The 57,671-nt window shown below is 71.0% G+C and carries 40 protein-coding genes (2 of these 40 cut by a window edge); 13 read left to right on the forward strand and 27 right to left on the reverse strand.

Annotation, left to right across the window (positions count from 1 at the left end):
* On the forward strand, positions 1–1,341 hold the 3' portion of the coding sequence (locus MQE23_RS06485) for an FAD-dependent oxidoreductase (RefSeq protein WP_243378530.1). Its footprint begins 654 nt before the window's first position; only the last 1,341 of its 1,995 coding nucleotides appear in the window; its start codon lies off the left edge, out of view; its stop codon occupies positions 1,339–1,341.
* Positions 1,342–2,002: 661 nt separating this feature from the next.
* Here the strand turns inward: MQE23_RS06485 and MQE23_RS06490 are convergent.
* The 8 genes from MQE23_RS06490 to MQE23_RS06525 form a co-directional block, all read right to left on the reverse strand.
* Positions 2,003–2,998, reverse strand: a complete 996-nt coding sequence (locus MQE23_RS06490; RefSeq protein ID WP_037669823.1) for a glycosyltransferase — start codon at positions 2,996–2,998, stop codon at positions 2,003–2,005.
* A 29-nt stretch (positions 2,999–3,027) separates the two neighbouring features.
* Positions 3,028–3,861, reverse strand: a complete 834-nt coding sequence (locus tag MQE23_RS06495) for a polysaccharide deacetylase family protein (protein ID WP_243378531.1) — start codon at positions 3,859–3,861, stop codon at positions 3,028–3,030.
* A gap of 15 nt (positions 3,862–3,876) precedes the next feature.
* Positions 3,877–4,917: a hypothetical protein gene (locus MQE23_RS06500; protein WP_243378532.1), complete on the reverse strand. Its 1,041-nt coding sequence runs from the start codon at positions 4,915–4,917 to the stop codon at positions 3,877–3,879.
* 66 nt (positions 4,918–4,983) lie between these two features.
* The gene (locus MQE23_RS06505; protein WP_020273270.1) at positions 4,984–6,342 is read right to left on the reverse strand and encodes an O-antigen ligase family protein; all 1,359 of its coding nucleotides are present in this window, start codon (positions 6,340–6,342) and stop codon (positions 4,984–4,986) included.
* A gap of 140 nt (positions 6,343–6,482) precedes the next feature.
* Complete coding sequence (locus MQE23_RS06510; RefSeq protein WP_020273271.1) at positions 6,483–7,940, reverse strand: oligosaccharide flippase family protein; 1,458 nt, start codon at positions 7,938–7,940, stop codon at positions 6,483–6,485.
* The gene (locus MQE23_RS06515; RefSeq protein ID WP_243378533.1) at positions 7,937–8,713 is read right to left on the reverse strand and encodes a WecB/TagA/CpsF family glycosyltransferase; all 777 of its coding nucleotides are present in this window, start codon (positions 8,711–8,713) and stop codon (positions 7,937–7,939) included. Before MQE23_RS06515 ends, MQE23_RS06510 begins: the two co-directional genes overlap by 4 nt.
* Positions 8,714–8,769: 56 nt before the next feature.
* Entirely contained in the window at positions 8,770–9,630 is an 861-nt protein-coding gene (locus tag MQE23_RS06520) for a hypothetical protein (protein ID WP_128092581.1), read from the reverse strand.
* Positions 9,627–10,709, reverse strand: coding sequence for a glycosyltransferase (locus MQE23_RS06525; RefSeq protein ID WP_243378534.1), 1,083 nt, complete (start codon positions 10,707–10,709; stop codon positions 9,627–9,629). Before MQE23_RS06525 ends, MQE23_RS06520 begins: the two co-directional genes overlap by 4 nt.
* 300 nt (positions 10,710–11,009) lie before the next feature.
* Between MQE23_RS06525 and MQE23_RS06530 the strand changes: the two genes are divergently transcribed.
* From MQE23_RS06530 to MQE23_RS06540, 3 genes are all read left to right on the forward strand, one after another.
* The gene (locus MQE23_RS06530; protein WP_243378535.1) at positions 11,010–13,631 is read left to right on the forward strand and encodes a LuxR family transcriptional regulator; all 2,622 of its coding nucleotides are present in this window, start codon (positions 11,010–11,012) and stop codon (positions 13,629–13,631) included.
* 150 nt (positions 13,632–13,781) lie between these two features.
* A complete protein-coding gene (gene wecB, locus MQE23_RS06535; protein ID WP_243378536.1) occupies positions 13,782–14,921 on the forward strand; it encodes a UDP-N-acetylglucosamine 2-epimerase (non-hydrolyzing) in 1,140 nt (379 codons plus the stop codon).
* A complete protein-coding gene (locus MQE23_RS06540; protein ID WP_128092582.1) occupies positions 14,918–16,048 on the forward strand; it encodes a hypothetical protein in 1,131 nt (376 codons plus the stop codon). Before wecB ends, MQE23_RS06540 begins: the two co-directional genes overlap by 4 nt.
* Before the next feature lie 35 nt (positions 16,049–16,083).
* Here the strand turns inward: MQE23_RS06540 and MQE23_RS06545 are convergent, their stop codons facing one another.
* Complete coding sequence (locus tag MQE23_RS06545; RefSeq protein WP_243378537.1) at positions 16,084–16,743, reverse strand: sugar transferase; 660 nt, start codon at positions 16,741–16,743, stop codon at positions 16,084–16,086.
* Positions 16,744–16,955: 212 nt separating this feature from the next.
* Between MQE23_RS06545 and argB the strand changes: the two genes are divergently transcribed.
* On the forward strand, positions 16,956–17,864 hold the full coding sequence (gene argB, locus MQE23_RS06550; RefSeq protein WP_279345131.1) for an acetylglutamate kinase: 909 nt from the start codon (positions 16,956–16,958) through the stop codon (positions 17,862–17,864).
* Between the two features lie 18 nt (positions 17,865–17,882).
* Here the strand turns inward: argB and MQE23_RS06555 are convergent, their stop codons facing one another.
* Genes MQE23_RS06555 through MQE23_RS06565 form a run of 3 tightly spaced genes read right to left on the reverse strand, consistent with a single transcriptional unit; the run spans position 17,883 to position 20,221 of the window.
* Complete coding sequence (locus MQE23_RS06555; protein WP_243382522.1) at positions 17,883–18,374, reverse strand: GNAT family N-acetyltransferase; 492 nt, start codon at positions 18,372–18,374, stop codon at positions 17,883–17,885.
* 29 nt (positions 18,375–18,403) lie between these two features.
* Positions 18,404–20,002 (reverse strand): amidohydrolase, encoded by a 1,599-nt coding sequence (locus MQE23_RS06560; RefSeq protein ID WP_243378538.1) that lies wholly within the window; start codon positions 20,000–20,002, stop codon positions 18,404–18,406.
* A 6-nt stretch (positions 20,003–20,008) separates the two neighbouring features.
* The gene (locus MQE23_RS06565; protein WP_020273283.1) at positions 20,009–20,221 is read right to left on the reverse strand and encodes an MbtH family protein; all 213 of its coding nucleotides are present in this window, start codon (positions 20,219–20,221) and stop codon (positions 20,009–20,011) included.
* Positions 20,222–20,312: 91 nt separating this feature from the next.
* Here MQE23_RS06565 and MQE23_RS06570 point away from each other — a divergent pair, with 91 nt between their 5' ends.
* Positions 20,313–21,410 carry an alpha/beta hydrolase-fold protein gene (locus tag MQE23_RS06570; protein ID WP_243378539.1) on the forward strand — a complete coding sequence of 366 codons (1,098 nt, stop codon included), beginning with the start codon at positions 20,313–20,315 and terminating at the stop codon, positions 21,408–21,410.
* Between the two features lie 58 nt (positions 21,411–21,468).
* Here MQE23_RS06570 and MQE23_RS06575 read toward each other — a convergent pair whose 3' ends face one another.
* From MQE23_RS06575 to MQE23_RS06610, 8 genes are all read right to left on the reverse strand, one after another.
* The gene (locus MQE23_RS06575; protein ID WP_243378540.1) at positions 21,469–23,169 is read right to left on the reverse strand and encodes an ABC transporter ATP-binding protein; all 1,701 of its coding nucleotides are present in this window, start codon (positions 23,167–23,169) and stop codon (positions 21,469–21,471) included.
* Entirely contained in the window at positions 23,156–34,093 is a 10,938-nt protein-coding gene (locus tag MQE23_RS06580) for a non-ribosomal peptide synthetase (protein WP_243378541.1), read from the reverse strand. The genes MQE23_RS06575 and MQE23_RS06580 overlap by 14 nt, the downstream gene beginning before the upstream one ends.
* 61 nt (positions 34,094–34,154) lie before the next feature.
* Positions 34,155–35,942, reverse strand: a complete 1,788-nt coding sequence (locus tag MQE23_RS06585; protein ID WP_243378542.1) for an ABC transporter ATP-binding protein — start codon at positions 35,940–35,942, stop codon at positions 34,155–34,157.
* A 46-nt stretch (positions 35,943–35,988) separates the two neighbouring features.
* The gene (locus MQE23_RS06590) at positions 35,989–37,047 is read right to left on the reverse strand and encodes an iron-siderophore ABC transporter substrate-binding protein (protein ID WP_020271589.1); all 1,059 of its coding nucleotides are present in this window, start codon (positions 37,045–37,047) and stop codon (positions 35,989–35,991) included.
* Positions 37,048–37,162: 115 nt separating this feature from the next.
* Positions 37,163–38,002 carry an ABC transporter ATP-binding protein gene (locus MQE23_RS06595; protein WP_020271590.1) on the reverse strand — a complete coding sequence of 280 codons (840 nt, stop codon included), beginning with the start codon at positions 38,000–38,002 and terminating at the stop codon, positions 37,163–37,165.
* A 38-nt stretch (positions 38,003–38,040) separates the two neighbouring features.
* Positions 38,041–39,102 carry an iron chelate uptake ABC transporter family permease subunit gene (locus tag MQE23_RS06600; protein ID WP_243378543.1) on the reverse strand — a complete coding sequence of 354 codons (1,062 nt, stop codon included), beginning with the start codon at positions 39,100–39,102 and terminating at the stop codon, positions 38,041–38,043.
* Complete coding sequence (locus MQE23_RS06605; protein ID WP_051185530.1) at positions 39,099–40,157, reverse strand: iron ABC transporter permease; 1,059 nt, start codon at positions 40,155–40,157, stop codon at positions 39,099–39,101. Before MQE23_RS06605 ends, MQE23_RS06600 begins: the two co-directional genes overlap by 4 nt.
* Before the next feature lie 97 nt (positions 40,158–40,254).
* A complete protein-coding gene (locus tag MQE23_RS06610) occupies positions 40,255–41,610 on the reverse strand; it encodes a lysine N(6)-hydroxylase/L-ornithine N(5)-oxygenase family protein (RefSeq protein WP_037668185.1) in 1,356 nt (451 codons plus the stop codon).
* 262 nt (positions 41,611–41,872) lie between these two features.
* On the opposite strand from MQE23_RS06610, the gene MQE23_RS06615 reads away from it, so the two are divergent.
* Together MQE23_RS06615 and MQE23_RS06620 are read left to right on the forward strand one after the other, a co-directional pair.
* A complete protein-coding gene (locus MQE23_RS06615; RefSeq protein ID WP_020271594.1) occupies positions 41,873–42,820 on the forward strand; it encodes a methionyl-tRNA formyltransferase in 948 nt (315 codons plus the stop codon).
* A gap of 129 nt (positions 42,821–42,949) precedes the next feature.
* Positions 42,950–43,261, forward strand: a complete 312-nt coding sequence (locus MQE23_RS06620) for a hypothetical protein (RefSeq protein WP_020271595.1) — start codon at positions 42,950–42,952, stop codon at positions 43,259–43,261.
* 8 nt (positions 43,262–43,269) lie between these two features.
* Here MQE23_RS06620 and MQE23_RS06625 read toward each other — a convergent pair whose 3' ends face one another.
* Both MQE23_RS06625 and MQE23_RS06630 read right to left on the reverse strand, forming a co-directional pair.
* Positions 43,270–44,007: a response regulator gene (locus MQE23_RS06625; RefSeq protein ID WP_020271596.1), complete on the reverse strand. Its 738-nt coding sequence runs from the start codon at positions 44,005–44,007 to the stop codon at positions 43,270–43,272.
* Entirely contained in the window at positions 44,004–45,632 is a 1,629-nt protein-coding gene (locus MQE23_RS06630) for an ATP-binding protein (protein WP_243382524.1), read from the reverse strand. Before MQE23_RS06630 ends, MQE23_RS06625 begins: the two co-directional genes overlap by 4 nt.
* 98 nt (positions 45,633–45,730) lie before the next feature.
* Between MQE23_RS06630 and MQE23_RS06635 the strand changes: the two genes are divergently transcribed.
* Positions 45,731–46,714 carry a tripartite tricarboxylate transporter substrate binding protein gene (locus tag MQE23_RS06635; protein WP_037668186.1) on the forward strand — a complete coding sequence of 328 codons (984 nt, stop codon included), beginning with the start codon at positions 45,731–45,733 and terminating at the stop codon, positions 46,712–46,714.
* Between the two features lie 2 nt (positions 46,715–46,716).
* Here MQE23_RS06635 and MQE23_RS06640 read toward each other — a convergent pair whose 3' ends face one another.
* Complete coding sequence (locus MQE23_RS06640) at positions 46,717–47,223, reverse strand: hypothetical protein (RefSeq protein WP_020271599.1); 507 nt, start codon at positions 47,221–47,223, stop codon at positions 46,717–46,719.
* A 102-nt stretch (positions 47,224–47,325) separates the two neighbouring features.
* Positions 47,326–49,212, reverse strand: coding sequence for an ABC transporter ATP-binding protein (locus MQE23_RS06645; protein WP_020271600.1), 1,887 nt, complete (start codon positions 49,210–49,212; stop codon positions 47,326–47,328).
* Between the two features lie 311 nt (positions 49,213–49,523).
* On the opposite strand from MQE23_RS06645, the gene MQE23_RS06650 reads away from it, so the two are divergent.
* From MQE23_RS06650 to MQE23_RS06665, 4 genes are all read left to right on the forward strand, one after another.
* Complete coding sequence (locus MQE23_RS06650; protein ID WP_037668191.1) at positions 49,524–50,423, forward strand: lysylphosphatidylglycerol synthase transmembrane domain-containing protein; 900 nt, start codon at positions 49,524–49,526, stop codon at positions 50,421–50,423.
* A gap of 231 nt (positions 50,424–50,654) precedes the next feature.
* Positions 50,655–51,752 (forward strand): mechanosensitive ion channel family protein, encoded by a 1,098-nt coding sequence (locus MQE23_RS06655; RefSeq protein WP_020271603.1) that lies wholly within the window; start codon positions 50,655–50,657, stop codon positions 51,750–51,752.
* A 324-nt stretch (positions 51,753–52,076) separates the two neighbouring features.
* Entirely contained in the window at positions 52,077–54,296 is a 2,220-nt protein-coding gene (locus MQE23_RS06660; protein ID WP_243378544.1) for an NADP-dependent isocitrate dehydrogenase, read from the forward strand.
* Positions 54,297–54,424: 128 nt separating this feature from the next.
* Positions 54,425–55,237 (forward strand): N-formylglutamate amidohydrolase, encoded by an 813-nt coding sequence (locus MQE23_RS06665; RefSeq protein ID WP_243378545.1) that lies wholly within the window; start codon positions 54,425–54,427, stop codon positions 55,235–55,237.
* Positions 55,238–55,264: 27 nt separating this feature from the next.
* Here the strand turns inward: MQE23_RS06665 and MQE23_RS06670 are convergent, their stop codons facing one another.
* The 3 genes from MQE23_RS06670 to MQE23_RS06680 form a co-directional block, all read right to left on the reverse strand.
* Positions 55,265–55,753 carry a hypothetical protein gene (locus tag MQE23_RS06670; RefSeq protein ID WP_243378546.1) on the reverse strand — a complete coding sequence of 163 codons (489 nt, stop codon included), beginning with the start codon at positions 55,751–55,753 and terminating at the stop codon, positions 55,265–55,267.
* Between the two features lie 5 nt (positions 55,754–55,758).
* On the reverse strand, positions 55,759–56,334 hold the full coding sequence (locus MQE23_RS06675; RefSeq protein WP_243378547.1) for a sigma-70 family RNA polymerase sigma factor: 576 nt from the start codon (positions 56,332–56,334) through the stop codon (positions 55,759–55,761).
* A gap of 62 nt (positions 56,335–56,396) precedes the next feature.
* A protein-coding gene (locus tag MQE23_RS06680) for a S8/S53 family peptidase (protein ID WP_243378548.1) crosses the window boundary here: on the reverse strand, positions 56,397–57,671 show its 3' portion. 156 nt of this gene lie beyond the right edge of the window; only the last 1,275 of its 1,431 coding nucleotides appear in the window; its start codon lies off the right edge, out of view — the gene reads right to left on this strand; the stop codon is at positions 56,397–56,399.

Raw genomic sequence — 57,671 nt, forward strand, 5'->3', positions numbered from 1 at the left:
CGCATCAACCGGTCCTTCGGCGTTCCCCGGGCCCGCTGGGACACCCCTGCCGCCGCCATCCTGCGTTCCGTTCTGGACCCGGTGCGTGACGAGTTCAGTTACGTCAACGGCGACGGCAAGCGGGTCGACAAGCCGCTCCCGGAGCGGCTGCGGGGCTGGGCCCGCGTGGTGCAGCGGTTCGGTGACTGGTCGATGTTCCGCTTCCTGACCGAGCACGCCGGCCTCGACGAGCGGACCATCGATCTGATCGGCACCCTGGAGAACCTCACCTCACGCCTTCCTCTGTCCTTCATCCACAGCTTCACCGGCTCCTCCCTCATCAGCCCTGACACGCCCTTCTACGAGTTGGAGGGCGGCACGGCCGTGCTGCCGGACGCCCTCCTGGAACGCGTGCGGGGGGACGTGCGGTTCGACCGCCGTGTCACGCGCATCGAGTACCACCACCCCGACCGCCCTTCGCCGGACACCGAGCACGTCCGGGGCAAGGGCCCGCACGTATGGGTGGACACCGTGTCCGAGGGCCGCGACGGTCCCGTCGTACGCGAGCAGTTCACCGCGGACGTCGCCGTGGTCACGGTTCCGTTCTCCGGACTGCGCCACGTACAGATCGCCCCGCCCATGTCGTACGGCAAGCGTCGCGCGGTCTGCGAACTGCACTACGACAGCGCGACCAAGGTGCTGCTGGAGTTCAGCCGCCGCTGGTGGGAGTTCGACGAGGCCGACTGGAAGCGAGAGCTGCAGGCCATCGCCCCGGGCCTGTACGACGCCTACCGCACCGGCCGCGCCGCAGGGGACGGCAGCCTGCTCGGCGCTCATCCCTCCGTGCCCGGCGGACACATCACGGCGGGCCAGCGCACCCACTACGCCGCCAACCGAGCGATCGCGCGCGACCAGCCGGAGGCGGTCGACGTCGTGGGTGGCGGCTCGGTGTCGGACAACGCCAACCGGTTCATGTTCCACCCCTCCCATCCGGTTCCGGGCAGCGCGGGGGGTGTGGTCCTGGCTTCCTACAGCTGGGCGGACGACGCGCTGCGCTGGGACTCCCTGGACGACGAGGCACGGTACCCGCACGCCCTGTGCGGTCTCCAGCAGGTGTACGGCCAGCGCATCGAGGTCTTCTACACCGGCGCGGGCCGCACGCAGAGCTGGCTGCGCGACCCTTACGCCTACGGGGAGGCGTCCGTGCTCCTGCCCGGGCAGCACACGGAGTTGCTGCCCGCCATCCCCGTGCGCGAAGGGCCGTTGCACTTCGCCGGGGACCACACGTCCGTCAAGCCGGCGTGGATCGAGGGAGCCGTGGAGTCCGCCGTGCGTGCCGCCTTGGAGATCCACACCGCGTGAGCCGCGCGGTCCGCTGAGCCACGACGTACACGCAGGCCCCGGCGCACCCGCGCCGGGGCCATCGGTTCTCGCGGGGCGGCTTCATTACCCCAGTCGTCAACAGGAACTGCCACAGGACGACGAACTGCTACTGCAGGACGACGAGCTGCCGCAGGACGAGGAGCTGCTGCAGGACGACGAGCTGCCGCCCGAGCAGGAGGAGGAACCGCCGCAGGAGGAACCGGACGGCGAGCCGTCGCAGGCGTCACCCGCGGCGTACCAGGACGAACCGCTGGACGCCGTGCCAACGCCCCCTGTCGCTGATGCCGCACCCGTACCGCTGCTCGTCGGCCACGCCCCGTACCCCAGCCCACTCCCCCGGCCGTACCCGGACGCCTGCCGTCCCAGATCGTCCCAGGCACGCCGCCAAGCCCGACGCACGAGCCAGGCGCACAACACGGCCATCGCCGGCACGGCAACGGCCAACACGACCAAAGCAGTCACGATCATTTCCCCCCGTCCACCGGGCCAGGCGCACCGGCTGTCCGGACCATGCCCCCTGCTGTGGCGACTTCAATCTCCCCTTGAGCAAGCCAAGAGGTTCTCTCGTCAGAGCCAGGTACACGCGGCTCGCACCCCATACCGCACGCCGCCGGCCGGCGCAGACGGGGCGAATGCGAATTCACTCCGTCATCTTGCGCTGCGCCGCAGCGGATGTCGTCCTCGCCAGGGCGCGGGTGTATTCGAGATCCCAGACCAGGCTGAAGGCCGCCAGCGACGGTCGATCGGCGTGCAGGACGTGGAGCAGACATCCTGCCGCGATCGCGCCGATGACGGCGCAACGGTGAGCCGCCGGGGGCCGGCAGGCTCGACGGGCGAGGCGCAGCAGCCGGTGCCGATGACGCAGGTCCTCGCGCACCGACGACAGCCGTTGTGAATCGGGCACCAGCTGATCGATGAGAACGTCGAACTGTGCGCTGAGGGCTGGGATGCGGGTCCATGTCCGAAGGGTGCGATCGCTGTCGTGCCAGACGACGGCGAGAGGATCGAAGGCGAACCGGGAGCCCAGCCGGAAGAGCCGGAAGCCGAGTTCGACGTCCTCCTGTCTGGCCAGACGCTCGTCGAACCCGCCGACGGCACGGAAGTCGGCGCGTCGGACCGCGAGGTTGCCGGTGTAACAGTGGGTCCACGTCGGAGTGCTCTCGCCGCGGCCCAACCGAGCGTATTCCCGTCCCAGACGATCGGCGTCCCAGTGCGTCCAGGGCGGCAGGCGCCGCCCGGGCGGTGAAAGGATCGGGCCGAGGGACACCACAGGTCCGGCGGCACGGTCCAGCGCGGCGTGGTGCCGGGCGATCAGCTCCGGGCGGGAGATGCAGTCGTCGTCGATGAACAGCACGTACGGTGCATTCGACAGGGCCACCCCCCGGTTGCGGCTCGCGGCGGGCCCCACCGATCGCGCATTGCGGACGACCCGGACCGGGCGGGTGGGGTGGGACGCCTCGACGCGCCCCGCCACCGGGTCCCTGCCGCCGTCGTCGACCACGATCACACCGAAGTGCTCGAAACTCTGGCGCCAGAGCGCGCCGAGACAGGCCGCCAGCTTGTGGGCCGGGCGGTCACGGGTCGCGATGACGACGTCCAGCTCGGTGTCCCGTCCTGATCCCTGTACGTTCGCCATCACGTCCGCCTTCCCGGTGTGTGTCGTGCTCAGCGGTTGTCCACAGCCGCATCGCGGCGCCACCTGTCGTGCTCGGGGGGTATGTAGTGGGAGAACCAGACCGTGCGGTGCGCGTTTCCGATGGCGAGCAGGTCCGACACGGTGATGTTGTGCAGCCCGCGCCGTGCCAGTCCGCCGATGAGGAGTTCCGTCATCCGGGCGCGGTCGAACGGCAAGGTGAGACCGCACTCCTCGTCGATGCCCGCGCGGCCGTCATGCGCAAGGACAATGGCGCCCTCGGCGGTCTGGGTGATGACGCTGTCCGCGACTTCCTGCTCGTTTCCACCGCGCCAGTCGAGGCTGTCCAGGTCCCAGACGACACAGTCGAGACCGACGTCGCGTACTCCGAGATAGCTCCGCACCGTCTGTGCTCCGAACGGGGGCCGGAACAGCTTGACCGGGGCACCGGCGATCGCCTCGAGTTCCGATCTCGCCGATTTCAGGCACTCCCGTACCGCCCGGCGTGACACGTGGACGAGGCTGCGGTGATCAGCTCCGTGCAGTGCGACCTCGTGTCCCTCTGCGACCACACGGCGGACGAGTTCAGGGTGCGCGCGGGCGTTGTACAGCAGCATGAAGAACGTCGCGTGGCACGCCCGGTCGGTGAGGACCTCGAGCACTTGCGGGGTCCACACCCCGTCAGGCCCGTCGTCGAATGTCACGGCGACGTAGGGGCCGTTCGTCCGCACGCGCCGGATCGATCCGAGCCAGGGGCCGGCGAGTGCATCGACGGCGTGCCGCGCCGCTCGGTGGCCCCGCGGCCCCAAGGCTCTCCGCATCGACTCGACCACGCCCGTGGCGTCGCTCGTCGCGTCCTGTCGCATGTTGCACCTCCACGATCACGTCCACCAGCGGAGCACCACCTGCTCGGCGGCCTTGTCCCGCGGTGTGTAATCGAGCGCGTCGTCCCGGCTGCCGCGCGGCGTCACGTCCCAGACCCACCAGAAGACACCGGCCCACCAGGACTCGCCCCCGAAGCTCGCGAGCAGCGCCGCGTAGCCGGCCGCCTGCTCGGCCTGATCCGGCGTCGTACTGATCGTCCAGGAGTACGGGGCCGTGGTGGACCCACGCTGGCTGGTATAGCCCGCTTCGGTGAAAAGGATGCGGCGACCACGTTCGGCCGCGAATGCCGCCAGCTTCTCCCGGATGGGTCTCCAGGTCCGTTGCAGCGCCCGCGCATCGTGAGTGGGCCGCGTGCTCAGGGGCCAGTAGGCGTCGACGCCGATCAGGTCCACGGCGTCCCAGAAGGCGACCCGGGGGTACTCGTCGTAGTTGGCCGCGTACACCAACGGCCCCGGATAGCGCGCACGCACGGCCCGGACGACGCCCAGCCACTTGCCCCTGTCCCCCGAGACCCCCTCCAGTTCGGTCCCCACGGCGAATTGCTCCACTCCGGTCCGTGCGGCCAGATCCGCATAGTGGGTGATGAGGGCGGTGTAGGAGGTGAACCACGCGGTGTGGTCGCGTGGCCGGATGTGGCTCCGGCTCTCGGCGCGCGGCAGGTCGACATGCGGTTTGAGCAGGACCTTCAGTCCGCGCTCGTGGGCCAGGGCGATCGCCTTCCGCACCCCGGCGTCGTCGGGCGTCTGCCATGCAGCACCGGCAGGCGCCCGGGTGATCTCGTCGGCGTCGGAACTGCTCTGGAACCACGTGGGCACGATCTGGACCCATCCCGCGCCGACGCCGGCCATGTGGCGGAGACTGCCCTCGAGCACCTGCGTGTCGCCGTAACCGTCACGGGAGTACGTGGGCAGGGCGAAACCGTGCTGCCGGTGCCGCGCCGGGCCGGGTTCGGTCTCACCGGAACATCCGGACACCGCCGTGGCGACGAGCACGATGCCCAGCACGGCGGCGGCCAGGCGCCGTGCGTGGCGTGTCAACGCGCCATGCGGGCCGAGGCCCTTGTCATGAGAACACCGGGTGGCCGGCACGAGGGCATCGTCTCCTCACCTCGGCCGCACACGCGGCCGGGCCTGCTCCGGCGCACCGCCGCGGAGCGGCGGCAGCGGTCTTGCCGAGGCGACGTCGTCACCACCGCGGAAGCACACGGCGACCAGCAAGCCCATCACCGCGGTGATGCCCAGAGCGTCGAAAGCCGGAAAGGTCACACCGGTGAGGAGAAGGGCGAGCAGGGCCGCTCGGCTGCCGATCCGGAGGGTGTGCCGCCGCCAGTCCTCCCCGGACGGGCCCCGCCGCACGACCGCCGCTGCGATCACGAGCACGAGGAAGGCCGCCGCCGGTATCCCGATCTTCCATGCCAGCCAGAGGTAGCCGTTGTGGGCGAAGGGGGTCGTCAGGGTGTCGAACGTGTTGTCCTTGCTCCAGGTGATCGTGGCGCCGAAGCCCGATCCGGTCAGGGGCCGGCTTTTGATCTCGTCCAGGACGACCTGCGATTCGATCACCCGGTACTCGTAGGACTTGTCGACCTCGAGTTGAGTGACCGAGACCAGGCGCTGCACGGCCGTTCGGATCTCGCCGGGTGCGAGCACGGCGAGGCACACGAGCAGTGACACAGCACCGAGCGGCGCCCACTTCGCCGCGATCCGGCGCGCGTGGGCCCCCGACATCATCACCACGACGGCGCAGGCCACCACCGTGGCCACCCAGAAGGTCCGCTCGTACGTGAGCCAGAGGCAGATCGCGTTCAAGCACACGATCGCCGCCAACAGCCACCGGAGCGCGATCGACCGCACGCGACCGGACACCAGCGCGGCCCACGCCAGCGTCACGGCGACCGGGTACGCGTACAGCCCGCCCTGCAGTGAACCGCGTTCCGACGAGGTGAGGTCCACGCCCTTGCGGACGCCGACATCGGCCGAGCTCGTGTAGTCGATGGAGAACCCCCACTGGATCAGCCCCCAGACCCCCAGAGCCAGCCCGAGAGCGATCAGTGCCCCGTCGAGACGTCGGCGGGCCGCCTTGTCACGAACCACCGGCCACGCCAGCACGAACGCGCCCACCCCGAGCATCACACGACGGGCCTCATGGCCCGCCTCGCTCACGGCGGCTCCGTGCGTTATTCCCCACACCAGGGCCCCGGTGACCACCAGGGCGACGCCCGCGGCGGCGAGAAGCGGCATGTCGGTCTCCAGCCGGCGCGTCAGGATCAGCCATCCGACCCGGCACAGTCCGAGGACGAGGAGGACGTCGACGAGCAGCAGCCCGGGCCGGCCGGACCCGCCGACGGCGGAGAACTGGTCCTGCACCTCGAAGGGCACCAACACCGTGACGGCGACCAGAACGGACAGGGCGGCGACCGGTGCCCCGAACGCCAGCGGGATCACCACGATCGCGGCGACGGCCATGAGCGGCGCACCGGGTAGGAGGGCCCCGAACGCAAGTGCCGCCAGCATGGCGACGCACGTCGTGCCCAGGGCGCGACGGCCCGGTCCGGACGCGAGCGGCGGCGACGATGGCGCCCGCTTCCGTCCGGCCACTGCCCATGTCACTGGGATCGCCTCCCGACGAAGGTCCGGAGCAGCAAGAGCCCCGACGCCGCCAGCCCGGCAGCGCCTGCGGCGCAGACGGCGACGCTGTCGGACGTCCCCGCGGCCCTCAGGGAGAAGAGCAGGGCGAAAGTCACCACCACCTGCCATGCCACCGCGGCCACGATCGGGCGCAGAGCATGCCAGAGGTCTCCGGGTGTGGTCCCGGCGAGCCGTGCACCGACGGTGGCATACACCGCCACGTACGGCAGGAAGACCACAACGTGCGCCAGTGCGGCCCCACGGATCCCGTCGATCGACACGAGGACCCACAGAGCGATGGCCGTAGCGATACAACGGGCGGCCATGACTTTCGCGCGGAAGTCGATGTGTCCGGTCCCGGAGAGCGCCTCACCTATGCAGTTGTCGATGGCGTAACCGATGCCGGCCAGCCACAGCACCTGGAAGGCGGTCACCATGCCCGCCCATTCGGGTCCCAGGACGGCCGGAAGCACCACCGGTGCGAGCAGGATGCCGGCCGGCAGCAGCGGCAGCAGGAGCGCCGACATCAGGCGCACGGACTGCACCGTCCGCTCCCCGCTGGTCTCAGGGCTGGACGCGGCGGCGGCGAAGAGCACCTTGCCGACCTGCTCCGAGAATTGCGTCGAGGGAGCCATGGCGATGGTGAAGGCCAGAGCGTAGAGACCGACGAGACTCGCATCGCTGGAGAGGCCGACCACCAGGTAGTCGAGGTTGGCGGCCAGCATCATGGTGACGCCGAACAGGAAGAACCACCGATTGGCGGTGCGCGCGTGGTCGGCGGCGCCGGAGGCGTCCGGCGCCGCCGGTCCATGCCGGAGACCGGGCAGACACAGCGCGGTGGTGAGCACCGCCAGCAGACCGAACAACACCACTTGGCGCGCCACCAGCGACCAGACGCCCGCGCCGGCCAGGACCGCGGCCACGGCCACCGCCGCGGACACCATGTTGGCGACGGCCGTGGCCCAGGCGAGCCGCCGGAACCGCATCGACTTGTGCAGCAGCGCCGTGGGGACGACGGCGATCGCGTGCAGCGGCAGGCAGACGGCGAGCAGCGCGACGGCAGGCGCGTCTCCGCCTCCTGCGAAGGTGCCCACGAGGGGTCCTGCGGACGCCGCCATCGCTGCGGCGAGTCCTGCGGCGATGAGGAAGCAGCGCCAGAAGGCGCCTACGAGGTAGGCCCGGGTGAGACGCGGATGCACCATGATGCCGCCGTAGGTGCCGCGTTCCACCAGCAGGGTCGCGATGTAGACGACGGCTGTTCCGACCGCCACGGTCCCGAAGCTGGCCGGTGGCAGGCGTCGTGCGAGGAAGATGAGCGATCCATAGGCGAAGGCCTGGGCGACCAGATGACTTCCGGTCATCCATGAAGCGGAGGCGATCAGGCTGCGCCCGGTCAGCTCGCGCGGCCTGGGGACGCCCTTGGCGCTGACGCTCACGGCAGTGCCTGGCTGCCGGTCGACGTCGCGGATTCCCCGTCGCGCCGCCACCGCAGGCGCAGGGCGTCGACGGCCAGGCGAGCGGCGGGGGGAACCCCCTGGACCAGGTAGCGGCGCCAGAGCCAGGGCTGTCTCGTGAGCCGCCAGGCCCACTCCAGGCAGAGCCGGCGCACGAGATCCGGGGGGCGTGTGCGATCGCCGTTGATGAAATCGAAACTCGAGCCCACACCCACGAACCAGGTGCCCGGCAAGGCGGGGCGCAGATCGGTCATGACCGATACCTGGCTCGCGAAGGGCAGACCGAGGAACACGATGTCCGGGGACGAGGCGATCAGTGTGCGCGAGAGGGCCGCCAGCTCTCCGGCCATGGTGTCGGGCCGGACGTAGCACGGGTAGGTTTCGGCACGCAGCCCCGGGGTCACCTGCGTGAGACGGTCGGCGGCCCGCTGTGCCTCGCCGGGGCGACCCCCTGCGAGCAGGACCGAGCGCCCGTGCGCACCTGCTCCCGCGGCCAGGGCCCGGAGCATGTCCGTGCCCGTGATCTGCTGGGGCGCCGGGGTTCGCTGGATCCGCAGCGCGACCACCAGCGGCATGCCGTCGGTGACGACGAGTTCGGTGTGTTCGAACACCCGCCGCAGATCCGGCGAGCGCCGGTACTGCCGCAAGATGTCGATGTTCGGCGTCAGCACTGTCCCGCCCCGGCCGTCCGCCAAGCTGTCGAACACCTGACCGACCGCCTCGTCCAGCGTCACCGCATGGATGGGCATGCCCATGAGACGTGGGATCCGCCGAGGCGGAGGCGCCCCGGGGGCAGGGAACGACATCGGACTCACTTCCCGATGATTTCCGGTGAGGACACATCTGGCTCGCGTCTGGCGGTCGCGACGTCGTCGCTCTGCGCGCGGCGCCTGATTCGCTCGATCCCGACGGCTCCGAGAATGCCGAGGAACATCCCACCACCTGCCGCCAGGCCGATCATCACGGCTGCGGGCATCTCCTTGACGCGCACCGCCGGACTGATCGAGTCGATACTCAGGGTGGGATCCGCTCCGCTCTCGCGGACGAAGTTGAGAAGTTGCAGCCTCCGGGACTCTTCCCCGGCGTTCGGATCCGCCGCGGTGTTCCTGGTCGCGAAGGCGATGCGGCGATCCAGTTGCGCGGAGATCGTCTGCCACCGATCCTTCAGAGCCGTCTGTGCGAACGTCCTAGCCAGGCGGACCGCCTGGTCCGGGTCGGCCCCTCGGGCGGTGACCTCGATCAGGTTCGTTTCGCCGACCGTGACGTCGACGGCAGAGCGGACGGATCCGGGAGTCCAGCGACCGCCGAGGGACTGGGCGGTCCCGAGCGCGACACGGTGGGAGTCCAGCACTCGCGCCACCGTGGAGGAGGTGCGGTTGGCATCGCCCGCATCGCGAACGAGGCTGGTTCCGAGGAATGTCTCGTCCGATTGCGCGAGAGGCGTGACCGGCATTCTCACGGTCGAACTGTAGGAAGGGGCTCGTGGCCCCAAGGCCACCACGCTCGCCACTACGGCGGCGAGCGTGGTGAGCACCACGAGTGGCCACCAGCGCACAACGTCGCGGATCCCGACAGCGCCCGAACGGGCGCCGCTGTCGTGTGGCGCTTCGGGCCGCTTGCCATCCGATGCCGTGGACGTCCCCAGGGGATGCCGATGCAGATCCGTGGTCATGCCGGCTGCCCGTATGCGAGAAGGTGCATGGTGACCGCCAGGTCCTCGTCGAGAGTCGGATCGGGTGCCACGGCGCAGGCCAACTGCGCGTCGATGGCACGGTTGAGATCGTGCGGATCACCCGCCCGGAAGGTCCGCGAGGCAAGTTCCCGCAGGCCACCCACGTTCGCCGCGACGGTCGGGGTGCGCAGCTGACGGGCAACCGCGAGCACCCCGCTCTGGCTCGCCTTGTCATAGGGCAGGACGACGAGATCCGCCGCCGAGATCGCCGCCGCGAACTCTCCGAGCTCGAGGAACCCCACTCGTGCGACGACGTCGACGCCGTGGGCATGTGCGAGTTCTGCGCAGTGGGCCCACCCGCCACGGTCTTCACCCACGACGGCCAATCGCCGGTTCGCGGGCCACTGGCGAGCACTCTCGACAAGCACGTCGAGCCGCTTCTCGGGTCGGATGCATCCGGCGAAAAGGACGACGGACACGTCCGTGCCGGCACGCCACTCGTTGCGCCACGCGAGCCGCTCGTCGTCCGAGGCCGCAGGCACGAGCTGGACGAGCGGAGAACAGTGCCCCTCGAGACCGCGGCGGCGAAGGACCTCGACGTCCGCATGGGAGTAGACGATGACCTCGTGCGGGACTCGAAGGGCGAGCCGCAGCAACGCGCCGTCCACACGCCCCCGTCTCGAGAACGTGTCGTGCGGTGAGTAGACCACCAGACGATCCCTGAACCGCCCGACGCTCAGTGCGAGAAGTGTCAGGGCCCCCGCCGCGGCGATCCCCTGCACATGAAGGACCGCGCCGGGGGGTACCGCGGCGTGAAGGTGCGGCAGCGTACGGCAGACGAACCTGCGGGCGATGGCGCTGGGGCGGCGAGCGCCGCCACGACGATCACGTGGCCACCACGAGCACGGGCACAGGTCGACGCCATCGATGCGCACCTTTTCGTGCTCGTGCCCGGTGTGGAGCACCACGTGCCGGCCGGACTCGCCGAGGAGCTGACCGAGGCGGCAGGCATGCTGGAAGACCCCGGCGTATCCCGATGGTTCGAACAAGTGGATCTCGGGGCGGGCGGACCGGGTCATGCTCGCGCGGTCAGGGACGTGCCCGGGCATCCGGGACGGACCCTCTGGGTTGAACGGACCCTCTGGGTTGATTCGGACGGGTTCGGGGCACATGCCAGCAGTCTGCGGTGGTGCCGAGGCGGGTTCATCGGTAACCGGACCCAACTTTTCACTGCGGGCTACCCAGATACGCCGAGCGACGAGCCCTTACTCGGAGCGCCGGCCTCCGGCCTGCCCGAAGCGGGCGTGAAGGCGTGCAGGCCCGAAGATCCTTAGACTGAAGGTGTTCGGATACACGACGCATCCACCCTGGGGACAGCCGTGACCGATCTTCTCGAACGCGGCGCCGTACTGCAGGATCTCGCAGACTGCCTGGACCAGGCCGAACTCGGCCACGGACAGCTGGTGCTGTTGCGCGGTGAGGCCGGTATCGGCAAGACCGCGGTCGTGCGGCGCTTCGCGGAGGAGATGGGCGGTGCGGGGCGCGCCCGGGTTCTGCTCGGGGCCTGCGACCCGCTCTCCGCGCCGCGCCCTCTGGGCCCCTTGATGGACGTCGCCACGCTGCTCGGCCCGCCGGTGACCCAGGCCCTGGAGGCGGGCTTGCGTCGGCGTACCGACCCGGGCGGCATCTTCAACGGAGTGCTCACGGCGCTCGGCGGCCAGGCGGGAGGGCAGCCGACGCTGCTGGTGATCGAGGACCTGAACTGGGCCGATCAGGCCACTTTGGACCTGGTGCGCTTCCTGGCCCGGCGGATCGACCGGATCCCCCTCCTGCTCCTGGCCACCTACCGCGACGATGAGATCGGCTCCACACACCCGCTGGCGGCGGTACTGGGCGACCTCGCCGCTTTGGCCGCGGTCCACCGGTGCACCCTGGAGCCGCTGAGCCGCCGAGCGGTCGCCGATCTGACGGCCGCGGCCGGGCACCCGGTGGACGCCCACGAGCTGTTCAGCAACACGCACGGAAACCCGTTCTACGTCACAGAAGTCCTGGCAGCCCGCGCTCCCGGCGTCCCCGCCACTGTGCGCGAAGCGGTACTGGGCCGAATAGCCCGGCTCCCGGACCGGGCCCGGGAAGCGGCGGAGACGGTGGCCGTCATCGGGCCCCGCGCGACCGAACCGTTGATCGCCGCCGTATCACGGGAGGCCGCCACGGGGCTGGAGGACTGCCTGGCATCGGGTGTGCTGCGCCCGGACGGTCCGGTGCTGTGCTTCCGCAACGAGCTGGCGCGCCGGGCCGTCTGGGAGTCGCTCCCGGTCTACCGGCGCGCCAGGCTGCACGGCCGCGTCCTGGCGGCCTTGCGCTCCGGACCGGTCGACCCGGTCGATCTCGCCCAGCTCGCCTTCCACGCCGAGCAGGCCGGGGACGAAGGGGCCGTGGCCGAGTACGCCCCGCGGGCAGCCTCCTACGCTGCGGCGCTCGGCTCGCACCGGGAGGCCGCCGAACTGTACGGCCGCGCCGTGCGCAACCCGGCTTCCGCACCGTCCGCACAGCGTGTCGAACTGCTCGAAGCCCAGGCGTACGAGAACTACGTGACCGGGAACGTTCCGGAGGCGATCGACGCCTGGGACGAAGCGGTCCTGCTGCGCCACGAGCAGGGCGACCGGCGCCGCGAGGCAGAGGACCTGCGCCGGCTCTCCCACATGCACTGGCTGGCGGTCCACCGGACGGACGCCTGGAGAGCGGGCCTGGACGCCGTGCGCGTGCTGGAAGGCGAGGACGCGCCCCGGGAACTCGCCTGGGCCTACGCCCACCTCGCCCAACTGGCCTGCCTCGGCTACGACCCCGCGACGACGGCCGATTACGCGGGCAAGGCCACCGAACTGGGGCTGGGCCTGGGCGAACCCGCGCTGAAGGCCCATGCGCGTGTCTGCGAGGCCCTGGTGAACGTGGCCTGCCGCGGGCAGGGCTGGCCGAGTTTCGAGGACGCCTGGCACGCGGCCATGGCCGAGGAGGGCCTGACGGACGACGCCTGTAAGGTCGGAGCGGTGGCCTGCTGGACCGCGGCACTCCATCACGATCTGCCGCGCCTCGATCGACTGACCGTCCGCACCTGCGCGTACTGCCGCGAACACGAACTCCCGATGTTCCTCGTGCTGGCCCTCGGAACGGCCGGCCTCGGCATGCTGCACCGTGGCCAGTGGGCACGGGCCGCCCAGAAGGCGGGCGACGTGCTCGACCGGAACCCCCAGCCGGTGCACCGGCTGCTGCCCTTGGTGACGTCAGCGCTGGTCAGGGCCCGCCGAGGCGAACCGGGGGTGTGGCCACTGCTGGACGAGGCACTCTCGTACGGCGAAGACGCGGATCTCTTCCTGGCGGGCCCGGTATGGGCCGCCCGCGCCGAGGCGGCCTGGCTCGAAGGGGACGACAGCCTCGCCGTGGCGGAGGCCGAACACGGTCTGAAGGCCGTCACCATCGACAGCGACCCCTGGCTCGTCGGCGGACTGCTGCGCTGGTCCCGGCTGACGGGCGGCGAACCCCCGCAGACGCGGGCGGCAGAGCCGTACGCCCTGGAACTGGCCGGGCAGTGGCGCGAGGCGGTGCGCGTGTGGGAGGAGCTCGGTTGTCCGTACGACGCGGCGCTGGCCCGCCTCGGCGGTGATGTACCCGCCATACGGCAGGCACTGGAGACCTTCCGCTCCCTGGGGGCCCGACCCGCTGCGGAGCGCGCCTGGGAACGCCTGCGGGCGGCCGGGGTGCGGCGCACCTCGTACGGCAAGCGCGCCTCGACGTGCGCCAACCCGTACGGCCTGACCAAGCGGGAGCGGGAGGTCCAGCACCTGCTGCGCGAGGGACTCAGCAACAGGGAGATCGCCGCCCGGCTCTACATCACCCCCAAGACCGCCGCACATCACGTGGCCGCCGTGCTCGCGAAACTCGGCGTCCACACGCGCGAGGAGGCCGCCATCCCGCTTGACCAGGACCGGTCCGGACTCTCCTGACGGCGAACACTCGAAGTGCGGTGACGGCCACTCCCGGTATCTGGGCATCCCGCCGCGAAAAGCTGGGTCCGGTTACCGATGAACCTGCCCCGAACACCCCCTCAGACTGGACGCATCTCTTGCCGGCGCCGGACGTAGGAGTGGTGGCACATGGCGAGGCGCATCCGCGTGGTCACGTTCGTGGGCACACGGCCCGAGGTCATCAAGATGTATTCGCCCATTCGGGCACTACGCGACCTGGATTCGACCTTCGAGACGATCGTGTGCTCCAGCGGCCAGCATGCAGAGCTGTTGTCCGATGCCCTCACGACGTTCGGGATGAGCGCCGACTACCAGTTGGCGGTGATGCGAAAGAACCAACGGCCTGCTGAGGTGGCGTGGAAAGTGGCTCAGTGGGCCGCCGACATCTGTGACCGGCTGCGCCCGGACGTGGTCATGGTTCAGGGCGACACGACGACCACGATGGCCGCCGGCGTCGCGGCCTTTCACTCCTCCACGCGAGTGGCTCACGTCGAAGCCGGCCTGCGGACCTATGACAACCGTGCCCCTTGGCCCGAAGAGGGCCACCGGCGGATCGTCGGCGCGATCGCGGATCTGCACTTCGCCCCCAGCGAGACGGCTGCGGCCAACCTCGTACGTGAGGGGGTGGCATCGGACCGGATATTCCTCACCGGGAACACCGGCATCGACGCGCTCTACTGGGCCCGCTCACAACCGCGCCAAACGGCCGCGCCCTCCGAAGGACAACGTCGAATTGTGATCACCACACACAGGCGCGAGAGCATCCCCGACGGGATCAGATCCGTCTTCGGCGCCGTCCGGCAGCTGGCGAGTCTCTACCCCGACGTGCAATTCCAGTTGGTGCGTCACCCGTCTCCGCCGGTCATCCAGATGATCCAGCAGATGCTTAACGGAACCCGCCCCCCGAACGTCGAGGTGCTGGCGCCATGCAGCTACATCCCGTTCACGCACATGCTCGCCGACTCGTATGTGATAGTGACGGATTCGGGCGGCATCCAGGAGGAGGCACCAGCCTTGGGTAAACCGCTCCTCGTGGTCAACCGTCGCACGGAACGCGAGGAGCCCCTCAGGGCCGGAACATCCAACCTTGTAGGAACCGATCAGCACGACATCGTCGCAGCGGTGGCCGCACTGCTCGAGGACCCCGTCCTCTATGCACGCATGGCCACTCGCCATGACCCCTACGGGGACGGCCTCGCCGGCGAGCGGATCGTGAAGATCCTCGGCGAGGAGATGGCGCCATCGGTACGCACGGAGTGCCGGCGATGACGGCGGCGTCCCCGATCACCGGTACCGCTCTGTCTGCGGAGACAGCTGAGGCTGCCCGGCGCATCGAGCGATGGTTGCTGCACAGCGGGGTTCAGATCGAGGAGGGCGCCCAGCGCGGAGCGGTCGCCGGATGGCTGGATCGGGAGGGGCGACCAGAATTCGTATACCTCGAGATCACCGGCTACTACCTGACCACGATGGCCTGGTTGGCCTCGGGCTCGGCGAGCTCTCCGGACCGTGCCGCGGATGCAGACGAGCACGGCCGGCAGGCGTTGGACTGGATCACTCGCACCGTCTCGGAACATGAAGTTCCGCCGACACGGCTGTACCTGTCGGCCGGTCGCTCCGATTGGCGGAACGCCGGCGTGTTCACGTTCGACCTGGCGATGGCAGCGCGGGGAGTCGCAAGTTTCCGGCACGGAACAGAGGGGAAGCTCGCCGCCGACCTCTGCACCATCGTCGAAGGCATCTGTTCGGGAGCCGCCGTCCTGCCGTCCCATGACGCGGTCGGCGGCGCGCCACTGCCCGACCGTTGGTCGACGCGACCCGGTCCGCACCATCTGAAGGCGGCTGCGGCCTTGCTCCGGATTCCTGATGGCGCGCTCAGGACACCTCTCAGGCGGATCTGCCGGCGGACCTGCGAGCACTGGGAGGCGGTGTTGCAGCAAGGCTGGCCGTGCCGCGAGTTGCACCCGCTCCTCTACGGGATCGAGGGCCTGCTGATCGGGGCGCCACATGCGGAAGACGAGGCGCTGGAGGTCGTCGAAAGGCTCTACGCGCGCCTCATGGGACTGCAGGCCGATGACGGAACCCTTGCGGAGACCGCAGGAGGGGGGATCGTACGTTCCGACGTTCTCGCCCAGGCCTTGCGCATCGGCCTCCTGCTGCGCGGCCGTGGTTACCTGCGGGGGGACCACTGGTCCGGGCGTCTGGAGGGGCTGACGCGGGCCCTGCTCGGCTCCGTGCGACCGGACGGGGGCGTCCTCTTCTCAGGCGGTCAGGACATCGCCAATGCCTGGTCTGCGATGTTCACCCACCAGGCGCTGCTCCTTCACGCCCGCGGCGCCGATCAGGATCCCCAGGACCCCCTGAACCTGCACGCAGTCGTCTCGGAGCTGCTGGTGTGAGCTTCGCCTTGTGAGCCTCGCCCCCTGGGAAGCCCTCAGTACGCGCCTCGGCGCGCGAGCACGGCCGGCACCGTCCTGACCAGGAGCGTGATGTCCAGCAGGAGGTCCCACTGGGCGATGTAGTCCAGGTCCATCCGCACTTGTTCGGCGAACTCGACGTCGGAGCGGCCGCTGACCTGCCAGATGCATGTGATACCGGGCTTCACGAGCAATCGCAGCCGCTCCCGCGGACCATAGAGCTCACACTCCTCCGGAAGGGGAGGCCGTGGGCCGACGAGGCTCATCTCGCCGTGTATGACGTTCAGCAGCTGTGGCAGCTCATCGATGCTCCACGTGCGAAGAACGCGTCCCACCGGGGTGACCCTCGGATCGTGACCGATCTTGAAGAGGGGACCGGCGCATTCGTTCAGGTCCAGATACGCCGACCGCTGACGCTCCGCATCCAGACACATCGAGCGAAACTTGAACATCCTGAAGGGCTTCCCGTCGCGGCCGACTCGCTCTTGCAGGAAAAGGACCGGTCCCGCGGAAGACAGCTTGATCGCGCATGCCGCCACCAGAAAGACCGGCGACAGAAGGATCAGTGCAAGCAGGGCGAGGACGAGGTCAAAAACACGCTTCCCGAGCAGTTGGCGGCTACTCGCTGCAACAAGGCCGCAATCGAGACGTGGCGGGATATCGGCATGCGCTGACATCTCGGGAAGGTCCTTCTGGGTTGGTTTGACCGGGTTCAGGGGTTATGCAAGCAGTCTGCGGTGGCCGCCGAGGCAGCTTCATCGGCAACCGGACCCGATTTTTAACAGCGGGATACCCAGATACGCCGAGCGACGACGCTCCTACTCAGCCGGAGCGGCACTCCCCGACCAGGTCTAATTAGGTTAGGCTCAGTTAAGTGACACCTGTGAGCGTGAGCCGAACCGATCAGGTCGCGACCTGCCCCACCGAGAAGTTCCGCCCGCCGGAGGAGCTCAGGGGCAGCACGGTCGTCGTCAAGTACGGCGGCCACGCCATGGTGGACCCCGGCCTCCAGCAGGCGTTCGCCCACGACGTCGTGGAGCTGTGGCGCGCGGGTCTGCGCCCGGTGGTCGTGCACGGCGGCGGACCGCAGATCAGCGCGATGCTCGACCGCCTCGGCCTGGAGAGCCGTTTCGAGGCGGGTCTCAGGGTCACCACCCCGGAGACCATGGACGTGGTGCGCATGGTGCTGACGGGACGGGTCCAGCGGGAGCTGGTCGGTCACATCAACGCTCATGGCCCGCTCGCCGTGGGGATGACGGGCGAGGACGCGCACACCATGACGGCCGTGCGGCGGCCGGCCTGGGTGGGCGGCCGGGCGGTGGACATCGGTCTGGTCGGTGACGTCGTCGACGTGAACCCGCGCGCGGTGCGCACGCTCCTGGAGCAGGGGCACATCCCCGTGGTCTCCCCCGTGGCCCGCGGTGAGGACACGCAGGTCTACAACGTGAACGCCGATCTGGCGGCGTCGGCACTGGCCGTCGCCCTCGGCGCCGCCCGTCTGGTGGTGCTCACCGACGTGGCGGGGCTGTACGCCGACTGGCCGCACAGCACCGAGGTGGTCGAGCGCCTGACGGCGGATGAACTGGCCGAGCTGCTACCGGGGTTGGCGGCCGGGATGCTGCCGAAGATGGAGGGCTGTCTGCGGGCCGTCCGCGGCGGCGTGCGCGGGGCGCATGTGCTCGACGGCCGCGTGCCGCACGCACTGTTGCGGGGCGTGCTGGGCCGGAACAGCCCCGGTACCACGGTGTTGCCGGAGCACAGCTCCGATGCCCCGTGCGCCGGAGCGAGCTCCCCCTGAGGGCCGGATCCGCCGCCGTCAGAGGGTTCGCGCGAGGACGCGCGCGTTGCGGCGCGGGTCCAGGGACGTCGCCCAGGCCGGAGGCGCGAGGCGCAGGCCGGCCGGGGCGAACCCGTGCCGCAGGAAGAGGCTGCCGCTGCCGACCGTCGCGGTGAACAAGGAACCCACCGACTGGGCGCGCGCCCTGGCCAGCACCGCACGCAGCAGCCGGCCTCCCAGTCCGCTGCCCTGCCGGTGCCGGGCCACGCAGAAGTTGTAGAGGACGCCCGCGGGACCGCGGCTCCCCTCCGCGTCTGCCGCGTGGACGCGCAGGGCCAGGCAGCCCTCCAAGGTGCCGTCGGGTCCCTCGGCCACGAGGAAGTCGGCCGCGTGGGCGGCGTAGAGCGAGACGGGTCGCGGGCGTAACGCCCCCGAGTGCACGAAGGGTTGGGACAAGTCCGCGAGTGCGGCGGCGTCCTCCGAGCGGGCGGGGCGTACGACCGAGGTCGCTGTGAGTGGAGCAGGCGGCAGCGGCGGTGCGGTGGACGGCGTGGCCGTGTTCAAGGCTTCCCTGCCCCGCTTTCGGATCCGCCGTCGCGTCGATCGCGGCCGTCGACGTACGTCGCCACGACCTCGATGTCGCCGATGCGGGAGGTGTCGACGCGCCACGGGTCGTCGCCGAGGACCACCAGGTCGGCGCGCTTGCCCGGGGAGAGGCTGCCGGCGCTGTCCTCCCAGTGGCAGGCATAGGCGCCGGCGACGGTGTAGGCGCGCAGCGCCTCGTCCACGGTGATGCCCTCGTCCGGGCCGATCACCCGGCCGGACCGCGAGGCGCGCTCGACCATGAACTGGACGGCCCGCAGTGGGGATCCGTCGGTGACCGGCCGGTCGGAGCTGCCGACGAGGGTGATGCCGTGGTCCAGGAATGCCTTGCCCCGGTACAGCCACGGCGCCCGCTCCTCGCCCATGATCGCCGCGTAGTCGTCGCCGAAGTAGCGCAGGAAGTTGGGCTGGACGACCGCGCTCACGCCGAGCCGCGCCATGCGCGAGAGCTGGTCGGGGCGGATGAGGCCCGCGTGTTCGACGCGGTGCCGGACACCGTGGCGCGGGCGGAGGCGCTGGGCCCGTTCCAGGGCGTCGAGGGCGACGTCGGCCGCGCGGTCGCCGATGGCGTGCACGGCGAGCTGCCAGCCGGCGAGGTGGCCCGCCACGATCGTCTCGGTGAGCGTCTCCGGGTCGTCCTGCAACTGCCCCGTGTGGTCCAGCCCTTCGTACGGGGTGCTCAGCGCGGCGGTACGGGCCATCATGCCGCCGTCGGTGTAGACCTTCAGGGCGCCGACGGAGAGCCAGTCGTCGCCGAAGCCCGTGCGCAGGCCGAGGTCGAGGGCTCTGGGGATGCCGTCGGCCTCGTGCGCGGCGACGGGCCGCAGCCGGTCGGCGGCAACCATGAGCTGAACGCGTAGCGGCAACAGGCCCTTCTCTCGGGCGAGTTGGTAGGCACCGAGTTCGACGGGGCTGTGCCCGAAGAGGGTGCCTCCGATGCCCGCCTCGGCGCAGGCGGTGACGCCTTCGGCGACGCAGGTCCGGGCGGCGCGTCCGATCGCCTCGGCGAGTTCTTCCTGGGAGTACGGAAGACGCAGCGCGCGGGCGGCGCCCATAGCGCCCTCGGCGAGGAAGCCGTTCTCGTGGGGGACGTCGGCGGGCAGCAGGTCCAGGACGGAGGTGTTGACGACGCATCCGTGGCCGGAGTCGTGGAGCACGAACACCTTGTGCCCGTCGCTCACCCGGTCCAGTTCGGCGGCGGTCAGATGGCGGCCCAGGGCCCGCTGGTCGTAGCCGGCGATACTGACCCACGCCCCGGGCGATCCGGTCCGGCGGACGGCTTCCGCCACGACGGCCAGGGCCTCGTCGATCCGCGTGCGGCCCGCGATGCTCGGCGTGTTCTGCTTGAGGCCGGTCCAGGCCAGGTGCACGTGGGCGTCGATGAACCCGGGCAGTACGGTGGCGCCCTGAAGGTCGATCACCTCCCGTGCGGGCAGCGAGGTCACGGCCTCGTCCAGGCCGACGATCCGCCCCCGCCAGATGCCCAGGTCGTGGGCGACGGGGTGGGCCGGGTCCATGGTGACGAAGCGGGCGTTCGTCAGTCTGGTGCAGAGCATCGGGCGTCAGGCGTCCATGGACTCGGCGAGGGAACGGGGGCGCAGATCGGTCCAGTTGGCCTCGACGTACTCCAGGCATGCCTCGCGGGTGTTCTCCTCGAAGGCGATCGTCCAGCCCCCGGGCACGTCCGCGAAAGACGGCCAGAGCGAGTGCTGGCCCTCGTCGTTCACGAGGACGAGGAAACGGCCGTCGGAGTCGTCGAAGGGGTTGGTGCTCATGTACCGGTGCCTCCTATGAAAATTAGGTTAGGCTCGCCTAATCGCAAGTGAGCTTAGCCTTCTCGCTTTCCGCTCCACAAGGAGACGTGCAATGAGGTTGGTGGGGGAAGACACGTTCGCCGGATTCGGACTGCCCGGCACACCCGGCACCGACGCGTTCTGGGCGGCCGCGCGGACACCCGCGTCGATACCCGACGGCGACGGCTGGACGACCCTCTTCCTGAGGCGTGGGTCCGATGCGGCGAGCATCGACTTCGAGAGCTGGTCAGAGCCGGTGCCCCTGCGCCGGTTCGGCGACACGGACTGCTGGTACGCCGAGGTGCGCATGCCCGCGCGGCTGCGGGTGACGTACCAGTTCCGCGTGGGCGAGGAGTTGTACGCGGATCCGCTCAACCCGGTCGGGGCCGGCGGTGACCGGTCCATCGCCGCGACGCCGGACGCGCCGCCTCAGCCGCACTGGCCCGCTGTCGGAGCCGACGGCGTGCTGCCCCTCCCCCGTACCCGGATCCGCTGGGCCAGTGAACGGCTGGGTGGGCGGCGGACCGTGCGCGTGCATCCGGCGGGCGGTGGCGGGCCGGTGGTCCTGCTGCTCGACGGGGACGACTGGCTGTATCTGCACCCGGCCATGAGCGCGTTCGACTCGGCGGTCGCCAGTGGGGAGATGCCGCCGGTCACCCTCGTCTTCCTGCCGGCCAAGGACAGGGAGGCCGAGTTCGCATGCCGAGGCGAGCTGTGGGAGGCGGTCCGGGACGAACTGCTGCCGCTGGTGGCGGAGTCGGGGGTGACCGCCGACCTTGACCGGCTGGTGGTCGCCGGGCAGAGCCTCGGGGGGTTGAGTGCGGTGTACGCGGCGCTGGAGTTTCCGGGGGTGGTGTCGCGTGTGGCCTGTCAGTCGGGGTCGTTCTGGTGGACGTCCGATGCGGTGGGTTCGGCGGATCCGTTGGGGGGTCCGGTGGGTGGCGCGATCGCGGCGCGGCTGCGGGAGGGGGCGGATCCGTCGGGGCTGCGGGTCGCGTTCGACGTGGGGGAGCATGAGACGCGGATGCTGCCGCATTGTGAGGCGGTGGAGGTTTTGGCCGAGCAGGCCGGGGCGACCGTGCGGGTTTCGCGGTCGGCCTCCGGGCATGATCGGGTGGGGTGGCGGCATGCCCTGCTGAGGGATGTCGCCTGGGCACTGGGGTCCAGGTGATTGTCCGCGGGCCGGTGGGGGTTGATCGCACAGTTCCCCGCGCCCCTTACGGGGCGCTTCACCTGGCCACCGCCGAGCAATAGCTCTCGTCCTTGGCCAGCAGGTTCCGGTGGGTGTCCTCGGCCGTGACGACTCCGTCGTCCAGGACGAGGACCCGGTCGGCGGCGTCCAGGAGGGCCGGGCTGCTGGTGAGGACGATGGTGGTGCGGCCCCGGCGCAGCTTCGCGACGTTGCGGGCGATGAGCTGTTCCGTGACCGCGTCGACGGCCGTCGTCGGATCGTGCAGGACCAGGACGTCGCTGTCGGCGGCCAGGGCGCGGGCCAGGGAGAGCCGTTGGCGCTGTCCCCCGGAGAGGTTCGCGCCGCGGTCGCGGACGCCGTAGTCGAGGCCTTCGCGGTGGAGGGCGACGACGTCGGTCAGCATGGACGCCTCGACGGCCTCGGGGACCATGCGGCTGGTGCCCGACGGGTCGATGTTCGAGCGGAGCGTCCCGGCGAAGATCTCCCCGTCGTACGGGTTCACCAGGACGTGCTCGCGGACCGCCTCGACCGACAGGTCCGCGAGGTCCCGCCCGCCGACCCGCACCGTTCCCTCATACGCGCCGGGCGGGACGTTCACGGCCAGGATCGACGCGAGGTCGGCGGCCGTGCGCGGCTGGTAGGCGGCGATCGCCACGAACTCCCCTGCGGACACCTGGAACTTGAGCTTGCGCAGGGTTCCGTACCGGACGCAGTCGATCTCCACGTCCGCGCTCTCGGCCGGGCGTTCGGATCCCGGCGTCATCACCGGTGGCGCGGTCAGCACCAGTGCCATGCGCTCGGCCGAGGCGCGCGCCATCATGACGTACTTCGGCATCTCCGAGAACAATTTCAGCGGTTCCATGATGAACTGCGCCAGGCCCACCGCCATGACCAGTTCGCCGATGCTGATCCGGCCGTCGAACGCCAGCCAGCCCGCCGTCAGCGTCACGGCGCCGGCGAGGACCGCGTTGAGGGCCAGGGCGGTGCCCGCGTACGCGCCGTTCACCTTGGCGACGGTGATCGCCTGGACCTTCGCCTCCGTGCTGACCTCACGGTAGGAGCGGAACGCCGCGTGGTTGCCGCCGAAGCCGTGCAGCGGGCGCAGGCCGGTGATCAGGTCGGCGACCTTCGCGCCCGCCCGTGCCACCCGGGCCTGCTGTTCCTGGGTGCTGGTGCCGATCCGCTTGGACAGCACGCTCAGGCAGGACAGGATCGCGACGGTTCCCACGATGACCAGCAGGCCGAGCCGGATGTCGGCCAGGCCCAGCGCGACCGCGGCGACCACCACCGCGACCAGCGAGCTGATCAGCAGCGGCACCACCTCGATGATGTCGGCGGTCTGGTCGGCGTCCTCGGTGGCGATGGTCAGCACCTCGCCGGACTTGAGGTCGACGTCCCTGGCCACCGGCTGGAGCCCGCAGGCGGCGACCTTCACGCGCCAGCGGTGTGCCTCCGTCGTGTTGGCCTTCTGAAGGATGCGCATCCCGAATCGCCAGGACAGCGACACGGTCGTGATGATCACGGCCAGTACGGCGATCGAGAGTCCGAGCGCGCCGAGGCTCCGGTCCCGCATCGTGTGCTCCACGATCAGGCCGAGCGCGATGGGGAAGGCCGTCTCGCCCGCCTGGTACATGCCCATGAGGAGGGTGCCGCCGGCCATGGCGCCGACGTTGCGGCGCAGTGCGGTGCGGAGGATGTCGGACCCCGAGCGGGGCCGCTGCGTGTCAGGAGTTGTCATCGAGGTGGCGGGCAATCGCTTCCGGGGTGCGCAGGGTGAACAGATCACGGATCGTGATCACTGGACCGTACTCGCGGCGGAGCAGCCCGATCAGCCGCACCGCCAGCATGGAGTGTCCTCCGAGGGACACGAAGTCGCTCACCGCGCTCACCTCGTCGTCGTCCAGGTCCAGTGCCTCGGCGAAGTATTCGCAGACCACGGTTTCGGTCTCGGTCTCGGGCCCCCGCTCCCCCACCGTGGTCAGCGCGCCCAGCGGCTTGGCCTCCGGCAGCGCCTTGGTGTCAGCCTTCCCGTTCACCGTCAGCGGGATGCTGTCGACCTGGGCGTAGTGCGTGGGGCGCAGGAAGTCCGGCAGCCCGGCGCCGACTTCGGCGGCCACGGTGGCCAACTCGGCCCCGTCCAGGACCAGATAGGCGGCCAGCCGGTACGCGCCGTCGACCTGTGGGTCGGGCTGGGCGACCGCGGCGGCGAACCGCACCGCCGGGTGCGCCGCGAACACCGCCTCCACCTCGCCGAGTTCGACGCGATGCCCGCGGATCTTGACCTGCTGGTCGGTGCGGCCCAGGTACATCAGGTTGCCGTCCGGCCGGCGGACCACCAGGTCCCCGGTGCGGTACATGCGCTCGCCGGGTTCCCCGAACGGGCAGGCGACGAAGCGGTGCGCGGTCTGCGCGGGCTGCCCGAGGTAGCCGCGCGCGATGCCGACGCCCGACACGTACAGCTCACCGGGGACGCCGTCCGGCAACGGCCGCAACCACGGGTCGAGGACGTAGACGTCGGTGTTGTCGATCGCCACGCCCACCACCGGGTCCGCGCATTCGAAGGTGCCGACGCCGAGGGTGTTGATGGTGTACTCGGTGGGTCCGTAGAGGTTGTAGCCGACCGTTCCCCCGGTCTCGGCGAGTCGCTGCCACAGCGTCGGGGTGACGGCCTCGCCGCCGAGCAGCACCAGCGGCGGCCGGCGTTCCGGGTCGTCGAGCAGGCCTTCGGCCACGAGCTGCTGGGCGTAGGTCGGGGTCACGTTGACGACGTCGATCCCGTGCTCCAGGCAGTACTCGACCAGCCGGGGCGCGTCGCGGCGCAACTCCTCGTCGCAGACGTGCACTTCATGCCCGTCGGCGAGCCACAGCAGCTCCTCCCAGGACATGTCGAACGCGAACGACACGGTGTGCGCGATCCGGAAGATCCGGTGGCCGTGCTCCGCCAGCACCGGCTCGAAGATCCGGCGCTGATGGTTGATCAGCATGTTGGTGAGTCCGGCGTACTCGGTCACCACGCCCTTGGGCTTGCCGGTCGAGCCGGAGGTGTAGATCGTGTACGCGGGGTGCCGCAGGCGGTCCGGGTCGTCCGGTGCGAACGTCACAAACGGCTCGGCCTCGGGCAGCGGGCGGTCCAGCTCGATCAGGTCGCCGTTCCGCGAGGTCAGCCGGGGCGACACGGCGCTCACGGTGAGGATCACCTCCGGGCGGGCGTCCTCGACGATCGCGGCGATCCGCTCGTCCGGGTGGTCCAGCTCCAGCGGCACGTACGCGGCGCCGACCCGCAGCACGGCGAACAGCGCCACGATCGAGTCGAGGGAGCGCGGGATCGCGAGACCGACGTTCGTCTCGGGGCCGATGCCGCGCCGGGCGAGCACACCCGCCACCGCGCGGCTGCGGTCCCGGAGTTCGGCGAACGTCATGGTCGAACCGTGGGCGACGAGTGCGATCCGCTCCGGTGCGCGGTCCGCCGCCCGGTCGAACCGGTCGACGACGGTGTCCGTGCCGACGTCCGTGCGCTCGCCCCGCGAGGGCTCCGGTCCCAGGCCCCGCAGCGCGCCCACCGGGCCGGTCGAGCGGGCCAGGTCCTCCAGCACGCGCAGGTAGTCGTCGAGGAGACGACGGGCGTTGCCGGTGTCCTCGTCGCGGTACTCCAGCTTGACGGTGAGGCGGTCGCCGGGCGTGACGACCCAGGTGAACGGATAGTGCGTGGAGTCGTCGGCCTGCACCGAGGTGATGCCGTGCCGGGCGTTCATCTCGGCGAACGCGTCCATGTTTAGGAAGTTCTGGAGCACGAACAGGTTGTCGAACAGGGTGTCGTGGCCGCTGGCCCGCTGGATCTCGCCGAGCCCCAGGTGCTCGTGTTCCATCGCCTCGACCCTGGCCGTCTGCACCGCCGAGAGGTAGTCGCGGACGGTGTCGTCCGGCCGGGGCCGCGTCCACATGGGCACGGTGTTGAGCAGCACTCCGACGATGTCGGACAGTCCCTCGCCCTCCCGGCCGGAGACGGTCACGCCGAACACGGCGTCACTGCGGCCCGTGTGGGCGCCGAGGAGAAGGCCGAAGGCTCCGGTCAGCACGGAGTTCAGCGTGACGCCGTGCGTCCTGGCCGCTTCCCGCAGCAGGTCGGACTGTTCGGCGGACAGCGTGTGCACGAGCGCGCGCGGCAGGTCGTCCGAGAAGGACGGCGCCGGTCCGGCGAGCAGCGTGGGGCCGGGGAGGCCGGCCAGGTGCTCCGCCCAGAAGCGTTCCGATACGGCGGAGTCCTTGGCGTCGAGCGCCCGGGCGTAGTCCTCGAAGCTCGGCGTGGCCGGGGCCGCGTCGAGCGATTCGCCCGCGACGGCGGCCTCGTACGCGTCGAACAGGTCCAGCAGCATGATCTCGCGGGACCAGCCGTCCCACAGCAGCAGGTGGTAGCTGAGCAGCAGGCCGTCGCGACCGTCGGGCAGACGCACCACGGTCAGCCGGATCAGCGGTGGCTCGCCCGGATCGAACCCGGTGTCGCGGTCCCGGGCCCGCAGGGCGTCGACCTCGGCGTCCGCCGCCAGCTCGATCGTGCGGACGTCGACCCGCCGGCCGGCCTTGAGGATCTGGACGGGGTTGCCGTCGGAGTCGGTCGTGAAGCCGGCGCCCACGACCGGGTGCCGGGCGATCACGTACGCCATCGCCTCGGCCAGCGCGCCCGTGTCCAGGCGCCGGTCGAACGTGAACCAGCTCTGCGCCACGTAGTGCCCGGCCGAGCCCGCCATCTGGGCCTGGAAGTACAGGCCCCGCTGGAGCGGGGTGACCGGTGCGGTGCGCTCGGCTGTCGTGGCGGCGTCCGCGATGCGCTGGAGTGCGCGGTGCCAGTGCTCGGTGATCTCGTCGGGGACGCCCCCGGCGAGGGTGAAGGCCGTGTGCAGGCTGCCGGTGGTCTCGTCGAGCCAGGCGTTGACCTCGACGGCGTACGGGCTGCCCTGGTCGCCGCCGGTGAGGTGCACGGCCTGCGACTCGCTGCCCCGGCCGAGGTAGTTGAACAGGACCTGCGGGCGGGCGGTGAGCAGCGGGGCCGTCTGCGGGTTGAGATACCTGAGCTGTCCGTAGGCGACGTGGGCGCGCTCGTCCGGCTGGCGTTCGGCGACCTCGCGTGCGGCTGCGACGGGGTCGGTGTGCGCGGTGAGCCGTACGGGTGCGATGGCGGTGAACCAGCCGACGGTACGGGCGTAGTCGTGCTGTTCGAGCACCGGGACCCGGCCGTGCCGCTCCAGGTCGATCGCGAGGTCGCTGGGTGACGGCTGGATGTGTGTCAGCGCGGTGCGCAGGGCTCCGCACAGCAGCTCGGTGAGGCCGACGCCGAGTGCGGCGGGGGCGGTACGGGTGACGCCGTCGGTCAGCTCGGGCGGGAGGACGACCGTGGTCTCGCGCGAACCCTGGACCGCGGGCAGCAGCGCGGGCGCCTGGAGAGTGGTGATCCAGTGTCCGAGGTCGTCGACGTCCTGGGCCGCCTGGAGCGTCAGTGCTTCGGCGTACTCGGCGTAGGACGTGGTCGGCGGGGCCAAGGGCGCACCGCGCAGGGCCGTGGCCAGGTCGTCCAGCAGGATCAGCCAGGACACCGAGTCGACGGCGAGGTGGTGGACGGTGACGACCAGGGTCCGGCTCTCCTCCAGCCAGGAGAAGGCGACGACCTCGCCCGACTCGGGGTCGAGCCGTCCGGCGGCCTCGTTCGCGGCGGTCGTGGCGTCGGGAGTGTCCGGGCGTACGACGGTGACTTCGCGGGCGGGTTCGGTGCGGAGGGTCCACACTCCGTGTTCGGTACCGAGCCTCAGTCGCAAGGTGGGGTGTGCGGCGACTACGGCGCCGGCGGCGCGTTCGACATCGGCGAAGGAGCTGTCCGGGACCACGAGCGTTCTGGCCTGGGCGAAACGGGCGAGTGAGCCGCCCAGTTCGCGTTGGCGCAGGATGATCGGCGTCGGGGGGAGCGGGCCGTCCTCGCGGTGGGTGGGAGCGGCGGTCTGTGGTGTACGTGTCGCCAGATGTTCGGCGAGCGCGCGGGGGGTCTTGTGGAGGAACACGTCCCGGGGGGCTATGGGCAGGCCGAGTGTCCTGGCCCTGTTCACGACCGTGATGGCGATGATGCTGTCGCCTCCGGCGTGGAAGAAGTCGGTGTCTGCGTCCACCTCCGTGCCGGGCAGTGTCTGGGTGAAGATGTCGACGAGTGCGGCTACAGCTGAGCTTTCGTCTGCGGGTGCGTCGTGGCTTGTCGCGCCCCGCGGCGGAGCCGCAAACTGATACAGCCCCGCGCCCCCAAGTGCCTGCTCCGCCAAGGCCTTTCGATCCAGCTTGCCGTTCACCGTAAGAGGCAGTGCTTCAACCGGCATCACCAGGCCCGGGATCATGTGCACGGGCAGCTTCGTGGAGAGCTGCCCGGCGAAGTCCCCCGGTACCCGGCCCACCACGTGCGCCACCAAGTGATCCCCGCTGTCCGCCACCGTCACGGCCACGTCGACCACGCCGTCGAGTTCCCGGACCGCTGTCTCGACCTCGCCCAGCTCGATGCGGAAGCCCTTGAGCTGGACCTGGTCGTCGGCGCGGCCTACGAACTCCAGCTCGCCGTCCAGGGTGCGGCGGGCCAGGTCGCCCGTGTGGTACATGCGGGAGCCGTCCCCGGCGAAGGGGTTCGCCACGAACCGGCCCGCGGTGAGCCCGGGCCTGCCCAGGTAGCCGAGCGAGACCTGGTCGCCGGCGACGTAGATGGCGCCCACCCGGCCGGGCTGCACCGGGCGGAGGCGGTCGTCGAGGAGGTGGGTGACGAGGCCGGGTATGGGGCCGCCGATCGGGCTGACGTCGTCGCCGGGGCCGAAGTCCTCCTCGGTCAGTACGCGGTGGGTGACATGGACGGTGGTCTCGGTGATGCCGTACATGTTGACCAGCTCGGGCGAGCCGGTGCCGTGCCGTTCGACCCAGCCGCGCAGCCGCCCGAGGTCCAGTGCCTCGCCGCCGAAGATGACGCGGCGCAGGGCGGGCAGCGGCTCGCCGGCGTGCCGGTGGGCCTCGATGAACTGGTAGAAGGCGGACGGCGTCTGGTTGAGCACGGTCACCCCGCGCTCGCGCACCAGCCGGTGGAAGTCGACCGGGGAGCGGGTCAGCCCGTACTCCGGCACCAGCAGCTCACCGCCGTACGCCAGCGCTCCCCACAGCTCCCAGACCGCGAAGTCGAAGGAGAAGGAGTGGAACTGGACCCAGACGTCGTGCGGGCCGAAGTCCATGTCGGGCTGGGTGTTGGCGAGCAGCGTCACCACGCTGGAGTGCGGGACGACGACGCCCTTGGGCCGGCCGGTCGATCCGGAGGTGTAGATCACGTAGGCAGGGTGGTGCCAGCCGGGCTCCCGACTTGGGTGCGCGGGGGTGGCCTGCGGAAGTTCGTCGCCCTGGACGAGTACGCGGGCCCGTACGCCCGTACGGGTCAGGAGTTCCGTGAAGCGGTCGCGCTGCTCACGGTCCACCAGGACGACCTGCGGCGCGGCATCGGCGAGGATGTACTCCAGCCGCTCGTCCGGGTAGGCCAGGTCCAGCGGTACGTACGCGCCGCCCGCGGCGACGATCGCGACCAGGGCGACGACCTGCTCGACGGACCGCGGGACGGCGACGGCGACCCGTCGGCCGGGGCCGACTCCGGCGGCGCGCAGAGCGGCTGCCAACTCGTCCTTGGCGTGGGCCAGTTCGCCGTACGTCAGGGACCGGGTACGGCCGTCGAGACCGCACTGGGTGACGGCGGTGGCGGCCGGGTCGCGCCGCGCGGCGGCGTCGAACAGGCCCCCGAGGGTGGTCGGGGTGATGAGCGCGGGGCGCCGGTCGGCCTCCGAGGCCACGTCGTCGACCAGGGTGTCCGGCCGGGTGAGCAGGGCGGTGAGGGTCGAGGTGAACGTGCGCAGGATCGCCTGGGCGGTCGTCTCCCGCAGCAGTTCGCCGTCGTAGATCAGGTTGAAGCGCGGGCTGCCGTCGGGTGCGCGTTCCACGACCAGGGTCAGCGGGTAGTGCGGTGCGCCCTCGTTGACGAGGCCGGTGACGGCCAGGGTGTCGCCGGGTCGGCGCAGTGCGTCCACGTCGGTCGCGACGTCGAACACCACGAGGGTGTCGAACAGCGAGCCGGCCTCGGCCTGGCGGCCGATCCTGGCCAGGGAGACGTGCTGGTGCGGCAGGACCGCGCCCTGGTGTTCCCGCACCGAGGCGAGGAGGTCACGTGCGGTGGTGGTGGCGGTCCAACGGGCGCGGACCGGGATCGTGTTGATGAACAGGCCCACCATGTCCTCGATGCCGGGCACATCCGCGTCGCGGCCGGACACCGTGGAGCCGAACACCACGTCCTGTCCGTGCAGGATGCGGCCCAGCGTGACCGCCCAGGCGCTGTGCACGGCCACGCTCAGCGGCACGCCGGCCGACCGTGCGGCCGCGTCGATGTCGTGCTCCGGCCGCACGGCGGTGTCGGCGAACCGGTCGGACGGGGTGTGCCCCTCGGCGACCAGCGAGGGGCCGGGAAGCCCGGCGAGCTGCTCGCGCCACACCCGGTCGCTCTCGTCGGCGTCGCGTCCGGCGAGCCAGGCCACGTAGTCGGAGAAGCCGCCGATCGGGTAGACGGTCCCCGGCGCGTGGTACTCGGCGAGCAGGGCGCGGAGCATCGGCGGCACCGACCAGCCGTCGGCGATGATGTGGTGCACGGTCTGCACGAGGACGTTCCGGCCGGGACCACCGCGGACGAGGGTGTACCGCATCAGCGGGCCGGTCGCGAGGTCGAATCCGGCGCGGCGGTCCCGCTCGGCCAGGTCGCGCAGCTCGGTGTCGGTGATGCCGGGGCGGTCGAGGGTCGTGAAGGGCGCCTCGACGCCGCTCTCCAGTACGGAGACCACGCGGCCGTCGGCGAGTGCCACGAACCGGGCGGCCAGGTTGGGGTACAGCGTGAGCAGCCGGGTGGCCGCAGCCGCGAGCCGGTCGGCGTCCACCTCGCCGTCCAGGGTGAGCAGTTGCTGTTCGACGTAGGCTCCGGCCGAGTCGTCGTCGAAGACGGAGTGGAAGTACAGGCCCTCCTGCAACGGCGTCAGCGGCAGGATGTCCCGCAGGGCCGGGCCGTCCAGGGCGTCGACGTCGGCCTGGGTGAGCGGCACCAGGGCGAAGTCGCTGGGCGAGTGGCCGCCCTGCGGGTCGAGTGCGGCCAGTCCGGCGAGGGCGTCCCGCAAGTAGCCGCCGATGGTCGTGATGTCCTCGTCGGTGAACATGCCGTCGGGCCAGGAGATGGTGGTGACGAGGTCGTACTCGCCGGTCGGGTCCGGTTCGGCGATCGCGTTGAACTCGAGGGCGCGCGGCAGGCCCATCCGCGGGTCGCGCTTCTCGCCCAGCTGGCCGGTGGTCCGGGCGAGCTGCCAGTCGCCGGGCTCTCCGGCGGCGAAGCGGCCCAGGTAGTTGAAGAGCACCTGCGGTGCGGGCGCGTCGAACTCGGTGTCGGTCAGGTACCGCAGGGCACCGTAGGAGACGCCGTTGTCCGGCACCCGGGCGAGGTCTTCCTTGACCGCCTTGAGGGCGGCGGTCAGGTATGCGCGTGCGGTGAGGTCGGCCGCCGTGCCGGGGTCGACGGTCACCGGGAAGAGGGTGGTGAACCAGCCCACGGTCCGCGACAGTTCGGGTTCGAAGCCGGCGGAGGCGGCCACGAACTGTCCTTCGCGGCCGTGGCCTTCCAGTTCGATGTGGGCGAAGGTCTGGTCCTGTCCCAGGTCGCGGCGCCAGCGGGCGAGCGCGACGGCGAGCCCGGTCAGCAGGACGTCGTTGACGCCCGCGTGGAACTTCGCGGGGATCTCGCCCAGCAGCGCGGCCGTGATCTCCGGGCCGGCCGAGACGGTCCGCAGTCGCTCCGTGGCGACGGTGTCGGCGTCGGACAGCGCGCGCCTGCCCACCGGCTGGTCCTCCGTCGGCAGGGGACGCCAGTAGTAGGAGCTGTCCGCGTCGAACGCCGCGCGCTCCAGCAGTTGCGTCCAGCGCCGGAAGGACGTGCCCACCGGGGGCAGTTCGATCGGGGTGTCCGAGGTGAAGTGCCGCCAGGCCGTGGCCAGGTCGTCCATCAGGATCCGCCAGGACACGCCGTCGATCACCACGTGATGGGCGACCAGGACCAGCTGCCGCGCCGCGCGGCGCCAGACGGCGCGCAGCATCACACCGTTGTCGGGGTCCAGGGCGTCGGTGGCGAGTGCGACGCATGCGTCGAGCGGCCGGTCGCTCTCCTGCCATCCGGCGACGGCCCCGTCAGGCTCCGGGATGTCGAAGCTCCAGCGGCTTCCGCGCACCAGCCTGGCACGCAGCATGTCGTGCCTGCGGACCAGGGCGGTGAGGATCTCGTCGAGAGCGTCTGCGGTCAGGTCCGGCGGGGTGTTCAGCACGACCGACTGCACGAAGCCGTCGATGGCGTCGGTGGTCTCGCCGAGCCACTGCACGATGGGCGATCCCACGACGGGTCCGGTCGCGACATCGCGGTGGTCGACCGTGGAGACGTCCTCCCGGCTCGCGACCGAGGCCAGGGCCCCCACGGTGCTGTGGGTGAAGATCTGCCGTGCCGTGACGTAGAGGCCCGCGTCGCGCAGCGCGGTCAGCAGCGAGATCGCCAGGATGCTGTCGCCGCCGAGCTGGAAGAAGTCCTGGTCGACGCCGACCTCTTCGAGCCGCAGCACCGCCGCGACCGCCGCGCAGACCGCGCGCTCGTCGTCGGTGGTGGGCCGTACGAGCGTGCCCGTGCCGATCGTGGGCTCCGGCAGGGCGTTGCGGTCGAGCTTGCCGTTGGCGGTGAGCGGGAACTCCGTGAGCACGACGATGTGGGCGGGCACCATGTACTCGACCATGTGCTCGGCGGCCCACGCCTTGACCTCGTCCGCCCGCAGGTCCTCGCTGCCGGCGGCCGGGATGACGTAGCCCACCAGGTAGGTGCCGCCCGCCGTGTTCTTCCGCGCGACGACGCAGGTGTGCCGTACGGCGGGGTGCTCGGCGAGGCCGACCTCGACGTCCTCGATCTCCAGCCGCATGCCGCGGATCTTGATCTGGTTGTCGGCGCGGCCGAGGAAGTCGAGGGAGCCGTCCGGGGCGAAGCGGGCGAGGTCACCGGTGCGGTAGAGGCGGGAGCCGTCGTTCGCGAAGGGGTTGGCGACGAACCGGGAGGCCGTCAGACCGGGCGCGTTGACGTAGCCGCGTCCCAGGAGGAAGCCGCCCACGTACAGTTCGCCGCCGACGCCGACGGGGACCGGGCGCAGTTCCTCGTCCAGGACGTACAGCTGGGTGTTGGGGTTGGCCTTGCCGATGGACGTCGACAGGCGTTCCGCCTCTCCCCGGTAGATGACGTGGGAGACGCCGATGGTCGTCTCGGCCGGGCCGTAGCCGTGGTACATGGGGATGTCGAGCTTGGTGCGGAACCGCTCGTACAGCTCCGGGGTCAGCACCTCGCCGCCGCACCACACGTGCCGCAGGCTGTCCAGCCGGCCGGAGTCGCCGGCGATCTCCAGCAGGACGTCCAGCATGGACGACACCAAATACGTGAAGGTGACGCGCTGTTCGGCGATGACGCTCAGCAGGTGGTGCGGGTCGCGTTCGCCGCCGGGCCGCAGCACCACCAGGCGGGCGCCGGACACCAACGGCAGGAATATCTCGTTGATGGAGATGTCGAAGGACAACGGCGCCTTGAACAGCGAGGCGTCGTCGTGGCCGAAGCCGAGGATCTCGTTCACCTGCCACAGCAGGCGCTCGCTGATCGCCTCGTGCCGGATCATGGCGCCCTTGGGCCGTCCGGTCGAGCCGGACGTGAAGATCACATATGCGAGGGCGTCGCCCCGTACGGTGACGCCGGTCCCCTCGGTGGGGTGGGAACCGTAGCGCCAGTCGTCGAGGTCGACGGCCACGGCCGGCGGTTCGGCCGGGTCGTGCTCGCCCGAGTCGTTGAGCTGCACGACGACCCGGGCGTCCTCGATGACGACCGCCCGGCGCGCGGCGGGCCACTGCGGATCGAGCGGCACGAACGCGCACCCCGCCTGCAACACGGCGAGCAGCCCGATGACCATCTCGGCGGAGCGGCCCAGTGAGATGCCGACGACCTGTTCGCGACCGAGGCCGCGTTCGATCAGCTGCTGGGCCAACTGGCTGGAGAGCTCAGCTGCCTGGCGGTAGGTCAGCGAGCGGTGCTCGTCGACGACGGCGACGGCGTCCGGCCTGGTCCGTGCCTGCTCGCGGAACATCTCGACGATGGTCGGGCGGATGCGGTCGGCCTGGGTGTCGTTCCAGCGGGCCATGAGTTCGAGTCTCGCCGCCGCGCTGGACGGGCCGATGGTGCCCAGGGGCCGGTCCGGGAAGTCGGCCAGGTCGTCCAGCGCGAGCTGCGCGTCGGCCGGCGCGACGGTGGCGGGCACGGTGATGCTCCGGCCGTCCGCGCCGACCTCCCAGTCACCGGAGCCGGCCCCGCCGTTGTCGACCCATCCGAGGACGTCGGCGAACAGGGTGCCGGGAGTGAGGTCGATGCCGTCGGGGCTCCGGCCCGTCGTCCAGTACGACAGCCCGATGGCGCAGGCTTCGGTGATGGTCCTGTCGGAGTGGTCGCCGGTCCGCCGGCGTACGTCGGCCAGGCGTGCGGGAGAAAGCCGTACGAGACGAGCGCTCGGTTCCATCATCGAAGACTCAGCACCCTTTCAAGGAAACCAAAAAATTGAGCCCAGCCTGACTCGGGCTTGCCTAACTGCCCTCGCGCCATGCCTGCCACAGTCGCGCGTACCGGCCGCCCAGAGCCACCAACTCGTCGTGTGTGCCCTGCTCGACGACGCGGCCCGCGTCCAGCACGGCGATCCGGTCCGCCGCCATCGCCTGGGTCAGCCGGTGTGCCACGAACAGGGTGGTCCGGCCCGCGCACGCGGCCAGGACCGCGCGTTCCAGCTCGGCGGCGCCCTCGCTGCCGGCTTCCGCGGTGGACTCGTCGAGCACCACCACGGGCGAGCGGGCCAGCACCAGCCGGGCCAGGGCGATCTGGGCGACCTTGGTGACGTCCAGGCGCTCACCGCCCTCGCCGACCGTGGTGTTCAGTTCGTCGGGCAGCGCCTGGACCCAGGCGTCGGCGCCGACCGTGCGCAGCGCGTCCGTCAGTTCGGCGTCGGTCGCCCCGGGCGCGGACAGCCGCAGGTCGTCGGCGAGCGGGCCCGAGAACACGTGCGTCTCCTGCGTCAGGATGCTGACCAGGGCCCGCGCCCCGGCCTCGTCCAGGCCTGCCAGGTCGGTCGCGCCGATGTGCACCGATCCGGACTCGGGCGTCCCGATGCCCGCGATCAGCGCGGCCAGGGTCGTCTTGCCCGCACCCGTCGCACCCACCAGCGCGAGCGAACCACCGGCCGGGATCGTCAGATCGACGTCCCTCAGCACCGGTTCCTCTGCGCCGGGGTAACGGAACGTCAGCCCCCGCACCGTCACCGGCAGCGGCTCGGCGTCCGCCGGCGCGACGGCCGGGTCGCCCACCAGCCGGCCCTCCGCGGCCTCCCCCAGCACGCCGACGAGCCGGGTCAGGCTGGCGCCCGACTTCTGCGCCTCGTCGAAGGTGAACATGATGAGGCCCAGCGGGCCGAACAGCCGGTGGAACAGCAGCGGGGCCGCAGACACCTCGCCCAGGGTGGCGGCGTCGGCCTCCAGCAGGGCGTACCCCACCACGATGATCAGGACCAGCCCGATGAACTCGGCGCGGTTCTCCCGGCCGACGAACCGGCCGAAGAACCGGAACACCTCGATACCGAGATCGCGCACCCGCCAGGACTCGCTGGTGACCTTCTCGCGGAAGGCGCCCTCCAGGCGGTACGCCCGGACCGTGTCGATCCCGTTCAGACCGCTGATCAACGCCTGCGCGCGGTCGGCCTGGGCCACCCGCTGCTTGCGGTAGAGCGGGGCGGAGCGGGGGAGGTACCAGCGCAGGGCCAGCGCGTACGCGGGCAGAGCGCCGGCGCCCGCCAGTCCGAGCCGCCAGTCCAGTCCGAACATGCCGAACGTGGCGATGGTGACCAGGACTCCGGCCGAGAACACCGTGGGGATGGCCGTACGGATGCCCTTGGAGATGACGGCCACGTCGTCGCCGACCCGGGAGAGCACGTCTCCCCGGCCGACCTGTTCGATACGGGCGCTCGGCATCCCCAGCACCGCCCGGACGGCCCCTTCCCGCAGCCGTGCGAGCAGGTCGGCGCCCAGTCGGCCGATCAGATAGGTCGACACCGCGGTGGCCGCCGCGCCGAGCAGTGCGGCGGCCCCGATCAACACCCCGATGGTGACCAGGATCGAACGGGACTCACCCTCGACCACGCCGTCGACCACCCGGCCGAGCAGCAGGACCGGGAGCACCTGGAGCGCCGCGCCGGCCACCGTGGTGAGCACGGTGGCCGCCGACAGCCAGGGCACCTCGCGGCAGTGGGCCGCGACCCATCGGGAGGCCTCGCGTCCGGTCGCCGTGTGCAGGGCCGCCGGAGCGGGACGGGTGACGGTCGCGCTCACACCGCGACCCGGGCGGACAGGGGACGGGACAGGGTGACCGGCATCGCTACTCGGCCACCGACTTCACGAGCTCGTCGACGGCGTACGGCATGGACAGCAGCGTGCCCTGGGAGATGGCCGCGCCGACCGCCGGGCCCTCACTGTCCAGCAGGTAGGACACGTTGCCCTTCTTCACTGCGTCCAGGTTGGCGAACAGCTTGAACTTCTTCAGGGCCGCCGTGTCGGCCTTGTCGTTGATCACGAAGATGCGGTCGACGTCGACCAGGTCGACGCGCTCGGGCGAGAGCTTGGTGTAGAAACTGCCGTCCGCGACCTTGTCGATCTCGGTCTGGTACTTGAAGCCGATGCCCGTCACGAGCCGGCCGCGCACGTCGGTGGAGGTGAAGGGCGCCACCGAGTTCTCGTACCAGGACAGTACGACGGCCTTCTGCTTCGCGAGTTCGGGGTGCGCCTTCTTGGCCGCGTCGAGCTTGGTCTGGATGTCCTGCACCATCTTCTCGCCCTCCTCGGCCTTGCCGAGCGCCTTGGCGATGTGCAGGGCGTTGTCCTGCCAGGGGGCGCTGAACGGCTCCTTCTCGGCCTTGGTGCGGGCCACCGTCGGCGCGATCTTGGAGAGCTTGTCGTAGCCGGCCTGGTCGATCTCGGAGTACACCGCGATGATCAGGTCGGGGCGCAGGGCGGCGATCTTCTCGTAGTTGGGGCCGGTGTCACCGTTCTTCATGATGACCTCGGGCTTGGTGTCACCCCACTTGTCCTTCACCCAGGGCCACTGGGTGTTGATGTCGGGACTCTTCCCCGCCGGGTTCGGGTACTGGTCGGTCATGCCGACCGGCTTGATGCCGAACGCCAGGACGCTCTGGTCGTCGGTGTAGCCGACGGTGACGACCCGCTTCGGGGCCTCGGTGACCTTCGTCGTGCCGAACGCGTGCTCCACGGTGACCGGGAAGGCGCCGGCCGCGGCGGTCGAGGTGGTGTCGCTGCCCTTGTCGCCCGAGTCCGATTCGGAACCGCAGCCCGCCAGGAGGCCGACGCCGAGCGTCGCGGCGGAGATCAGTGCCGCGGCCCGCCGCCATGGCGTCCTGCGCGTCGTTCTGTGGAGGAGCATCCGTCAATCCCCTTGCTTTTTCGCACTGTCCAGTACGCCCCCGGGTAAGGGCAGGCAAACCGTACCGCAAGGCGGTAAGGTAAGCCTAGCCTTACTTTCGTAACTTTATGAGGAACTAGTCGAGTTGGACGTGCGTGCGACCGATCGGGACGATGAGCGGCCGGTCGCCCACCGGGTCGTCGATGACCTTGGCGTGCAGTCCGAACGCCTCGTGCAGCAGCTCGGCGGTCAGCACGTCACGGGGATGCCCCTGCGCCAGGATCGACCCGGCCCGCATCACGACGAGGTTGTCGCTGTAGCGCGCGGCCAGATTGAGATCGTGCAGCACCATCACCACGGTGCATCCCGACTCGTGCAGATCGTCGACCAGATCGAGCACGTCCATCGCGTGCGCCAGGTCGAGATAGGTGGTCGGCTCGTCCAGCAGCAGCAGATCGGTGCCCTGGGCCAGGGTCATCGAGATCCAGACGCGCTGCCGCTGTCCGCCGGACAACGCGTCGACCGGGCGGTCGGCCAGGTCGGACACGCCGGTCATGGCCAGCGCGCGTTCGACCACGTCGGCGTCGTCGGAGGACCACTGCCGCAGCCAGCTCTGGTGCGGATGGCGGCCCCTGGCGACCAGGTCGGCCACCGTCAGTCCCTCGGGCGCGACCGGCGCCTGCGGCAGCAGCCCGAGTTTCCTCGCCACGTCCCTGGTCCTGAGCCGGGCGATGTCGTCGCCGTCCAGCACGACCGTTCCCTTGGACGGTTTGAGCAGCCGGGACAGGGTCCGCAACAGGGTCGATTTACCACAGCCGTTGGGGCCGATGATGGTGGTGATCACCCCGGGGGGTATCGCCACGTCGAGATCGTCGATGACGGTCCGGGCGCCGTACCCGACCGTGACGCCCCTGGCTGCCAGCCGGGAGGCCTGATCGGACTCGGACTCGACCCCGGTGACGGACTGAGTGACCACAAGGCCCCCTTACTTAGGCTCGCCTGACTTTGTACCAGCTATCTGCGGTTCGCCCGTACCAGCAGATAGACGAGGAAGGGGCCGCCGATCGCCGCGGTGACGACACCGACCGGGAGACTGACGGGCAGTGCCGTGCGTGCGACCAGGTCCGAGCCGGTCAGCAGCAGCGCACCGACCAACGCGGAGGCCACCATGGGCGGCGTCGCGCACCGCGCCAGACGCATCGCCACCTGAGGCGCCACCAGCGCCACGAACGGGACCGGGCCCGCCGCGCTCACCGCCACACCGGCCAGCAGCACGGCGCACAGGAGGAGGACCGCCCGCACGGCCGAATAACGGACCCCCAGGCCCGCGGCGACGTCGTCGCCGAGGTGCATCGGCTTGAACTGGAAGGCGGCGCCCGCCACGACGACCAGGAGGGCGAGCGTGCCCCAGAGCGCCACCTGGACCTCGTCCCACGACCGGTCGTCCAGCGAGCCGACCAGCCATGCCTGGGCCTGGGCCACGTCCCTGATGTCGGCCGTCACCAGCAGCCAGGTCGTGAGGGCCTCCATCACGGCACTCACCGAGATGCCGATGAGGATGAGCCGGAGGCCGTCGATGCCGCGCCGCCAGGCGAGGAAGTACACCAGCAGGCCCGTGCCGAGACCGCCCATGAGGGCCGCCGCCGACAGGCCCACGGAGCTGACGATCGCCGCGGCCGTCCCGCCCGACACCGTCACCAGGAACACCGCGACCGCGCTGGCGCCGTTCGTGATCCCCAGGACGTCCGGACTGGCCAGCGGATTGCGGGCGATGGACTGCGTGAGTGCCCCGGACACCCCGAGCGCGATGCCCACCACGACCCCGGCCAGGGCCCGTGGCATCCGCAGATCCATGATCACGAACTCGTCGACCTGTTCCCCCCGGCCGACGATCGTGGCGATCACCTGGGGCAGCCCGATGGGGAAGTCACCGACGCCGATGGACAGGCAGAACACCAGGAACGTCGCCGCCGCGAGCAGCACCGAGACGCACACGATCCACGGCCGCCACACGAACGACACCTGGCCGAGCCGCACGCCCGGCGTCACCGACGGCTTCACGTCTGTCCTGTTCATGCGTTCTTGAACTTTCCTCGCCACACCAGAGCCGCGAAGAACGGGGCGCCCAGCAGGGCGACGACGACGCCCGCGTCCAGCTCGCTCGGCCGCACCACCAGGCGGCCCACGATGTCGCAGACCAGGAGCACGATGGCGCCGAGCAGTCCCGCGTACGGCACCAGCCAGCGGTAGTCGGGGCCGGTCAGGTACCGGGCCACGTGGGCCACCATGAGCCCGAGGAACGCGATGGGTCCGCACGCGGCCGTCGCGGCGCCCGCCAGCAGGGTGATGGCGGTGATGCCGATGGTCCGGCTCAGTGCGATGTTCACCCCGAGGCCGCGCGCCACGTCGTCACCCAGGTTGAGCAGGTTGAGGGCCGGCAGCGTGATCAGGGCCAGCACCAGTCCGGCCGCGATGAACGCGGTCACCGGCCAGATGACACCGAATCCGACGCCGGCCACGGAGCCCGCGTTCCAGAACCGCAGCGCGTTCAGCGACTTCTGGTCCGACAGCGCGATCGCCGTGGTCATCGCCGCGAGGAACACCGTGACTCCCTGCCCGGCCAGGGCGAGCGTCAGCGGGTTCCCGGCACCGCGGCCGATGCTCGCAAGCCCGAAGACCACGACCCCGGCGATCGCCGCCCCGAGGAAGGCGAACCAGATGTACTGGAACGGGTCGGAGAGCCCGAACACGGCGATCACCGTCACCACGGTGAACGAGGCGCCGGAGTTCACGCCCAGCAGGCCGGTGTCGGCGATCGGGTTGCGCGTGTACCCCTGGATGAGCGCCCCGCCGACCCCCAGGGCGACGCCCGCCACGATCGCGAGCACCGTCCGGGGCACCCGCACGGTCTCCACGATGAGCCTGATCTCGGTGAGCCGCTGGTCGGACTCCGGTGCCGCGAACAGCCCGTGCCACACCTCGCCGGGGCTCAACGCGCGCGCCCCGACGGCCAACGACACGGCCCCCGCTGCAACGAGGACCAGCACCAGCGCACCAAGTCCCACAACTCGCCGCCGCCGGGCTTGAGTTGTGACCTTGGACGTGGGGCGCTCCACTGTGATCGTGCCCATGTCGACGTACGTTATCCCTTTGATCAGTGCCGCCGCGCGTGCCGGGTGGGCCCACCTGGCGCGGCGCGGCGATGTGACGGCGGAGCCGGTGAGTGGATCAGCGGGCCGCGCTGCCGGTTCCGTCGGCGACCGTCCGGGCCTCGTCGGAAGCGGACTTGCGGCCGCGGTCGAGGAGCGAGTCGAGGATCTCGCCGACCCTGATGGCGGTGTTGGACAGCAGGGACGAGGTGATGCCGTGCGTGTGCTCGGTGCCGCCCTGGAGGTAGATGCCGCAGTGCAGGTCGGGCTCCGTCGCGATGCGGTAGTCGCGCTCGACGCGGACGCGGCCCTCGTCGTCACGCAGACAGCGGTCGGCCACCTCGCCGAGCAGACCGACGGGGTCGGCGGGGCTGTAGCCGGTGGCGAAGACCACGACGTCGGCGTCCAGGAGAGTCTCCTCGCCGCTGACGAGGGACGTGACGGCGGCCCTGACCTTGTCCGGCGTCTCCGTGACACCGGTGAGCCGGGAGACGTTGAGGAAGCGCAGGCGCTCGGTGCCGAGGACCTTCTCCTGGTACATCTGCCGGTACAGGTCGTCGATCAGGTCGATGTCCACCACGGAGTAGTTGGTGTTGCCGTGGTAGTCCATCAGCCGGTGTTTGACGTCCTTCGGCGCCGCGAAGAACTCGTCGACGGCTTCGGGGTCGAAGATGCGGTTGGCGAAGGCGCTGTCGTCGGCGGGGCTGTAGCCGTAGCGGGAGAAGACCGCGCAGACCTCGGCCTCGGGGAAGCGCCGGTGCAGGTAGGCGACGTTCTCGGCGGCGCTCTGCCCGGCGCCGACGACGACGAACCGGGAGGGTGAGGTGCCCTCCAACGCGTCGACCCTGCCCAGCAGTTCGGAGTTGTGCCAGACGCGGTCGCTGCGCTCCACACCCTCCGGCATGAGGGGGCGCAGTCCGGTGCCGAGGACGAGGTTGCGGGCCCGGTGGACCTCGAGGCCCTCCCCCGACCGGACCGTCACGTCCAGGTACTCCACAACGCCGTCGCGCACGACGGGCATGACGCCGACGACCTCGTGGCCGTAGGAGACCATGTCGTCGACCTGGCCCGCGGCCCACTCGAAGTAGTCGTGGAACTCCACCCGCAGCGGGAAGAGGTTCTTGTGGTTGATGAAGTCGATCAGCCGTCCCTTGCTCTTGAGGTAGCACAGGAAGCTGTACTCGCTGGCCGGGTTCCGGAGCGTCACCAGGTCCTTGAGGAAGGACACCTGCATGGTCGCGTCGTCGATGAGCATGCCTCGGTGCCAGCCGAAGCGCGGCTGCTGCTCGAAGAAGTGAGCGGAGACCGCCTCTCCCCCAGCGGCGCTTGCGTTGTGCTCGCTGAGCGCGATCGCCATGGCCACGTTGGACGGCCCGAAGCCGATCCCTATGAGGTCGTGGATCAAAGGGGCGTCGCCAGGACGAGCCTGTGCCATGTCACTCCCATCGTGCGGTGCGGCGGCCCTTCTGGGCAGGCAGCCGTCGGTCGAGCATCGGGAAGTACGGAAGTCGGGCACGCCGAAGAGGCACGGCCCAAAACTTAGGTAAGGCTAAGCTCATCCTTTGGAGCTGTCCATAGACAAAACGGACACGCGGAAGTGGTCGATCGTCAACCCGCGCGCAAACTGGCCCCGTTGACCACTTAGGTAAGCCTTGCTTTACTGACCATGGCCATTCCCTGCTTCGAGGAGGAACCCCATGCGGGTCGTCATGTTCGGTTACCAGACCTGGGGCCACCGCACCCTCCAAGCCCTCCTGGACTCCGAGCACGACGTGGTCCTGGTCGTGACGCACCCCAAGAGCGAGCACGCGTACGAGAAGATCTGGAGCGACTCGGTCGCCGACCTCGCCGAGGAGAACGGCGTACCGGTCGTGATCCGCAACCGGCCTGACGACGACGAGCTGTTCGAGCGCCTCAAGGAGGCCGACCCGGACATCATCGTGGCCAACAACTGGCGTACGTGGATTCCGCCGCGCATCTTCGACCTGCCGCGCCACGGCACGCTGAACGTGCACGACTCGCTGCTGCCGAAGTACGCCGGCTTCTCGCCGCTGATCTGGGCACTGATCAACGGCGAGCCCGAAGTGGGCGTCACCGCGCACATGATGAACGACGAGCTCGACGCCGGCGACATCGTGCGACAGGAGGCGGTGGCGGTCGGGCCGACGGACACGGCGACCGACCTGTTCCACAAGACGGTCGACCTCATCGCCCCGGTCACCATCGGCGCGCTCGGCCTCATCGCCTCCGGGCAGACGGAGTTCACCAAGCAGGACCGCTCCCGGGCGAGCTTCTTCCACAAGCGGTCCATCGAGGACAGCCGCATCGACTGGACCTGGCCGGCCGAGGACCTGGAGCGGTTGGTCCGCGCCCAGTCCGAGCCGTATCCCAGCGCCTTCACCTTCCACAAGGGCAGGCGACTCGAGGTCCTGGCCGCCGTCGTCTCCGAGGGGCGGTACGGCGGCACGCCCGGCCGCATCTTCTACCGCGAGGGCGAGGGCGTGGTGATCGTCGCCGGGGCCGACGCGCGCACCGGCCGCAACCGCGGCCTGGCCATCACGCGCGTCCGGACCGAGGACGGCCGGGAGCTGCCCGCGGCCGAGTACTTCACCGCGATGGGCGGCTACTTGACCAACCAGCCCTGACGCGACTGTGAAACTTCTGTGCAACGCGTGGGGCTTTAATTTTCAAGATTCCTCTTGCCGGCGCCGGCTGCGACAGTGAGTCCCAATGGGGGCAGTACATGACGTCGAGTCGAAGCACCGGGACGACAGTTGGCCTACCACGACACCTACCACCGGACCGCCGGCACGCTCCTGAGCCCCGTCCTCGGCTGGGTCCTGGCGCTCACCGGCGCCGTGGTGCTCCCCTTGACCGCCGCCACGGCCACCGGCCCGGACTCTCAGCAGTGGCGTGACCAGAGTCCGGGCCTGTACACGGTGAAGATCGCGCAGGACACGGCACAGAAGCCGGGGGCCTCGACACCGGAGGGCCGAGGCGGCTCCGCCGCGACGGTCTCCGTCCCGGCCCCCGCGCCCTCCCCCTTGCCGGCCCCGGCCGCTCCGCAGGACAACGGCCCGCCGTAGACAAGGGATCACGCCCGCCAGGCGTACCGCCGTTCGGGCCGGCCGGCGACGCCGTAGCGCAGGGACACCTCCGCGCTGCCGGTGCCGTGGAAGTACTCCAGGTAGCGGCGGGCGCTCACACGGGACACGCCGGTCAGCGCGGCGCACTCGGTGGCGGACAGGGTGCCGTCCGCCTCGCGCAGGGCCCGCTGGACGAGTTCGGCGGTCTCCACGCTCATGCCCTTGGGCAGCGCGGGGGCCGGTGCGGGGACGCCGGCTCCGGCCAGGACCCGGTCGATGTCGGCCTGGCCCCGCACCACCGCCGTGAGCAGCCGGCCCCGCTGGGCGGCGTAACGCTCCAGGCGGGGGCGCAGGTCCTCGAAGTCGAAGGGCTTCAGCAGGTAGTCGACGACCCCCTGCCGGACGGCGCCGCGGACCGTGTCGGCCTCCTGAGCGGCGCTGATGACCATGACGTCGCAGTCGTGGCCGGCGGTGCGCAGCCGGGGGATGACGTCGAGGCCGAAGAGGTCGGGGAGATACAGGTCGAGCAGGACGAGGTCGGGGCGCAGTTCGTCCACGGCCTCGATCGCCTGTCCGCCGGTGTGGGCCACGCCGACGACCCGGAACGGCTCGACGCGCTCGACGAACGCGCGGTGGACCCGGGCCACCATGAAGTCGTCGTCGACCACGAGGACGTCGATCGTGCCCGCCTTGTCGCGCGTTCCGGTGCTGTCGTCCGTTCCCGTCATGTCGCGCGTTCCGGTCATGGGGCCGCTCCTTCCGCCACCGCTTCGGGGAGGTGGCTGACGGTCATGCGTGCGGTGAACACGGCCCCGTCGGGGGTGTTGGCCACCGAGATCTCTCCCCCGTGCCGTTCGCAGACCAGCTTGGTCAGGGCCAGTCCGATGCCGCGCTCGCCCTCCCGCGCGGCCTTGGTGGTGAAGCCGTGGGAGAACACCTCGCGGGCCAGTTCGGGCGCCACGCCCGGCCCCGAGTCGCGGACCACGATCTCCACGCTGGAGGCGTCCTGCCGCAGCGCCACCTCGACCCACCGTTCCCCTGCGTGCGCGGCGGCGTCGACGGCGTTGTCCACGAGATTGCCCACCACGGTCGCCACGTCGGCGGCGTCCTCCGGGGCCAGCCGCTCCAGCGCGGTGTCGTCCGAGATGCGCAGGCTGACCTTCCGTTCGGCCGCGAGGGACGCCTTCGCCATCAGCAGGGCGGCCACCGCCGTGTCCCTCACGCGGCGGCTGAGGGTGACGTCAAGGGACTGGCGGCGCTGGTTCAACGCGCGGATGTAGCACACGACTTCGTCCTGCTCGCCGATCTGGATCAGCCCGGAGATGGTGTGCAGCTGGTTGGCGAACTCGTGCGCCTGCGCCCGCAGCAGCTCCGAGGAACTGCGGAAGGAGCCGATCTCCCGCTCCAGCCGGGCCAGTTCGGTGCGGTCGCGCAGGGTGGTGACGGAGCCGAGGAGCCGGCCGTCCTTGGTGACGGTCATCCGGTTCATCACCAGGACCCGGCCGTGGCGGACGACGACCTCGTCCCGCTTGCCGGCGGCGGTGCCGGCCAGCACGTCGCGCAGCCTTCCGTCGATGCCCAGGCCGTCCAGGCTCTGGCCGACACAGTCCTCGGGCAGGGCGAGCAGGCGGCGGCCCATGTCGTTGACGAGGGTGAGCCGGTGCTGCGGGTCCAGGGCGATGACGCCCTCGGCGATCCCGTACAGCATCGCCTCCCGGTGCTCGGCGAGTCCCGCGATCTCCCCCGGCTCCAGCCCGAGGGTCTGGCGCTTCACGCGCCGCGCGAGCAGCCAGGAACCGGCCACGCCGAGCCCGCTGGCGATGCCCAGGTAGGCGAGCAGATACGAGGAGGCGCCGCTGAGCCGCTGCCACACCGTCGGATCGGCCTCACCGATCATCACCGTGCCGAGGATCCGGCCGAGGTTCTCCTCCGTCGCCCCGAGGACGGGGACCTGGGCGGCCAGTTCGCGGTTGCCGTCCACCGTCAGCTGCCCCGACCAGCCCCGCGCCTGGTCGGCGCCCGGCTCGGCGGGCAGCCGCTCCCCGACCACCGTGGGGTTCGTGGAGCTGACGATCCGGCCGGAGGCGTCGGCCACCGTCACGGAGGTCACCCCGGACTGCGCCTGCGTGGCGTGCACCAGCGGGGCGAGCGTCTCCCCCGGCGCGGGACGCACCAGCTGGCTGCGCACGAGGGGGTTGGCGGCCAGCTGTTCGGCCAGCGCGCTCACCCGGCGTCCCTCGACCCGGTTGAAGGTGGCCTGCGACTGGGCGAGCGAGACAGCGGCGACCGCCAGCAGCACCACCACGACGATGGCGAGCTGGAGCACCAGCATCTCGCCCGCGAGCGAATGGCGACGAAAGGTGGCGACCACAATGAACTCAATCTTCAATGCCGACACAGGGTGGGGCGGCTCATGTGCCGAGTCGCACAATCATGACGCCGGCCAGGGAAAACCGGAAGTGAGGTGTCATGAGACGTCCCGCACGCGCCGTGCTCGGTGCCTGCGCCGCCCTGGTCCTGCTGGCGGCCGGGGCGTGCGGTGGGTGGCCGGGCGACGGGCCGGCGCGGGACCTGCGGCTCATGGTGCCCAACACCCCTGGCGGCGGCTACGACACCACGGCCCGTACCGCGGCCCGGGTCATGGAGGAGACCGGGATCGCCTCGGACGTGCAGGTGTTCAATCTGCCCGGCGCCGGCGGCACGGTGGGCCTGAAGCGTCTCGCCGACGAGAAGGGCAACGGTGATCTCGCCCTCCAGATGGGCCTCGGAGTCGTGGGCGCCGCCCATGCCGCCGGGTCGAAGGTGACCGTCACCGAGACCACCCCGATCGCACGACTCGTCGAGGAGTCCGGCGCGATCGTCGTCCGGAAGGACTCGCCGTACCGGACGATCGGCGAGCTGGTGGACGCCTGGCGCAGGGACCCCGGGGGCATCAGGGTGGGCGGCGGCTCCTCCGTCGGCGGCCCCGACCACCTCCTGCCGATGCGGCTGGCGCAGACGGTCGGCATCGACCCTCGGAAGGTCGCGTACGTGCCGTACGACGGTGGGGGCGGCGATCTGCTGCCCGCGCTGCTGGACGGCAGGATCTCCATCGCCACCAGCGGGTTCGGCGAGTTCCTCGACCAGATCCGCGCCGGCCGGCTGCGGGTCCTGGCCGTCACCGGCGAGCGGCCGGTCGGTGTCCTGCCGGGTGTCCCGACCCTGAAGTCATCGGGGATCGACCTGGTCTTCGACAACTGGCGGGGCATCGTGGCCCCGCCCGGCATCAGCGACACCGACCGGCGGCGCTGGGTCGAGGCGCTGACCGAGCTGCACGACTCCCGCCAGTGGCGGGCCGAGCTCCGCCGGCACGGCTGGAGAGACGTGTTCGCCACCGGCCGCGCCTTCGAGTCCTATCTGGCCCGGCAGGACGAGCAGGTCGCCGGTCTCGTCCGCCGGCTCGGACAGCGGTGACGTCAGGAGGCGCTCGTGCTCGGGCCGATGCCCCGCAACTCCCTGACCGTGCCGCCCAGTTTCGCGCGGAGGGGCTCCAGCATCTCCGGCTTGGCGCTGACCACCCAGCGCATGCCGACGAGGTACTTGCCCCCGTACACGCTGGCGGACTCCAGCCAGGTCTCCTTGAGCTTCTCCTCGGGGAAGGTGGTGATGAGGTAGTCACCCTTCTTCGTGTGGCACACGCCCTCGCGCAGTTCGTCCGCCTCGGTGCGGATCTTCACCTTGCAGCCGGTCAGGCCGGCGATCACCTCCACCTTCGCCGGCGCGACGACCCCGGCGGCGGGAGCGGCGGACCGGCTCGGCGTCGACGTCCTGCCGGCGGCGGCCGGCGTGGCGTCGTCACCGCCGCCGCAGGCGGTGACGAGGGGCAGTGCGACCAGCGCGCCGGCGAGCGCGGCGGCGCGCGGCCCAAGGGCTCGGGACAGGGGCCGGCGGTTGGATCGTGCGTGTGGTTGCTGCTGGGACACGTCGCCTCTCCGGATGCGGACCGTCCTGCCCTCGCGGGCAGGCAGGAGTACTCGTCAGGGGTACGGACGCGCGCCCGGAGCCGTTCACCCAGGTCGGGCGGGCTACGCGGCCGCCCCTTCCACGACCGTGCTCTCCGTCCCGCCGAACTGGGTCCGGTACAGCTCCGCGTACCGCTCCCCCGCCGCCAGGAGTTCCTCGTGCGTGCCGCGTTCCACGATCCGGCCGGCCTCGACGACCAGGATCTGGTCGGCTGTCCGGACCGTGGAGAGCCGGTGGGCGATCACGACCGCCGTCCTGCCTTCGAGGGCTTCGGCGAGTGCCTCCTGGACGGCGGCTTCGGAGGTGTTGTCGAGGTGGGCGGTGGCCTCGTCGAGGATGACGACGCGCTGACGGGCCAGCAGCAGCCGGGCGATGGTCATGCGCTGGCGTTCCCCGCCGGAGAGCCGGTAGCCGCGTTCGCCGACCACCGTGTCCAGACCGTCGGGCAACGACCGTACGAGGTCGTCGAGACGGGCCCGGCGCAGGGCGTCCCACAGGTCGCTGTCCGTGGCCGCGGGGCGGGCCAGGAGGAGGTTGGCGCGGACGGTGTCGTGGAAGAGGTGCCCGTCCTGGGTCACCATGCCGAGGGTCTCCCGCAGGGACCGTGCGCTCAGGTCGCGGACGTCGACGCCGCCGACGCGTACGGCGCCCTCGTCGACGTCGTACAGGCGCGGCAGCAGCCCCGCGACGGTCGACTTGCCCGCTCCGGAGGAGCCGACGAGTGCCACGGTCTGCCCCGGTTCGGCGCGGAAGGAGATGTCGTGCAGGACCTCGTCACCGCCCCGCTTGTCGAGCGTGGCGACCTCCTCCAGGGACGCCAGGGAGACCTTGTCGGCGGACGGGTAGCCGAAGCGGACGTGGTCGAACTCGACGGCCACGGGCCCGTCGGGCACCCGGCGCGCGTCCGGCTTCTCCTCGATGAGCGGCTTCAGGTCGAGCACCTCGAAGACCCGCTCGAAGCTGACGAGGGCGCTCATCACCTCGACCCGCGCCCCGGCGAGCGCGGTCAGCGGCGCGTACAGCCGGGTGAGGAGCAGCGCCAGCGACACGACCGCGCCGGGCTCCAGGGTGCCGCGCAGGGCGAGGGTGCCGCCGAGGCCGTAGACGAGGGCCAGGGCGAGGGCGGAGACCAGGGTGAGGGCGGTGATGAACGCGGCCTGGGCGGTCGCCGTCCGGACGCCGATGTCCGCGACCCGGCGGGCGCGTTCGGCGAACTCCGCCGACTCCTCCTCGGGGCGGCCGAAGAGCTTGACGAGGGTGGCGCCGGGTGCGGAGAAGCGCTCGGTCATGCGGGTGCCCATGGCCGCGTTGAGCGTCGCGGCCTCCCGTTGCATACGGGCCATCCGGCTGCCCATGCGCCGGGCCGGGATCACGAACACCGGCAGCAGCACCAGCGCGAGCAGGGTGATCTGCCAGGACAGCGTGAGCATCACGGCGAGCGTGAGCAGCAGCGTGACGAGGTTGCTGACCACTCCGGACAGGGTGTTGCTGAACGCGCGCTGGGCGCCGATGACGTCGTTGTTGAGTCGGGATACGAGGGCGCCCGTACGAGTGCGTGTGAAGAACGCCACCGGCATGCGCTGTACATGGTCGAAGACGGCGGTCCGCAGGTCGAGGATGAGGTGCTCGCCGAGCGTCGCCGACAGTCTCCGGCCGAGGATGCCGAGCGCCGCCTCCGCCACCGCGATCAGCGCGATGAGCAGGGACAGGCGTACGACGGTGCCCTCGGTGCCGTCCGAGACGATCGCGTCGACGACACTCCCGGCCAGGACGGGGGTCGCCACGGCGAGCAGGGCGGTTGCCACGCCCAACAGGACGAACAGGGCGATGCGGCGCCGGTGCGGGCGGGCGAACCCGCCGATGCGGCGCAGGGTGGCGAGGGCGAGGGGGCGGCGCTCCTCCTGGGCGTTCATGACGCTGTGCAGTTGTGTCCACGCTGTGGTCTCCATACTCATGGGAGAGAACGTAGAACCTCAAGCAATCTTGAGGTCAAGGCGCTCGCACATCGCCCCGACATCCCGCACAATCGGCCCGAACCCCCTTTTCCCCGCTCGCCGTCTCCCCGTCCCCCGCAAAGGCCCCGATGACGCTCTCCTCCCAGCCGCTCCCCGTACGTAAGACGCCGTCCGCCCGTCCGCAACCCGCCGTTGGCGGGGCATGGGAAGCCTCTGCGGACGTGACAGCGGTACAACTCCCCGAACTCCGCCCCGGACGACTCCCCCGTCGCGTCCCGGTCCGCCGCCTGCGTCAGATCCTGTGTCTGCTCCCGCTCCTGCTGGTCACCGTGGTCGCGGTGCAACACCGTTCGGTACTCGCCGAGGGCTTCGCGCACCTGGGCAACGCCGAGTGGCCGTGGCTGCTGGCCGCGGCCGGCACGACCTGTCTGACCTGGGTGGCCGCCGCCTGCACCCGGCAGGGCGCTGTCGTCGAGCGGCTGCCCCGACGGCGGCTGCTGGCCACGCAGTTCGCGGCCGGCGCGGCCAACCACCTGCTGCCGACCGGGCTGGGCGCGAGCGCGGTCAACCTGCGGTTCATGACGGTGTGCGGGCTGCCGCTCGCCCGTTCCTCCGCGGCTCTCGCGCTGTATCTGCTGGCGGAGAGCGTCGGCCGGGTGGCCCTGCTGGGTGCCCTGCTCGTCGCGTTCCCCGACGCGCTGCGGCTCGGCACGCTGGTTCCGGAGACGGCGTTCGGTCCGCTGCTGGCCGGTGCCGGTGTGGTGCTCGTCATCGCGGTGGCCGTACTGGCCCTGGTCCGCCGGGTCCGTTCGGCCGTGCTGTCCTTCCTGCGGACGGCGCTCGGCGAGGCCCGCTCGGTGCACACCCGCCCGGCCCGGGCCCTGGCCCTGTGGGGCGGGGCCTTCACCTTTCCCGCGTTGCAGGCGGCCGTACTGGTGCTGGTGGGCCGGGCGATGGGCCTGGACGTGCCGCTCGCGCACATGGCGGTGGCCTACCTCGCGGCGACCGTCGCCGTCGCGCTGGTCCCGACTCCGGGCGGCATCGGCTCGGTGGAGGCGGCGCTGGTCGTGGCGCTGGTGGCGGCGGGCGGCCCGGCCGCGGTGGCCACGGCCGTGGTCCTGGCCTTCCGCGTCATCACGGTCTGGCTGCCGCTGCTGCCGGGCGCGCTGACGCTGGGGGCGCTGGTACGGCTGAAGGTCATCTGACCGCGCGGCAGGCGCCCGGAGTGCCCTGGCGGTGCCGCCCCGGGCTTGGCCCGTTCCCCCGTACGAAACCCCGTGCGGAATGCGGCAGGATGAACGGTCGTGCCGACCGCAGGTCAGGGTGGCCGGGCACGACGGAACATCCGCAGGACGAACAGGTGACGACGTGACGAAACTTCACATCCGGCGGCCGGCAACGGCGTTCGCCGCAGTTCTTCTTCCCGGAGGTGACAGGTGAACCGGGCCCTCACCGCGGACGACCTGGTCTTCGCCGGCATCGCCCTGGCGTCGGGCCTGCTGGCGGCCTTCGCGCTGCGCATGTTGCTGCGCTGGCTGGGCGGGCACGCCGACCGCACCCGCTGGAGCGGGGACGACGTCATCGTGCACGCGCTGCGGGCCGTGCTGCCGTGGGCCGCGGTGGTGGGCGGCGTGGCGGGCGCGGCGGCGGCGCTGCCGCTGACCCGGACGGTGCAGCACACCACCAACCAGGTGCTGACGGTGCTGCTGATCTTCGTGGCGACGGTGTCGGCGGCGCGCGTGGTGACCGGCCTGGTGCGCACGGTCACCCAGTCCCGCTCCGGGGTCGCCGGCTCGGCCACGATCTTCGTCAACATCACCCGGATCCTGGTCCTGGCGATCGGCTTCCTGGTGGTGCTCCAGACGCTGGGCATCTCCATAGCCCCGCTGCTCACCGCCCTGGGTGTCGGCGGTCTGGCGGTCGCGCTGGCGCTCCAGGACACCCTCGCCAACCTCTTCGCGGGCATCCACATCCTCGCGTCCAAGACCGTCCAGCCCGGTGACTACATCCGTCTCAGCAGCGGTGAGGAGGGCTACGTCGAGGACATCAACTGGCGGCAGACGACCATCCGCAATCTGTCCAACAACCTCGTCGTGATCCCCAACGGCCAGCTCGCCCAGGCGAACATGACCAACTTCATGCGGCCGGAGGAGCAGTTGACCATCCTGGTCCAGGTCGGGGTGGCCTACGACAGCGACCTGGAGCACGTGGAGCGGGTGACCAACGAGGTCATCGCCGAGACGATGACCGAGGTCGAGGGCGCCGTGGCGGACCACGAGCCGATCATCCGGTTCCACACCTTCGGCGACTCCCGGATCGGTTTCACGGTGATCCTGGGCGTCGGCGAGTTCAGCGACCAGTACCGGATCAAGCACGAGTTCATCAAGCGGCTGCACAAGCGGTACCGCGCGGAGGGCATCCGCATCCCGGCGCCGGCCCGGACGGTGGCGCTCCAGCAGGGCGGGGTGGTCATCCCGCAGCAGCGCACGGGCGAGATCGAGCCGAACGAAATCTCCTCGGCCCGGTTCGACTGAGGCCCCGCAGGGGCCGCTGCAGTGCTCTTGATCAGGTCGTCGGCCACCGTGACCTGCACCACCCGGGGGCCATGGGCGAGCGGGACGGGTACGCGTACGCGATCCGCTCGCCGGTCACTCGGGAGCCGGCCGGCGCGGCTGAGGCCGGAGAATCCGGTGCCGCCGAGAGCGGCGGCCCTTCCGCCGGAGTCGCCGCCGCGCCGACCAGGGGCCCTCGCACGGTGACCGGTGGCGCGAAACTGGGCGTGGACCCCTGTCGAGACGAGGTCCGTCACGAGATATCTTGATGTCGAGCAATGTTGCAGACGTGGAGCGGAGCACCCGGTGACTGACTCGACCATCATCTATACGCACACTGACGAGGCCCCGGCCCTGGCAACGTATTCCTTCCTGCCGGTGGTCCAGGCGTACGCCTCGCAGGCGGGTGTCGCCGTCGAGACCCGCGACATCTCGCTGGCCGGGCGCATCGTCGCCCTGTTCCCGGAGTACCTCACCGAGGACCAGCGCATCCCGGACGCCCTCGCGGAGCTCGGCCGGCTGGCCAAGACGCCCGCCGCCAACATCATCAAGCTGCCGAACATCTCGGCGTCGATCCCGCAGCTCAAGGCCGCCATCGCCGAGCTCCAGGGCCAGGGCTACGCGCTGCCGGACTACCCGGACGACCCGAAGACCGACGAGGAGCGCGAGATCCGCGCCCGCTACGACAAGGTCAAGGGCTCCGCCGTGAACCCGGTCCTGCGTGAGGGCAACTCGGACCGCCGGGCCCCCGCCTCGGTCAAGAACTACGCCAAGTCCCACCCGCACCGCATGGGCGCCTGGTCCGCCGACTCCAGGACGAGCGTGGCGACCATGGGCCAGAACGACTTCCGCTCCACCGAGAAGTCCGTGGTGATCGCCGAGGACGGCGCGCTGCGCATCGAGCTCGTCGGCGACGACGGCACCACCACCGTGCTGCGCGAGTCCGTACCCGTCCAGAAGGGCGAGGTCGTCGACGCCTCCGTGATGCGGGTCGCCGCGCTGCGCGAGTTCCTGACGGCGCAGGTCGCCGAGGCCAAGGCCCAGGGCGTGCTGTTCTCGGTGCACCTGAAGGCGACGATGATGAAGGTCTCCGACCCGATCGTCTTCGGCCACGTGGTGCGCGCCTTCTTCCCGAAGACGTTCGCGAAGTACGGCGACAAGCTCGCCGCGGCCGGCCTGACCCCGAACGACGGTCTGGGCGGCATCTGGAAGGGCCTGGACGCCCTGCCCGAGGGTGCCGAGATCAAGGCCTCCTTCGACGCCGAGCTCACCGAGGGCCCGGAGCTGGCGATGGTCGACTCCGACAAGGGCATCACCAACCTGCACGTGCCCTCCGACGTCATCATCGACGCCTCCATGCCGGCCATGATCCGCAGCTCCGGCCACATGTGGGGCGCGGACGGGCAGGAGCACGACGCCCTGGCGGTCATCCCGGACTCCTCCTACGCGGGCGTCTACCAGGCCGTGATCGAGGACTGCAAGGCCAACGGCGCCTTCGACCCGTCCACCATGGGCACGGTGCCGAACGTCGGCCTCATGGCCCAGAAGGCCGAGGAGTACGGCAGCCACGACAAGACCTTCGAGATCGCCACCACGGGCACGGTCCGCCTGGTCGACCAGAACGGCACCGCGCTCATCGAGCAGACCGTCTCGGCCGGCGACATCTTCCGCGCCTGCCAGACCAAGGACGCGCCGATCCGGGACTGGGTGAAGCTGGCCGTCACCCGCGCCCGCGCCACCGGCGACCCGGCGGTGTTCTGGCTGGACGAGACCCGCGCGCACGACGCCAACCTGATCGCCAAGGTCAAGGCGTACCTGCCGGAGCACGACACCGAGGGCCTGGACATCCGGATCCTGAACCCGGTCGAGGCCACGAAGCTGTCGGTGGAGCGCATCCGCCGCGGCGAGAACACCATCTCGGTGACCGGCAACGTGCTGCGCGACTACCTGACCGACCTGTTCCCGATCCTGGAGCTGGGCACCAGCGCCAAGATGCTGTCGGTCGTCCCGCTGATGGCGGGCGGCGGCCTGTTCGAGACGGGTGCGGGCGGCTCGGCGCCGAAGCACGTGCAGCAGCTGGTCAAGGAGAACTACCTGCGCTGGGACTCCCTGGGTGAGTTCTTCGCCCTCGTGCCGTCCCTCGAGCAGTACGCGAAGGTGACGGGCAACGCCCGTGCCCAGGTCCTCGCCGACACCCTCGACCGCGCCACGGCGACCTTCCTCAACGAGGACAAGTCGCCGACCCGGCGCGTCGGCGGCATCGACAACCGCGGCAGCCACTTCTACCTGTCCCTGTACTGGGCGCAGGAGCTGGCCCAGCAGAGCGACGACGCGGACCTGGCGAAGGCGTTCGCGCCGATCGCCGAGACGCTCGCCGCCAACGAGCAGAAGATCATCGACGAGCTGGCCGCCGTCCAGGGCAAGCCGGCCGACATCGGCGGCTACTACCAGCCCGACCCGGCGAAGGCCGCCGAGGTCATGCGCCCGTCCGCCACGTGGAACGAGGCGCTGGCGTCCCTGAGCTGACGCCCCGGGCCCCTTCGGTCCATCCGCTCCGCCCCGGCCTGCGCACCGCCCGGCCGGGGCGGAGTTATGTTCGACGTGGCCGGGCTTTCGAGCGAGGCCTCCCGACCACGTCCCCGTGGAGCCGCCGTGTGACCGACGACCCCTCGTCCTTCGACTCCCCGTCCTTCGACATCCTGCCCGGCGCCGGGCACTCCCCCGTGATCCTGCATGTCCCGCACTCGGCGCGGGAGATGCCGCCGTCCGTACGGGCGGGCATCGTGCTGGACGACGACGAGCTCGCGCGGGAGCTGGACCACATCACCGACGCGCACACGGCTCAGATCGCCGAGGCGGCGGCCGGGGCGGCCGGCGTCGTCCCGTGGCGGTTCGTCAACCGGCTGTCCCGGCTGGTCGTCGACCCCGAGCGCTTCCCGGACGACCGGGAGGAGATGCGGGCCGTCGGCATGGGCGCGGTCTACACCCGGACCACGCACGGCGCTGTGCTGCGGTCCGGGGACGTCGAGGCCGGGCCGCTCGTGGCGCGGTACTTCCTGCCGTACGCCCGGGCGATGACACAGGCTGTGGCGGACCGGCTGGCCGCGACCGGGCGGGCCGTGATCGTCGACGTGCACTCGTATCCCCGGGCCCGGCTGCCGTACGAGCTGCACGGGGAGGGGCCCCGGCCGCCGGTGTGCCTCGGCACCGACTCCTTCCACACCTCTCCCGGGCTGCTGGACGCCGCGCGGCAGGCCTTCGGGGATGTCGGGGAGACGGAGCTCGACAGCCCCTTCAGGGGGGCCTACGTGCCGCTGGAGTTCTACGGGACCGACCCGCGCGTCGAGGCACTCATGGTGGAGATCCGCCGGGACACCTACATGATCGAGCCGGGCGGTCCCGCCGGTCCCGGTCTGCAGCGGCTCGCCGCCGCGCTGGCCCGCCTGGTCGACGCCGTCTCCGGCTGAGTCGACCAGGCACCGCCCTCCTAGGTCCTAGGCCCGCATCCACTCCGTCACCACCACGTCCCCGCCGGTCCGCAGACGCAGGGCGAACGGGCCCGGTGGCGGGGCGTCGGCGGTGAAGCGGCCCAGGTCGTCGGCCGTGAGCGAGGAGCCGGGGCGTGGTCCCCACAGGACCTCGATCCGGGCGGGCTGCGGCGGCAGCACCTGGCCCATCAGCCCGTGGCCGGTCACCTCGACGTCGACGGTCATCTCGCCCGCGCGGAAGGTCAGCATCCGGGGCACGTCCCCGGCTCCCCGGACCGGGAGGGCGTCGACCAGCGAGTCGAAGGTGAGTTCCGCGACGCGGGCGTCCAGGTCGTGCAGGGCGTAGGCGTCGACGGCGAGCTGCTGGAGTTCCGCCGGCACGGGGTCCAGGACGGCGGCGGCCTGCCGGAGCTCCTCCTCCAGCAGTCCGGCGTCGAACTCCTCGTCGTCCCAGCCGTCCTCGTCGAACACGTCGTCGTTCATGTCATCGCTCATGTCGCTCACATCGCCCCCCGCGCTTCGAGCCGGGCCCGCAGGCGCCGCAGACAGCGCTGGCGCAGCGGCCCGATGCTGCCCACTGCGATTCCGAGCGCGGCGGACACGTCCTGGTAGCTGGGCGGCGGCGTGGCCATCAGTATCCGCAGCAACTGCCGGCACCGCTCGCCCAGTTCCTCGAACTCCTGCCACAACCGCCGTACGCGTTCGCTCTGGGCGGCGGCCTCCTCGGAGTCGAGCAGCGACTGTTCCGGCGTGCCGTCCTCGCTGACCCGGTCCAGGAGCTGCGGATCGTCGGTCAGGGTCAGCCGCTGCGAGCTCCGGATGACCTTCAGGCATTCATGGCGCGCGGTGCTCGCCAGCCACGCGCCGGCCTTGCCGGGTTCCCGGATCCGGCCGAGGTGCTGGGCGAAGCGGAACCAGGCGGTCTGGTACACCTCGTGGGCGTCCGCGTCGGACAGCCGGTGGGCCCGCACCACGGACCACACCAGGGGGCTCAGCCCTTCCACGAGCGCCTTCCAGGCCGCCGCGTCGCCGTCGGCTGCGGCCTGGACGAGCGCGCCGGCATCAGTACGGTCCACGGCAGCCCCACCCCTCGAGTACGGCACGTCATCGTACGCCGCGGAGAGGGCGGTTCCGGCCCTCACAGGCCGGGGGTGAGGCGCACGACCGGGACGGGGCGCCAGGTGGGCGGGCGCAGCGCGGGCACCTGCGCTCCGCGCACCTCCGCGACCCCGGTGGCGGCGGCGAGCAGGTGCCGCCGGGCCGCGCGCGGGTCGGTCTCCTTGTGCGCCGTCATGTGCGCGGCCACCAGGCCCGCGGTCACGGGGGTGGCGAAGGAGGTGCCGCTCCACTGCGCGTACCCCTCGAACATCACCTGGTCGGGCTTGGCGGCGGCGTTCTCGTCGCTCAGCACGCCGGTGTGGCGGGGGTGACGGCAGGTGCAGCCGTAGGTGAAGCCGTAGCGGCAGGCGTCGTACGTGGAGTGCTGGTAGACGTACGGGACGGGCGTCTCGAAGCCGGTGAGGGCGCTGGTGAGGCGCTCGCCGGGGGCGTAGACCTTCACCCATGGGCCGTGGTTGGTGAAGCAGGCGCCGGACTCGCCGTCGCTGCGCAGGGCGCCGACGGACAGCACGGAGTCCTCCCAGCCGGGCAGGTCGGCGTAGGCGGCGGGCCAGAAGGGGGTGGCGCTGCCGTTGTTGCCGGCGGCGGCGACCAGCAGGGTGCGCTGCTCGCGCAGTTCCCGCATGAAGTTCTCCACGCCGAGCAGGCCGTCGGTGCGGCCGTTGGAGGTGCCGGCGGAGAGGCTGAGGACGTCGGGCCAGCCGCCGGCGTCGACGGCCTCGAAGAGCTTCTCGCCGAACTCCGACTCCAGGACGGCGCCCGCGTCGTTGAGGCTGCCGCGCACGGTGATGTCGGTGCTGGGCGCGACGGCGGCGACGAGCCCGGCGATGAACGTGCCGTGACCGACGTACTGCTGGAGGATTCCCTGCTCGTCGCACTCCTGGACCTGGGCGTCGCCGTCGGTGTGGGCGAGGAGCGCGCAGGAGCGGTAGTCGTGTGTGAGGCCGGTGTCGACGACGAGGACGCCGACGGCGCGGTCCGGGTCGTACGCCGTGTCCGCGGCGGCCGGGTTGGGCGGCTCGCTCACCGGGACGGGTACGGGCTCGTCGCCGGGGCAGGCGTTGACCGCGATGTGCACCACGTGGTTGCGGGCGACCATCCGGTGTCCGGCGCGGGCCTCGCGCTCGTGTACGGCCCGCAGCGCCTGCGCGACGGCCCGGTCGGTTCCCCGGCTGCCCTCGCCGGGGTCGCCGACCCGGATCCGGGTGACGCCGCTGCGGTTGGCCTGCGGGCCGGCCCGGCGGACCTGGCCCTGGTCGAGGTCGGGTGCCGCCGTGAAGTGCGCCCGTACGGT

This window comes from Streptomyces sp. HP-A2021, from assembly GCF_022807935.1.
Classification (GTDB): domain Bacteria; phylum Actinomycetota; class Actinomycetes; order Streptomycetales; family Streptomycetaceae; genus Streptomyces; species Streptomyces afghaniensis.

Excerpts from the sequence above, each read along its gene's own strand:
- MQE23_RS06490 (WP_037669823.1), bottom strand. The coding sequence starts at position 2,998 with ATGGCGAACGTACAGGGATCAGGACGGGACACCGAGCTGGACGTCGTC.
- MQE23_RS06495 (WP_243378531.1), bottom strand. The coding sequence starts at position 3,861 with ATGCGACAGGACGCGACGAGCGACGCCACGGGCGTGGTCGAGTCGATG.
- MQE23_RS06505 (WP_020273270.1), bottom strand. The coding sequence starts at position 6,342 with ATGGCCGTCGCCGCGATCGTGGTGATCCCGCTGGCGTTCGGGGCACCG.
- MQE23_RS06515 (WP_243378533.1), bottom strand. The coding sequence starts at position 8,713 with ATGGGCATGCCCATCCATGCGGTGACGCTGGACGAGGCGGTCGGTCAG.
- MQE23_RS06520 (WP_128092581.1), bottom strand. The coding sequence starts at position 9,630 with ATGACCACGGATCTGCATCGGCATCCCCTGGGGACGTCCACGGCATCG.
- MQE23_RS06525 (WP_243378534.1), bottom strand. The coding sequence starts at position 10,709 with ATGACCCGGTCCGCCCGCCCCGAGATCCACTTGTTCGAACCATCGGGA.
- wecB (WP_243378536.1), top strand. The coding sequence starts at position 13,782 with ATGGCGAGGCGCATCCGCGTGGTCACGTTCGTGGGCACACGGCCCGAG.
- MQE23_RS06540 (WP_128092582.1), top strand. The coding sequence starts at position 14,918 with ATGACGGCGGCGTCCCCGATCACCGGTACCGCTCTGTCTGCGGAGACA.
- MQE23_RS06545 (WP_243378537.1), bottom strand. The coding sequence starts at position 16,743 with ATGTCAGCGCATGCCGATATCCCGCCACGTCTCGATTGCGGCCTTGTT.
- MQE23_RS06560 (WP_243378538.1), bottom strand. The coding sequence starts at position 20,002 with ATGCTCTGCACCAGACTGACGAACGCCCGCTTCGTCACCATGGACCCG.
- MQE23_RS06565 (WP_020273283.1), bottom strand. The coding sequence starts at position 20,221 with ATGAGCACCAACCCCTTCGACGACTCCGACGGCCGTTTCCTCGTCCTC.
- MQE23_RS06570 (WP_243378539.1), top strand. The coding sequence starts at position 20,313 with ATGAGGTTGGTGGGGGAAGACACGTTCGCCGGATTCGGACTGCCCGGC.
- MQE23_RS06575 (WP_243378540.1), bottom strand. The coding sequence starts at position 23,169 with ATGACAACTCCTGACACGCAGCGGCCCCGCTCGGGGTCCGACATCCTC.
- MQE23_RS06580 (WP_243378541.1), bottom strand. The coding sequence starts at position 34,093 with ATGATGGAACCGAGCGCTCGTCTCGTACGGCTTTCTCCCGCACGCCTG.
- MQE23_RS06590 (WP_020271589.1), bottom strand. The coding sequence starts at position 37,047 with ATGCTCCTCCACAGAACGACGCGCAGGACGCCATGGCGGCGGGCCGCG.
- MQE23_RS06600 (WP_243378543.1), bottom strand. The coding sequence starts at position 39,102 with ATGAACAGGACAGACGTGAAGCCGTCGGTGACGCCGGGCGTGCGGCTC.
- MQE23_RS06605 (WP_051185530.1), bottom strand. The coding sequence starts at position 40,157 with ATGGGCACGATCACAGTGGAGCGCCCCACGTCCAAGGTCACAACTCAA.
- MQE23_RS06610 (WP_037668185.1), bottom strand. The coding sequence starts at position 41,610 with ATGGCACAGGCTCGTCCTGGCGACGCCCCTTTGATCCACGACCTCATA.
- MQE23_RS06615 (WP_020271594.1), top strand. The coding sequence starts at position 41,873 with ATGCGGGTCGTCATGTTCGGTTACCAGACCTGGGGCCACCGCACCCTC.
- MQE23_RS06625 (WP_020271596.1), bottom strand. The coding sequence starts at position 44,007 with ATGACCGGAACGCGCGACATGACGGGAACGGACGACAGCACCGGAACG.
- MQE23_RS06635 (WP_037668186.1), top strand. The coding sequence starts at position 45,731 with ATGAGACGTCCCGCACGCGCCGTGCTCGGTGCCTGCGCCGCCCTGGTC.
- MQE23_RS06645 (WP_020271600.1), bottom strand. The coding sequence starts at position 49,212 with ATGGAGACCACAGCGTGGACACAACTGCACAGCGTCATGAACGCCCAG.
- MQE23_RS06670 (WP_243378546.1), bottom strand. The coding sequence starts at position 55,753 with ATGAGCGATGACATGAACGACGACGTGTTCGACGAGGACGGCTGGGAC.